This window comes from Acidovorax sp. Root217, assembly GCF_001428645.1.
Taxonomy (GTDB): domain Bacteria; phylum Pseudomonadota; class Gammaproteobacteria; order Burkholderiales; family Burkholderiaceae_C; genus Acidovorax.
This window is the reverse complement of sequence record NZ_LMIH01000024.1, coordinates 220,367-276,597: the sequence shown is the minus strand read 5'-3', so window position 1 is coordinate 276,597 and position 56,231 is coordinate 220,367. Positions and strand designations below refer to the sequence as shown.

Below are 56,231 nucleotides of genomic sequence, written 5' to 3'. Positions count from 1 at the left end.
ACGCAACACGCATGAACCTGCGCCAGGAACTGGAAGAATCCGTTCTCATGCGGGAAGACGTGTTCTGCAGCGCCTTTGGCGAGGGCTTGCGCACCATGTGGCTGCAATGGCTGGCCCAGGAGGTACACCCCGGTGATACCGAAGAGCAACACGCGGCGCAGATAGAGGTCATGCAGGAGTACCTGGGCAGCATGCCGCCGGAATGGGAAGCTCCACCCGTTCCGGGAGTGGGGCTGGGCCCCGGGAACCGGGTAACCCTCCACGAAGCCCACGCCCGCCTGGAGGCGTCCCTGGCCAGGGCCAAGGAGGTTCCCACGGACACCGTCACGGAAACGGGCCAGATCGAGAACAGGCGCTGGTACAACGTGACGGAGCTGGCTGAAATGGTGCTGTGCGCCGTTCCGCACGACCCCGTTGCGCTCACCTGCCTGGCAGAGGTGGAGCTGGCCCATGGCCACACCGATTTCGCGGTGACCTACCTGCGCTACGCGACGCAGGCCATGCGCTGAGCATCCGCGGCCGGCTATGGGGCCGTTTTTCGACGCAAGAAGCCCTCGGGCGCCACGGTCACCATCAGCTTGCGCGGCCAGGTGGCATCCACTTCGAACTCGGAATGGCTGGCCAGCCACTCGCGCACCGCTGTCTTTGGGTTGTTTCCGACGTCCCAGGGGCGGTCTGCAAAGAATTTCGGCGGCATGTCTTCTACGAAGGTGTCGAAGACCACGCAATAGCTGCCCTCCGACACCAGGGGCGCATAGGCCTCGAGTTCTGCAAGCACGTGCGCGTGGGTGTGCATGGAATCCAGGCACACCATGACCCGCTGGTAGCCCTTGGCAAACGCCTGCACCTGCGCGATGACGTCGGGTGCGATGGAAGACCCCTGGACCATCGCAATGCGGCTGGCCATCGGGTGGCGCTTGATCGCCTCGCGGTTGTGTGGCCGGATGTCGATGTCGATACCCAGAACCTTGCGCCGGGATTGCCGCGGGTCCAGCATGCCTCCCGCCTCGATGGCATCGCACATGTCCAGCAAGGCCAGCAGCGACGCGCTGAGCACCAGAGAGCCACCGTGGGCGATGCCGGTTTCGATGATCAGGTCCGGCCGCACACGCCAGACCAGCTCCTGCATGGCCACCATGTCCTGCGGGTACTGGATTATGGGCCGCCCCAGCCAGTCGAAGTTGTACACGTACTGGCGCTGCATGGACGCCTGCAGCCAGTCCTGGGACAGGGTCTGGAAGTGCGCATCCGTCCCGTATTGCTGCAGCCGGTCTTCACGCTCCTGCTGAAATACCTCGACGGGACCTGGGGTCTGTTTGTGCGGCATGAAATGCTCCTGCTGGACTGTTGAAACAGTGATTGAAAAGGGCCGCGTCAGCGGTGTGGCGGCGCCTGGACCACCCGGGCCGGGTTGCCGACGACCACGGCGCCCGCCGGCACGTCGCGGGTCACCACGGCCCCCGCGCCCACCATCGCTCCGGCACCGATGGACACACGCGGCAATACAGTGGCGCCAGCGCCGATGAAGACGTCACGCCCCACGTGGACGCCGCCGCACAGGGTGGCACCAGGCGCCACCGTCACGCTGTCGGCCAGCTGGCACTCATGGTCCACCGAAGCCCGGTGGTTGACGATGCAGACATCGCCAAGCACCGCACCGGCGGCAACCACCGCCTGGGCCAGCACCTGCGAGCCCTGCCCCAGCACCGCTGAAGGGCTCACGCTGGCAGTGGCGTGCACGAGCACCGGCAACGCCACGCCAGCCGAGGCGAACCGGCCCACAACGTGAAGGCGGTCCGGACCCTGCCGGCCAATGGCAATCACCCCGCATGCCTTGGAGACGTCGCCCGCCAAGGCGCCCGCCCACTCGGCAAAACCGGCGTGGCCCAGCAGCACGGGCACGCCGGCAAGCAGGGTGGGCACCGGCCGCGCATCGACGAACGCAACCACGTTCCCTCCCTGCGCGGCAATCAGGTCCAGCAGCACCCGGGCATGGCCCGAGCACCCCCACACCACGCAGGGGCGCCCACCCAGGGATTGCAGGTGCTGCCCGTCACGCGGCATGCAGCGCCTCGCGGATCACGCCGACCACCCTTGCGATGTCCGCGTCGGTCATGTCGTGGAAGCTGGGCAGATTGACCGCACGCTCGGCAATGTGCCGCGCATGGTGCCCACCGCCAGCACCCTGCATCCAGGGCAAGGTGGAGAGCGGAGAAAAGAATGGCCGCGCATCGATGTTGCTACCCACAAAACGTTGCAGCAGGGTGTCGGCTGTCAATGCAGCATCAGCCGACAGCACCACCGTAGGCATCCACGCGCCAATTTCCGTGCCGGGCAACTCGGGATTCATGCGCACGGCAGGCTCTTCGGCCAGTGCCACCTGGTAGGCATGGAAGATCGCACGCTTTCGCGCGATCAGGTCCTCGATGCGCTGCAGCTGCGCACACCCGATCGCCGCCTGCACATTGGACATCTTGTATTTGAAACCCAGTTCGTCGGGCCAGAACTGCCGCACCTGCCCCCGCGCCCGGCCATGATTGGACAAGGTAAGAACTTTTTCATAAAGGGCCGGATCGTCGGTCACGAACATTCCCCCCTCTCCGGTGGTCATCGTCTTGGATCCATGGAACGAAAATCCCCCGAACAGCCCCATGGACCCGGCCCTGCGCCCTCGGTGGCGCGAACCAATGGCCTCTGCCGCATCCTCGATGACCGGGATGCCGTGCTCGGAACCGATGGCCAGCAGCGCGCCCATGTCGCAGACGTTGCCGTACAGGTGCACCGCGAAAATGGCGCGGGTGCGGGGCGTGATGGCAGCAAGCACGGCCTCGGGATCCAGGCACCAGGTGTCCTCCAGAATATCCACCAGCACGGGCTTGGCGCCCAGGTACATCACTGGTGCAACGGTGGCGACCCAATTGGTGTCGGCCAGGATGACTTCGTCACCCTCTCCGATGCCCAATGCAGCCAGCCCCATGTGCAATGCCCCGGTACAGCTGGAAGTGGCAATGGCATGCCGCACGCCGACATGGGCGGCAAATGCTTCTTCGAACTGGCGGATGTAGTCATAGCAATGCTCGCCCCAGCCATTGCGCGCGGCGTCCTCCGCCAATGACACCTCAAGATCGGTGATCGACGGGCGGGACAACAGGATTCGGGAAGGCTTAGTCATTTGAAAGTCTCCATCCGGGGAACGGCCACGGCAAACTGGGCGCCCCAGCCGCGAGCGTATGCGAGTTGTGAAGCGATCTCCTCACGCAGGTTCCAGGGCAGGATCAGCACGCGGTCGGGCTGGTGCGCGCGCAGGTGCTCCTCGTCCACCACCGGGATGCGGCTACCTGGCAAGAACTGACCCTGCTTGGCAGGGTTGCGGTCAACCACGTAGGGCAGCAGATCCGCCCGCACGCCGGCGAAGTTGAGAAGGGTGTTGCCCTTGGCCGCTGCGCCATAGGCGCCCACCTTGAGCCCGCGCGCATGGCAGTCAAGCAGAAAGGCCAGCAATTCGCGCTTGATGCGCAGCGCCTCGCCTTGCAGCCCCCCGTAAAACGCGGCTGAGGACACACAGGCCGCCGTTTCACGAGCCAACAGTTCGCTCACCCGGCTGTGCACGATGGGCGGGGCGTCACTGCGCTGCGCGAACACGCGCAGGCTGCCGCCGTGGGTGGGCAACTCCTGCACATCGGTCACGGTGAGGCCGTTGGCGGCAAAAATGCGCTGCACTGCGGTGAGCGAAAGGTACGAGAAATGCTCGTGGTACAGGGTGTCGAACTGGCACTGTTGAACCAGCTGCAGCAGGTGCGGAAACTCGAAGGTGGCCACCCCCTGCGGCTTGAGCAGCACGGCAAAACCCGCAACGAAGTCGTTGATGTCGGGCACATGGGCCAGCACGTTGTTGGCCACCGTGAGATCGGCGGCGCGCCCGCCGGCCACCAGCGTGCGGGCCAGCGCCACACCGAAGAACTGCTCCACGACCTCGATGCCGCGCGCCCGTGCTGCAGCTGCAGTGCTGGCCGTGGGCTCCACGCCCAGGCAGGGGATGCCGCGCCCGGCCACGTACTGCAGCAGGTAGCCATCGTTGGCGGCCACTTCCACCACCTGGCTGTGGGCGCCCAGCGACAGGCGCTGGGCCATGTCCTCCACATAGGCCTGGGCATGGGCCAGCCAGCTACTGGAGAACGAGCTGAAGTACGCGTAGTCGGCATCGAACAAGGCGTCAGCGGCCGCGAAGTCTTCGGTCTGCACCAGCCAGCAGTTCTCGCAGACCAGCACCCTGAGGGGGTACCAGCGCTCGGGCGCATGCAGCGCGGGTTCGCGCAGGTAGGCGTTGGAAGGGGGCGCGGTACCCAGGTCTGCCAGAGGCAGGGTAACGGGGGCGGCGCAGTGGCGGCATTTCATCGGCAGAACTCGGTCAGGGCAGCGCCAGCCCGGTGAAGGCCGGCGCCAGGGAGGGATGTTGGGCGTCGCGCGGCGAGCGGCCTGCCAGGGGCAGCGGCCAGGCAATGGCCAAGCGCGGGTCGAGCGCGTCGAGCCCGCCTTCCGAGGCGGGCGCATAGGGTGCCGAGTGCAGGTAGAGCATCTCGCAATCATCGGCCAGCGCCTGGAAACCATGGGCGAAGCCGGGCGGGATGAGCATGGCCCAGTGGTTGGCAGCCGACAGCTCGCGTCCGAACCATTGCAGGAAGGTCGGGGAGCCGGCCCTCAGGTCCACCGCCACATCCCATACAGCGCCGCGCAGGCAGCTGACCAGCTTGGCCTCAGCCGCCGGGGGGTGCTGGAAATGCAGCCCCCGCACGGTGCCGCGCTGGGCCGTCTGGGTATGGTTGATCTGCGCGATCGGCCAGGTCCAGCCCGCAGGGGCCAGGTCAGCCGCGCAGAACATGCGCGCCAGAAAGCCCCGGCTGTCCGCCAGCGGCTGGCGCTGCACGGTCATCAGGCCCGCCAGCGGCGTGGGCTCCACGGTGAAGCGGCTCACAGGGCGGTCTCCTGCACGGTGCCGCAGGCCTGCTCATAGGCGTCCAGGTCGGCCAGGCACAAGGCGCGCGCATCGGCGCCAGCGTGGTAGCCGCGGTACCAGGCCATGGTGCGGCCCACGGCCTCGGGCAGGGCCCAGCACGGGGTGATGCCCAGCAGGCTGCGCGCGCGCGCCGTGTCCAGGGCCAGCAGCCCCGCTTCGTGCGGATGCTTCGCGTCGCTCTCGTAACGCACAGGCGCGGTGGGGTAGGCTGACCGTGCCATCTCGACCACACACCCCACCGTGGCGGCCTCCTGTGGGGCCGGTCCGAAGTTGTATGCGCCCGCGCTCCCTGGCCGCTCCCACAGCACCTGGGCCAGGCGCAGGTAGGCGGCCAGCGGCTCCAGCACATGCTGCCAGGGCCGTGTGGCATGGGGATTGCGCAGCACCAGGGTCTGGCCAGCAGACCAGGCAGCCGCAGCGTCCGGCAAAAGGCGCTCGGGCGCCCAGTCTCCGCCGCCGATCACATTGCCGGCGCGGGCAGTGGCCACGGCCACACCCTGTGCGGACAGGAAGGCATCGCGGTAGCTGGCGGTCACAATCTCGGCGGCGGCCTTGCTGGCGCTGTAGGGGTCATGCCCTCCCAACGCATCGTCTTCGCGATAGGGGTAGACCCATTCTAGGTTGCGGTAGACCTTGTCGGTCGTCACGACCAGCGCCACGCGCACGCCAGGCAGGCCGCGCAGCGCATCGAGCACATGGGCCGTGCCCATGACGTTGGTGGCATAGGTTTCGAGCGGCGCGGCATAGCTGGCGCGCACCAGGGCCTGGGCCGCCAGGTGCAGCAAGATGTCAGGCCGTGCTGCCTGGATAAGGGCCGCCGTGGCACCCGCATCGCGCACGTCGCAGGCATGGCTGTCCATGCCGCTCGCCACGCCGGCCAGTGCAAACAGGCTGGGCTCGATGGCCGGCGGCAGGGCAATGCCGGTGACCTGCGCCCCCAGACGCTGCAGCCACAGGGCCAGCCAGCTGCCCTTGAAGCCCGTGTGCCCCGTGAGCACCACGCGCTTGCCGCGCCAGAAATGGGGATCGGGCAAGGCCATGCCGCTCACCAGCACTTCCACGGCGCCTGGCCGCTCTGCCAGAGTTCTTCGAGCAGGTTTTTCTCGCGCAGCGTGTCCATGGGCTGCCAGAAGCCATGGTGCTCGAACGCCATCAACTCGCCATCGCGCGCCAGGCTCTCCATGGGCGCTGCCTCCCAGGGCGTGGCATCACCATCGATGCGGTCCAGCACCTGGGCCGACAGCACGAAGAACCCGCCGTTGATCCAGCCACCGTCGCCGCGTGGCTTCTCGACAAAGCCGCGCACGCCCTCCCCCTTGCCATCGCCATCGCGCACCAGCGCGCCATAGCGGCCGGGCGGCAGCACCGCGGTCACCGTGGCCAGCTTGCCGTGGGCGGCATGGAAGGCGAACTGCGCGGCCATGTCGAGATCGGCCACCCCATCGCCGTAGGTGAAGCAAAAGGGTTCGCCCTGCGGCAGGTACTCGCGCACGCGCTTGAGGCGCCCCCCGGTCAGCGTGGACTCGCCGGTGTCCACCAGCGTCACGCGCCAGGGCTCGGCATGGCGGTGGTGCACCTCCATGCGGTTCTCGGCCATGTCGAAGGTCACATCCGACATGTGCAGGAAGTAGTTGGCGAAATACTCCTTGATGATGTAGCCCTTGTACCCCAGGCAGATGATGAAATCATTGACCCCATGGGCGGCATAGGTCTTCATGATGTGCCACAGGATGGGGCGCCCGCCGATCTCGATCATGGGCTTGGGGCGCAGGTGCGACTCTTCGGAAATGCGGGTGCCCAGGCCACCGGCCAGCAACACGGCTTTCATGGGTGACACGCCCCTGCTGTGCGGGCATCCTCAAACCGGCCTGTCTTCATATATAGATCACCTGTGTCCATGGGGTCTTGCCAAATCTGGCGTCCTAAAGCCGTACTATTGCGCAGCATAAACACTGCGGGCGTTTCCGAAATCGGGAAAACCGACGGAAAAACCACGCAACCCGCCCAACCGAGCGAAGTGACAGGCGCTTTCCCGCTTGCTCGCAGGACTGGTTCGCGCACAATCAGATACAGTGAAACCAGCGATACGGCCCGGCGCCGTGTTTCCACCGCAACCGCCCAGCCCTGCCTGGCGCCCGCCCAATCAACCTGAATCAGCATGTTCGTCATCATTGGCTACGTCGTCAGCATGGTCTGCATCTTCGGTGTGTACATCGTGCACGGCGGGAATATCCAGGTGATCCTGAAGGCCCTGCCGTTCGAACTCATCACCATCGGTGGCAGCGCCATGGGCGCCTTCGTGGTGAACAACCAGCCCAAGGTGCTCAAGGCCACGCTCAAGGCCGTTCCTGCCGCGCTCAAGGGATCCAAGTACACCAAGGCGCGCTACATGGAGCTGCTGGCCATGCTCTACGACATCCTGCAAAAGGCCCGCAAGGAGGGCCTGATGGCGATCGAAAAGGATGTGGAAGCCCCCCATGAGTCGGAAATCTTCAAGAAATACCCCACGGTGGGCAGTGACCACCATGTGATCGAGTTCACGACCGACTACCTGCGCATGATGGTTTCGGGCAACCTCAACTCCCACGAGATCGAGGCCCTGATGGACAACGAGATCGACACCCACCACCAGGAGGCACACGCCCCGGTGGCGGCCATCGCCCGGCTGGCCGGCGCCCTGCCCGCCTTCGGCATCGTGGCCGCCGTGCTGGGGGTGGTGAACACCATGGGCTCGGTGGGGCAACCGCCCTCGGTGCTGGGCGGCATGATCGCCTCGGCTCTGGTGGGCACGTTCCTGGGGATCCTGCTGGCCTATGGCTTCGTGGAGCCCCTGGGCGGCCTGATGGAACAAAAGACCGAAGATGCCGCCAAGGAATTCCTGTGCATCAAGTCCACGCTGCTGGCCAGCATGCAGGGCTACAACCCCGCCACCGCCATCGAATTCGGCCGCAAGGTTTTGTTCTCCACCGACAGGCCGACCTTCGCCGAGCTTGAAGGACATGTGAAAGGCAAGAAGTAAGCCCGCACTACCATGGCAGAAAAGAAGCTCCAGCCCATCATCATCAAGCGCATCAAGAAGGGCGGCCATGCCGTCCATGGCGGCGCCTGGAAGATTGCCTATGCCGACTTCGTGACGGCGATGATGGCGTTCTTCCTGCTGATGTGGCTGCTGGGCTCTACCGCCAAGGGGGAACTGCAGGGCATTTCTGCCTATTTCAGCTCCCCGCTCAAGGTAGCCATGACCGGCGGAGACGGCGCCGGCAACAGCTCCAGCGTGATCCCGGGCGGCGGCAACGATCTCTCGAAGGTGCACGGCCAGGTACGCCGCTCGGACTCCGACCCCGACAAGGACCGCCGCGCCAGCATCGACAACGCACGCGCCGAGCGCGCCAAGCAGGACCAGGAGCGCATCAAGGCGCTGCAGGCCAAGATAGACGCCCTGATCACCGAAAACCCGCGCCTGAACGAATACAAGTCCCAGATCCGCATCGATGTCACGCCCGACGGGCTGCAGATCCAGATCGTGGACGACCAGAACCGCCCCATGTTCGACAGTGGCAGTGCGCTGGTGAAACCCTATATGCGCGACATCCTGCGTGAAATCGGGGCCGCGCTGGGCGGGGTGGAAAACCGCATCAGCCTGGCTGGCCACACCGATGCCGTGCCCTATGGCAACAGCGAGCGCGGCTACAGCAACTGGGAGCTTTCGGCCGACCGGGCCAATGCCTCGCGCCGCGAGCTGGTGTCTGCCGGCATGCCCGACGGCAGGTTGGGCCGCGTGGTGGGATTGGCCGCCAGCGATCTGCTCGAACCCACGAATCCGCGCGCACCCGCCAATCGCCGTATTACCATCACGGTGCTGACCCGCGAGGCCGAAGAACGCCTCATGGGCAAGGGGACTCCTGCGGCGGCAAGCCCTCCTGCAGAGCTGCCGACGGAAAAGCGCGAAAATCCAACGCTTGGCGGGTGATCGTTACGACTTGTCACCAAACCTGCCACACTTGACAATACAACCAGCCTATTTCGACCGAAAGGGTCCCACGTGACCACAGCCCTTCGCTTCTTGATCGTTGACGACTTCTCCACCATGCGGCGCATCGTCCGCAATCTGCTCAAGGAGAGCGGATTTGCCGATGCAGACGAGGCCGAAGATGGCGTCGCCGCACTGAACAAACTGCGCAACAGCAAGTTTGACTTCGTGGTGACGGACATCAACATGCCCAACATGAACGGTTTCCAGCTCCTGGCGGAAATCAAGAAAGACGACAAGCTCAAACACCTTCCGGTGCTGATGGTGACCGCCGAAGCCCGCAAGGAGGACATCGTCGCGGCCGCCCAGGGCGGGGCAGCCGGTTACATCGTCAAGCCCTTCACCAAGGCCACTCTGGAAGAAAAGGTCCTGCTGATTCTCAAGAAGATGGGGCTGTGACGCCATGGAAACCCCTGACACCCCCCCTGGTGAGCCCACGGCCGAGGTCCACCACAAGATCGGCCTGCTGACCCGCCAGCTGCACGATTCGCTCAACGAACTGGGCTACGCAGACAAGCTGCGCGGCTCCATGGGCGAGTTGCCCGACGCCCAGAGCCGCCTGTCCTACATCGCCCGCCTGACGGGCGAGGCCGCAGAAAAAGTGCTCACCCGGGTCGAACAGGCCAAGGCACAGCATGATTTCATCGCCGCCGAGACACGCCGCGTAGTGGCCTCGCTGGTCAAAGACCCTGTGGCTGCCGTGGCCAAGGGCGAGATCATGAACTTCCTGACCGACGTGGAACGCGTCACCATGGAAGCCGATACGCACCTGACCGAAATCATGATGGCGCAGGATTTCCACGACCTCACGGGCCAGGTGATTGCCCGGGTGGTCAATCTGGCGGCCACCATTGAGGAGCAACTGGTCCAGTTGCTGATCCAGACTGCCCCGCCCACCGCCAACGTGCCCGCCGCGCTGGTGGAGGTTCCGCGCGAGCACCTCGCCGGCCCCGTGGTGGACCCGGAAAACACTGCGGACATCGTGACCGACCAGTCCCAAGTGGACGACCTGCTGGCCAGCCTGGGTTTCTGACCCTCCCCTCGACTGGCGTGGCACCGCCCGGCGGCGCATCAGCGCCCGCCATGCAGCGCATGGCATGCGCTCGCGCTCTACACAGTGCGGCCCTGTAGCAAGGTACGAGGGAAAAGGGCCCCGCAGCCGCCCTTTATCCGTCTTTAGATTTCCGGGTCGCTCACGACAATGGCAGGACACAAGTTGTCACGCCATCATGGAATCCAGCCAAGAAAAAAGCCTACCGGCGTCCGAGCGAAAGCTGCAGAAGGCACGCACGGACGGACAGGGTGCGCGTTCACGCGACCTGTCCCACCTGGCCATTCTGGGTGCGGGCGGCGCCGCCATGCTGGTCTTGGCTCCAACGCTCATGGAGCACCTGCAGCAGGCGCTGGCCCACCAACTGGTGTTCAACGCCAGCATCGTGATGGCGCCCGCCACCATGGTCGATCGCATGCAGACCATGGTCATCGTGGGCCTGGTAGCCAGCACGGTGTTCGCGCTGCTCACCAGCGGCGCCGCGCTGCTCAGCGCCATCGGTGCCGGCGGCTGGATCTTCAGCATGAAGCCCATCAGCCCCCAGTTCAACCGCCTGAACCCCATCTCCGGGGTGGCGAACCTGTTTTCCAAGCAGCAGATGGCCAACGTGGCGAAGATGGTGCTGATGACGGCCATCATCTCCGCCGTGGCCTGGCACTACATGTCGGGCAGCATCGAGCGCGTGGCCATGCTGGTGCTGCAGCCCTCGCCCATGGCGATCCGCCACATGTCCGAGTGGCTCACCTCCGGCGTCAGCCTGATGCTGCTGGTGGTTTTTCTGGCGGCACTGATCGACGTGCCGCTGCAGTCTTACTTCTTCAAGGCGCGCCTGAAGATGTCGCACGAGGAAGTCAAGCAGGAACACAAGGAATCCGACGGTGACCCGCATACCAAGGGCCGCATCCGCCAGAAGCAGCGCGAGATGGCGGACGGCGCCAGCGTGGCGGCGGTTCCCAAGGCGGATTTCGTGGTGATGAACCCCACCCACTATGCCGTGGCCCTGAAGTACGACGACAAGACCATGGCCGCTCCGCAGGTGATCTCGCGCGGCACCGACCTCACGGCCATGCGCATCCGTGACCTGGCCCGCGCCCACGACGTGCCGGTGCTGCAGTCCCCCATGCTGGCCCGCGCGCTCTACGCGCACGCCGAGATCGACCAGGCCATCCCCGCCACCCTGTACGCCGCCGTGGCCCAGGTACTGGCCTATGTGTACCGCCTCAAGGCCGCTCTGCGCGGCGAAGGGCAGATGCCCGACGCGCTGGTTGAGCCTTTCGTTCCCCCTGAGCTTGATCCGCTGAACAAGACGTCTTCCACCGTGCAAGGCACCGCCCCATGAACAATTCCGTGAACTACCTTCGGCTGTGGGCGGGCAAGAACACATCGGCCCTCCAGGGCATGTCGGCACCGCTGCTGGTGGTGGCCATTCTGGCGCTGATGGTGCTGCCCATCCCGCCGTGGCTGCTGGACACCTTCTTCACGCTGAACATCGCCGTCGCCCTGATGGTGATGATGGTCTCGGCCTACATGATCCGGCCGCTGGACTTTGCCGCCTTTCCCTCGGTGCTGCTGCTTACCACGCTGATGCGCCTGTCGCTGAACGTGGCCTCCACCCGGGTCGTATTGCTGGAAGGCCACACCGGCCCCGGTGCCGCTGGCGCCGTGATCGAGGCCTTCGGCCACTTCCTGATCGGCGGCAACTTTGCCGTGGGCCTGATCGTGTTTGCCATCCTGGTGGTGATCAACTTCGTGGTGATCACCAAGGGCGCCGAGCGCATTGCCGAAGTGTCGGCCCGCTTCACGCTGGATGCCATGCCCGGCAAGCAGATGGCGGTGGACGCCGACCTCAACGCCGGCCTGATCGACGAGAAGGAAGCCAAGCGCCGCCGCGCCGAAGTTGGCGAGGAAGCAAACTTCTTCGGCTCCATGGACGGTGCCTCCAAGTTCGTGCGCGGCGATGCCGTCGCCGGCATCCTGATCCTCTTGATCAACATCATCGGCGGCTTCGCCATCGGCGTTCTGCAGCACGACCTCACCGCCAAGCAGGCCGCCGACAGCTACATCCTGCTGGCCATCGGTGATGCGCTGGTCGCCCAGATCCCCGGCCTCTTGATCTCGGTGGCCGCTGCCATGGTGATCTCGCGCGTCGGCAAGGAACAGGACATGGGCCGCCAGATCGTGCAGCAGCTGTTCATGTCGCCCCGCGTGCTGGGCGTCACGGCCGGCATCCTGATCCTGCTCGGCCTCATCCCCGGCATGCCGCACCTGGTGTTCCTGATCACCGGAGCGCTGCTCGGCTACTGGGCCTGGACGCTCTACGAGCGCCAGCAGGTGCCCGAGGAAGTGGCCCCGCCGCCCCCTGTGGCCGCCGATGGCGAAGCCACCTGGGACGACCTGCAGCCCGTGGACCTGCTCGGCCTGGAACTGGGCTACCGCCTGATCACGCTGGTGGACAAGAGCCGCCAGGGCGACCTGCTGACCCGCATCAAGGGCGTACGCCGCAAGTTTGCGCAGGAAGTGGGCTTCCTGCCCCCTGCCGTGCATGTGCGCGACAACCTCGAACTCAAGCCCAGCGGCTACCGCATCACGCTGCGTGGCGTAGTGGTGGGCGAAGGCGAGGCCTTCCCCGGCATGTTCCTGGCCATCAACCCCGGCGGCATCACCACGCCGCTGATCGGTACCCCGACCACCGACCCGGCCTTTGGTCTGCCCGCGCACTGGATCGACGATCGCCAGAAGGAAGCGGCGCAAATGGCCGGCTTTACGGTCGTTGATTCGGAAACCGTGATGGCGACGCATTTGTCACACTTGATGCAAGTGCAGGCAGCCAAGCTGTTGAGCCGCACCGAAACGCAGCAACTCGTGGAACACGTCGCCAAACTGGCCCCCAAGCTCATCGAAGAAGTCGTCCCGAAAATGGTTTCCATCGCCACGTTCCAGAAAGTCCTCCAGCTGCTGCTGGAGGAGTCTGTGCACATCCGCGATATCCGCACCATCATCGAGACCCTGGCAGAGCACGCTGGCGGCATCTCCGACCCCGTGGAACTGGCGCGCCGCGTACGCATCGCCCTGTCGCCCGCCATCGTCCAGCAGATCTACGGCCCGACGCGCGAGCTCAACGTCATCGCCATCGAACCCGGCCTGGAGCGCCTCTTGGTGCAGGCCCTGGGCAACACCGCCAGCCCGGCGCTGGACCCTGGCGTGGCCGACATCCTGACGCAGAAGGCCGCCGAAGTGGCCCTGCGCCAGGAGGAGATGGGCCTGCCCGCCTGCCTGCTCGTTCCCGACCAGATCCGCACTGCGATCTCCCGCCTGGTGCGCCGCGTGGCGCCCCGCCTGCAGGTCCTTGCGCACAGCGAAATCCCTGAGACCCACACCATCCGCATTGGGCCCATCCTCAAAGGTGCATCATGAACATCAAACGCTTTCACGCTGCTACGTCCCGTGAAGCACTGGCCAAAGCACGCATGGCCTTTGGCGAGGGCACACTGATCCTGTCCAACCGCCCCACCGCCAACGGCGTGGAGGTGATGGCCACCGCCGAGGACACGCTCTCGTCGCTGGACAGCGCCGCGGCGGCCAGGCAATCGAGCGCGCCCTCCCCCCTGGCACAGGCCAGCCAGCGCCAGCAGCTGCAACAGCAGCCGCCACGCGCTGCGCAGCCGGCCGCTGCGGCCCACCGCAACCCGGTGGAGGAAGACACCGAGCAGTTGGCCATGAGCACCCTGTCCTTCCAGGACTATGTGCGCGAGCGCATGCTGCGCCGCCGCCACGAGGCCATCAGCGGCCCGTCCGACCCGGTTCCCATGATGGAGCGCAGCCGCGACCGTGCCGCTGAGCTGGCCCGTGAGCGTCCCGCCGCCCAGGTGGCCCGCCACAACCCGCTGCGCTCGATCCCCATGGACCTTGCAGAGCCCGCGCCCCGCAAGCAGCAGCAGCGCCAGGAAGCCCCCTCGCTGTCGAACGCGCAGGTGAACAACCAGCAGAACCTGATGAGCGAGCTGCACTCGATGAAGGAGCTGATCGAAGACCGCTTCAACACGCTGGCCTGGCTGGGCCAGGCGCGCCAGAATCCGATCCAGTCCAACCTGATGCTGAAGATGATCCGGGCCGGCTACTCGCCCGCCCTGGCCCGCGCCGTGCTCGAGCGCATGCCCGAGGAACTCTCGGCCGCCGAATCCGTGCGCTGGCTCATGGAGGTGCTGGAACGCAACCTCAAGACCGACACGGATGCCGCGCCCCTGTACGAGCAGGGTGGCATCTTCGCCATGGTGGGCTCCACCGGTGTCGGCAAGACCACCACCACTGCCAAGCTGGCCGCCCTGTGCGCGCGCATCCATGGCCCCGGCAGCGTGGGCCTGATCACGCTCGACACCTACCGCGTGGGCGCCCATGAACAGCTGCGCACCTATGGCCGCATGCTGGGCATCGTGGCCCACCTGGCCCACGACCGTGCAGCACTGCAGGACCTGCTGGGCCTGCTCAGCGGCAAGAAGATGGTCCTGATCGACACCACCGGCGTCGCCCCACGCGATCCGCGCAAGCGCGACATGCTCGACGTGCTGGACCTGCCCCACGTCAACCGCCTGCTGGTGCTCAATGCCGGCTGCCACGGCGACACACTGGACGATGTGCTGACCGCCTTCAAGACCAAGGGCTCGCAGCAGGCCATCCTGTCCAAGGTGGACGAGGCCGTGAAGCTGGGCCCCTCCATCGACGCCCTGATCCGCCACCAGATGGTGCTGCGCGGCGTGACCAATGGCCAGCGCGTGCCCGAGGACTGGGAAGCGGCCGATGCCCACCAGCTCATCAGCACTTCGATGCGCGCGCCGGTCAAGTCGCCGTTCGACCCCAAGGCCAGCGACCTGAATTTCTTCTTCTCGCATTCACCCGAATTGGTAACCGACAGGGGGTTGGTCGATGCTTGATACCGGCTTTCACCAGGCTGCGGGGCTGCAAAGCCTCACCCCGCAGACCGAGCTGCGCGTGCTGGCCGTGGCCAGCCAGGAACAGGCCGGCAGCGGCCTCGAGACCCTGTGGCAGATCTGCGCCAGCCTGCAGCGGATGGGCTACCCGGTTGTGGTGCTCGACGCCACGGGCTACGAGACCGACGAGTCCCCGGGCCTGTACCACCTGCTGCGCCGGGCACCCTGGCACGACGGCATGGACCAGGGCGCCGCAGCCTCCTCCCTGGCGGTGATCCCCGCCGCTCGGGGCCTGTGGCAGATCAGCCGCGCCGACCGCCCGGCGCATGTCTCGCCGCTGCAGGACATCCAGCCCTACGTGCGCGCCTACAGCATCCTGGTGCTGCACGCCCCACCTCCCCTGCTGGGCCAGTTGCTCACCCACACCCGGACCATGCCGCTGATGGTGATGGAGGGCGCCGCAGCAGGCGTGCTCACCACCTACAAGAGCTTGAAGCAGATGGCCCAGCACACCGGCCTGTCCTGCACCGTGGCGGCACTGTTGCGCGGCTCGGGCACGGCCGAGCGCCGCAAGACCCTTGCCGCATTGCAGACATTGCAGGACTGCGCCGAGCGCCACCTGGGCGGTCAGGTGCACACTACCGCCGTCTCCACCCAGAATCCCCAGGACCTGCAGCGCCTGGCCTTGCAACTGCTGGAAAACGCGGGCACCATCAATGGAACGATGGCGGCTGCAGCTGCAATTGCATCCAGCAATTTTGCTGGTATACCTGCAGCTGCACATCTTCTCCGGAGCCACTGATCTGATGTACACCGCCAAAGGCCAGCTCGATCGTGATGCGATGATTCGCCAGCACGTGCCCCTGGTACGGCGGATCGCACACCACATGATCGCCAAGCTGCCTCCCAATGTAGAGCTGGACGATCTGATCCAGGTCGGCATGATGGGCCTGGCGGAAGCACTTTCGCGCTACGAGGCCGCACAGGGCGTGCAGTTCGAGACCTTTGCCACCCAGCGCATCCGCGGCGCCATGCTCGATGAGCTGCGCGAAGGCGACTGGATGTCGCGCAGTTCGCGCAAGAGCCAGAAGGACATCGAGCAGGCCGTCAACCGGCTGGAGCAGCGCCTGGGCCGCAGCCCGCTCGAATCGGAGATCGCCAGCGAGATGGGCATGGCCCTGCCCGAATACCAGAGCCTGCTGGGCCGGGTGCGGGGCACGCAGCTCGTGTACCTGGAGGACATGACCCACAGCAATGACGACGATGATGGCTTCCTCGACCGCCATGTGGGCGACGAGGCAGCCAACCCGCTCGAAATGCTGCGCGACCACCGCCTGCGCTCGGCGCTGGTCACGGCCATCGAGTCACTGCCCGAGCGCGAACAGCACATCATGGGCATGTACTACGAGCACGACATGAATCTCAAGGAGATAGCGGCCGTGCTCGGGGTCACCGAATCCCGTGTGTGCCAGCTGCACAGCCAGTCGATCGCTCGCTTGCGGGCGAAGATGCGCAGTCACTAGGGCCTGTTCACACTGATTTCGGGGTCGCGAAGGCCCTTGCCGGCGTGCCAATCTAAGCGCGCGACGCAGCGTGTGCCCTTGCACACGCAAGGAGCGCAACGACGAGTGGCGCGCCGGCAAGGGCCTTCCCTTCGGGTTGCCCGGCCTGGGGGCCGTCTGCGGCGTTGCCCGCGCTTGCAAGGTGCACACCTTGCTGCGCACGGGCGCCTTGCATCCAGCCCCCAGGCCGGGCAACGCGATCCCCGAAATCAGTGTGAACAGGCCCTAGTACATCCCCCTGAGGCGCAGACGCGCCTTCACCCCTTCTCTCGAATTACTGCGTAATTCGGGAAGGGGGACGCAGCCAGTGCGGCGGGGCGGCCCTTGCACGGCTGCCCTGGTATGGGGCAGCGCGCTATCCACGGGTTTGCCCTGGCGCTTGCGCGCCATTCAGGGCAGCGCCTATGTACTAGTACAAAAAAGAATCGTGGCCATACAGCGCGACTTTGCCGCGCGCCGATCAGCCGGCCGAGCGGTAGATCTTGGCGATGCCGGCGGCTTGTTGCTTGCCGCCCAGGCCATTGCCGTAGGTGGCATTGGCAGAGCTGTCCTGGGACGGGACCAGCACGGCGGTCTGGCGGTCGGTGATGGCAGCCAGGCGGGCCAGGCTTTCGCGGTGCACCACCAGGGTGGCGGCGATGGCGTCCATGCGGGCCTTGAGGGCGGGGGTGATGCTGCTCACCTGCTGGCGCGACAGGTCCAGCGCATACGAAAAACGGGCTGCAGTGTCGCGCAGCCCGGTGCTTGCTTGTTCGAGGGTGGGGGCATCGGCCTTGAGCAGGGCGGCAGACACCATCTCGATGTGCTGCTCGACGGCCTGCAAGGCGTCTTCCAGAGGCGTGGTCACGGCTTGTCCTGGTGAATGCGGACCGGTGACGCCTGGAAGAAAGGGGTCACGCTAGCCGCGCGAGCGGGAAAAAATCTCTTGGGCGTTGGCCAGCAGCTTGTCGGCAATCGCGCCGGCGCTGACCGTGAACGTGCCCTTTTCAATGGCTGCACGCACCGCCGCCACCTTCTTGGTGTCGAAATCGCCCGAGGCACGGCCCGTCTGGTCCAGGGCACGTGCTGCGGTGGAAACCGTTACAGGCACGCCAGGGGCCGGGGCAGCCGCAGTGCCCGTTGCCACTCCTTGGGGCGTAGCAGGGGCTGCAGCGGGGGCCTTGGCCTGCTTGGCCTGCCCCGTTTGCGCCAGTGCGCCCGGAAGTTCCGGTTGTTGACCTATCTTCATCGCCTTCTCCAGCGCTCCGATGACACGGAGCTCGTAGCAATGTTTTCGACCCTTTGGCGCTGGACTTTAGCTATTTATGCAGGCGGGATGAATCAAAGGGTAACGTCAACCGTCCCATTTTCACCCACAATACCAGAGATGGTACGGCCATTGTCCATGCGTACACGCACAGTCTGCCCTACGGCGCCCGCAGAGAGTGCCTGCCCTGCCGAGGTTACCGCATAACCCGGCCCTTGCGCCACCACCCGCACCTGGGCGCCGGCCTTGAAAATGCTCGGTGCACGCACCATCGGCTGGCGCAAGGCCTGCCCTGCCACCAGGGGGCGTGAGGCGATCTGGCCGACCCACTGGTCGGGATTGGCCACGATGGCGGCCGCATCGGCCGCCCAGTCCACCTCGGCCTCGGTGGCGTCATTGGCGCTCAACACGGCACCGGAGGACACATTGCCCGTCAGCACCCACGCCGGACCCCAGGCCTTGACCGTGACGGGCAGGAACACGTTCCAGGCGGTCTGCCCTTCCACGCAGCGCAGGCCCAGCCGGGTGCGGCCCCACAGGCGCGAACCTGCCGGCAGATAGGGTTCGACCCGGGCGCAGGGGGCCAGGCGCAACCGGCTGTCCAGCGCACCAATGCTCACCTCCATGCGCAGCGGCAGGCCGGCAGGCTGGTTGCGCGTGATCGCATCGTCCAGCCAGCGCTGGGTCAGGGCGGGCAGGTCTGCGGCGGGGTCGGCCACTGCCTGGGCCTGGGCCATGCCAGCGGCCAGCACGCAGGCCAGTGCGGCCAGCGCGGTGCGGCCGGCCGTGAACAGGGATGGGAATGCTGATGCCATGGGGCGCCTCCTGGTACGTCAGTGCGGCCCTGCGACACGGTGCAGGGGCCATTTCACGACCATCACTGTAGGCCCCCTGGCCGCCGCCGAACCCCCGAACTGCGGCCCCAAACGCGGGCTCTTCGCGCTTTAGAAAATCCGGGCGGTTTTCATAATCGAGCCACGCCAGAAAACCGTTTTTGCTGGCGCTTTCGCAACCTGGACGTGAGGCAGACATGCTTGACAAGATGACCAACCGGCTGGACTTCCACGGCAACGCACTGATCCTGCGTGCCGAGCGCCAGCGCGCCATCGCCAGCAATATTGCGAATGCCGATACCCCCGGCTACGTCGCACGCGACTTCAAATTCTCCGACGCGCTGAGCAACGCCACGGGCGAGCGCTCCTCGTTCACCGAATCGCCACACCGCCTGTCCACAACCACGCTGGGCAGCTCCGGCTACACCAGCGAGCGGCCCACGGTCACCATCGGCACCGATCCGCGGCACATCGCCGCCTCCTCTGCCGACCCGGGCACTTCGGCCGAGCTGGGGAGCAAGGGCAAGTTGGCCTATTCCGTGCAGACCCAGCCCAGCCTGGACAACAACTCGGTGGACCTGGACCGCGAACGCGCCGCCTTCGTGGACAACGCCGTGCGCTACGAAGCCACGCTGCGCTTCATCAACGGCAACGCCAAGACCATGCTCAGCGCCATCCAGGGCCAGTAAGCCCCATAGCGATAGAAGAGGCACCCCACCATGTCCATGTTCTCCATCTTCAACGTTTCGGGCAGCGCCATCAGTGCGCAGTCCCAGCGCCTGAACGTCGTGGCCAGCAACCTGGCCAACGTCGATGCAGTGGCCGGCCCCGACGGCAAGGCCTACCAGGCCCGCCAGGTGGTCTTTCGCACCACCAACATGGGACAGGAAGGCTCAGACGGCGTGCGCGTGAGCGCCATCACCGAAAGCAATGTGCCCGGCCGCAAGATCCACGACCCCAGCCATCCTTCTGCCGATGAGCAAGGCTACGTGACCCACTCCAACGTGAACGCCGTGGAGGAGATGGTGAACATGATTTCAGCGTCGCGCTCGTACCAGAACAACGTCGAGGTGATGAACACGGCCAAGTCACTTCTGCTCAAGACCCTGCAGATGGGCCAGTAACCCCGGGAGACCCTCGCCATGATCCTCAGCGCCACCAATGCCTCCCCCACCGCCGACACCGCCAATGCCAAGGCGACCGCGGCCAACGACCCTGCGGCCTCGCAGGACCGGTTCCTCAAGCTGCTGGTTGCGCAGCTGAACAACCAGGACCCGATGAACCCGCTGGACAACGCCCAGATGACCTCGCAGATCGCACAGATCAACACCGTCACCGGCATCCAGCAGCTCAACACCACCATGCAGAGCATGGCCGCGCAGTTCAACTCGCTGCAGGTCATGCAGGGCACGACCCTGGTCGGGCGCAACGTGCTGACCGAAGGCACGGGCATGACCGTGGCCGATGGCGTGGGCAAGGCCGGTTTCGAGATTCCGTACGCCGCCACCAAGGTGCAGGTGGAAGTCGTGACGCCCGGCGGCCAGGTGGTCGATACCCTGGACCTGGGCCCCAAGGACCAGGGGCGCCACAACTTCGAATGGGATGCGAGTGCCTACAAGGGCAGCACTGCGGGCCTGCAGTTCCGCGTCAAGGCGGTCAATGGCGCCACCACGCTCGAATCCACGGCCCTCACCCTGTCCAAAGTCACGGCGGCAGGCGCCACCGACGGCCAACTGGTGCTCACGCTGGCCAACGGCAAGAACATCAACTACAGCCAGATCAAGTCGCTGGTCTGACGCCCCAACCGCCCACTCTTCACTGAACACGCCCCCTCCAAGGAGAACACCATGAGTTTCCAGCAAGGCCTCTCCGGCCTGAACGCCGCCAGCAAAAACCTCGATGTGATCGGCCACAACATCGCCAACTCCAACACCGTGGGTTTCAAGGCATCGCGTGCTGAGTTTGCCGAAATGGTGGCCAATGCCATCGGCTCGGCCGGGGGCTCCAACGCCGGCATCGGGGTGGAAACCGCCAACGTGGCGCAGCAGTTCACCCAGGGCAACCTGACCATCACCGGCAACAGCCTGGATGTGGCGATCAACGGCAACGGCTTCTTCACGCTGCAGCTGCCCGACGGCTCCTCGGCCTATACCCGCGCCGGCAATTTCAAGCTGGACAAGGTGGGCAACATGGTCACCAACGACAACGCCAAGGTGATGGGTTACCCCATTGATCCGGCCACGGGCCTGCGCACGGGCACCGACCCGATTCCCATGGTGTTCCCCACGTCCGAACCCATCCCCGCCAAGCAGACCACGAAGATCACTGCGGCCTTCAATCTGGACGCGCGCGCCACCGACGCCGCTGGCGACCCGGCCGCCACACCACCCGTGCCAGCCACCCCGCGCGCCACCTACGGCACCTCGATCAACGTGTTCGACAGCCAGGGCGTGGCCAAGCCGGTCAACCTGTACTTCCAGAAGACCGCCACGGACAACACCTGGGACGTGTACGACACCCTTGACGATCCCACGGCTGTGCCGCCCGTGGTGGGCACGGCCATCGGCCAGATCACCTTCGACAACAACGGCGTGATCACCGGCCCGGCCGCCACGCCGCCGGCCACCGGCTTCTCGCTGGCGCTCAGCGTGAACCCCACACCGCCCAACCCGAACAACCTGCCCGCCTACAACGTGGACGTGAACCTGGACGACGTCACGCAGTTCGGCCGCAAGTTCGCCGTGTCCGACCTGTCCCAGGACGGCTACACCGCAGGCGACCTGACGGGCATCAACGTCGAGAACAACGGCATGATCATGACGCGCTACTCCAACGGCGTCACCCGCGCCGAGGGCCAGATCGCGCTGTCGAGCTTTCGCAACACCCAGGGCCTGGCCTCGGTGGGCGGCAACAACTGGGTCGCCACCTTCGAATCGGGCCAGCCGGTCACCGGCACGGCCACCGACGGCAACTTCGGCGCCCTGCGCTCGGGTGCGCTGGAGGACTCCAACGTGGACCTCACGGCCGAGCTCGTGAACATGATGACCGCGCAGCGCAGCTACCAGGCCAACGCGCAGACCATCAAGACACAGGACCAGATCATGTCCACCCTGGTGAACCTGCGCTGATCCAGCGCATGACCTCCTGACCGCAGAGAAACGCCATGGACCGCATCATCTACACCTCCATGACCGGGGCCAACGCCGCTGCCCACCGGCAGGCGGTTCTGGCCAACAACCTGGCCAACGTGTCCACCAACGGCTTTCGCGCGGAGATGTCCACCTTCCGCTCCGTACCGCTGCAAGGCGACGGCTCCACCACGCGCGTGTTCGCGCTGGAGGCCACCTCGGGCCACGTGGACACGCCCGGTCCCGTGCAACGCACGGGCCGCGCCCTGGATGCCATGCCCATCGGCAAGTCCTGGTTTGCCGTGCAGGGCCTGGATGGCGTGGAGGCCTACACCCGCAACGGCGGCCTGGAGGTCTCGCCCACAGGTGCCCTGCTCACCAACACCGGCCTGCCCGTGCTGTCCGACGGCGGCGGCCCCATTGATGTGCCGCCAGGCTCGGAGGTCTCGCTGGGTTCGGACGGCACGCTCACCGCCAAGACAGCAGGGCAGCCCCCCGCTGCCATCGGCCGCCTGAAACTGGCCACGCCCACCCCCGAAGACCCGCTCAAGCGCGGCGATGACGGGCTGTTTCGCACCACCTCTGGCGACCCGCTCCCCAACGACGCCAATGCGCGCCTGCTGGCAGGGGCCATCGAGGGCTCCAACGTGAACGCGGTGGAGACCATGGTCGGCATGATCGCCGCCTCGCGCCAGTTCGAGCAGCAGATCAAGATGCTGCAGACCGCCGAAACCAATGACAAGGCCGCCAGCCAGCTGCTGAGCATCAACGGCTGACCATCCCCATAAGCGCAAGGAAACGCCATGATCAACTCCCTGTGGATTGCCAAGACCGGCATGGAAGCCCAGCAGACCCAGCTGGACGTCATCTCCCACAACCTGGCCAATGTGTCCACCACCGGGTACAAGCGCGCCAATGCGGTGTTCGAGGACCTGATCTACCAGAACCTGCGCCAGGTGGGCGCCCAGACCACCGAGCAGAACCAGTTGCCCACCGGCCTGCACCTGGGCCTGGGGGTGCGCACCGTGGCCACCGCCCGCAACTTCATGCAGGGCAGCATGCAGCAGTCCAACAACAACCTGGACGTGGCCATCAAGGGCAACGGCTTCTTCGAGGTCACGCAGCCCGACGGAACCATCGGCTACACCCGCGACGGCTCGTTCCAGCTCGACTCGCAGGGCCGCCTGGTGAACTCCAGCGGACTGCCGATTGCCAATGGCATCACCGTGCCACCGAATGCCACCAGCGTGACCATCAGCGCCGAAGGCGCCGTGTCCGCCACGGTACCGGGCAACACCGCACCGCAACCCCTGGGCAACCTCGCCATGTCCACCTTCGTGAACCCAGGTGGCCTGGAGCCGCGCGGGCAGAACCTGTTCATCGAAACCGCCGCATCCGGCCAGCCCCAGCAGGGAACGCCGGGCACCAACGGCCTGGGCACCGTCATGCAGGGCTACCTCGAAACCTCCAACGTGAACGTGGTGCAGGAGCTGGTGACCATGATCCAGACCCAGCGCGCCTACGAAATGAATTCCAAGGCCATCCAGACCTCGGACCAGATGCTGGCCAAGCTGAGCCAGATGTAAGCAGACAGGCCACAAGCCCTTGCGCCAGGACCCTCGCCATGACATTCCTCTCCACCTTGCACCACAGCGCCCGCACCCGTCTCCTTGCATGGCCGGCCCTGGCCGCCGCCGTGCTGAGCGCAGGCTGCGCCAGCATGTCCCCGCCCCCCCCCGTGGACATCCTGCCCACCGCCCCGCCGCCCCTGGCCATGGCGCCGCGCACGCCACCGCCAGTCACCGGCGGCCTGTTCCACACCGCCAGCTACCGCCCCTCGTTCGAGGACCGGCGTGCACGCTTGGTGGGCGACAACGTCACCATCCAGATCGTGGAGAACGTGACGGCCAGCCAGAAATCCTCGTCCACCGTGGACCGCACCTCCAAGGTCAGCAGCGGCGTGACGGCACTGCCGTTCACCGGCCAGAAGTTCACCGACAAGCTGGGCGTGGGGGCCAACTCGGAAAATGCTTTTGAAGGCAAGGGCGGCACGGAGAGCGCCAACACCTTCCAGGGCTCGATCACGGCGATCGTCATCGACGTGCTGCCCAATGGCCATCTGGTCGTGGCCGGCGAAAAGCAGATCGGCGTGAACCAGAACGTGGATGTGCTGCGCTTCTCCGGCACGGTGGATCCGCGTGCCCTGCAACCCGGCTCCATCGTGGCCTCCACCCAGGTGGCCAATGTGCGCGTGGAATCGCGCGGGCGCGGCGCCCAGGGCGAGGCCCAGGTCACCGGCTGGCTGGGCCGCTTCTTCAACACCGTGACACCGTTCTGATACAAAATGTGACCAAACGCATGCGACCTGCCCCGACCAGGGCAGGCGGCGCAGCGCCCCTTTCGCATTCAGACCCGAGGTTCACGATGTCTTTTTTCCGCAGCTTCCTGGCCTGTGGCCTCACGGCGCTGGCCGCTGCATTCGCGCCAGTTGCCCAGGCGCAGCCGACCACCTATGCCTACTCCGTGGCGCTGACACTGGCCGCGCCCAAGGGTTCGGCTTCCGAAACCGCCTCCAAGAACAAGACCCTGCCCGCAGGCATCAAGTTCTCGCCCTGCGACGCCACGGCACTGGACCAGTTCGCATTCACCCTCAAATACGACGCCGGCAAGGCTGCGGTGGGCACCACCCCGGGCACGCTGCAGAACGTGTATGTGATCTTCCACCGGGACGGCAGCTTCGTCTTTCCCCTGGTGCGCTCGCCGCTGATCACCACCGGCGCCATCTTCAAGGTGTACGTGGCACCCGGCAACATCCAGACGACGGACGCCTACACCGCCGTGTCCGACAACCTGGGCGGGGCGCAGACCGAGGTGATCCTGGGTGGCAACCTCACGCTGCACGGGCTGGACTCCGGCGTCTGGCTGGTCACGGCCATCATCGCGCCGGCCGCCACGGTGAACTTCGACGATCCGCGCACCTGGAGCGCCTGGGACACCCTGCCATTCATGCTGCGCAAGCCCTGGAAGGGCTTCACGAACAGCTATTGCGAGTGATTCGCAGGGGCCTGCCAAAGCCAGGCAGCGCAGGCGGGCGGGTGCGGAAAATGTAACCAGGCCCCTCTTCCAAAAGGCGGGTGAATGCGCCTCTTTTTGGCCATTCCCCTGGGCGGCAGCAGCCCACAATGGAGGCCATGAAAGCCTTGCCCTCCCCCTTCCTGGCACACCCCCTGCGCGCGCTGTGGCTCTGTGCCATCGCCCTGACGCTGGTGTGCGCGGCCTGGCCGGCCCATGCGCTGCGCATCAAGGAAATCGCGGCGGTGCAGGGCGTGCGCAGCAACCAGCTGACCGGCTATGGCCTGGTCGTGGGCCTGGACGGCACGGGTGACCAGACCACGCAGATGCCCTACACCACGCAGGCCATGTCCAACTACCTGCAGCAGATGGGCATCAGCCTGCCGCCCGGCACAGCCTCGCAGCTGCAGCTCAAGAACGTGGCCGCCGTGATCGTCACGGCCCAGTTGCCGGCCTTTGCGCAGCCCGGCCAGCAGATCGACGTCAACGTCTCGTCCATGGGCAATTCCAAGTCGCTCAAGGGCGGCCTGCTGATGGTCACACCGCTGCGCGGCGCCGACGGTGAAATCTACGCCCTGGCCCAGGGCAACCTGGTGGTGGGCGGTGCCGGCGCATCGTCCGGTGGCAGCAAGGTGCAGATCAACCACCTGGCCGCCGGCCGCATCCCCCTGGGCGCCCAGGTGGAGCGCTCCGTGCCCACGCCCCTCAACGAGGGCGACACCATCAGCCTGGGCCTCAACGCCTCCGATTTCCAGACCGCACGCCGCGTGGCCCAGGTCATCAACAGCCGCTTGGGCAATGGCCTGGCTACGGCACTCGACGGCCGTACGGTGCAGGTGCGCGCGCCCAGCGACCCTGGCGCCCGCGTAGGCTTCATCGCCGACCTGGAAGAGTTGCCGTTCGAGCTGTCCGCCCCCGCCGCCAAGGTGGTGATCAATGCCCGCACCGGCTCCATCGTGCTCAACCAGGCGGTGACCCTAGGTTCGTGTGCCATCGCGCACGGCAACCTGTCCATCACCATCAGTTCGCGCCCCGTCATCAGCCAGCCCAACCCGCTGTCGCAGGGGCAGACCGTGGTCGCGCAGCAAAGCGACATCAAGATCAACCAGGAGCCCGGCAACATCATCCAGATGCCGCCCTCGCCCCAGTTGGCCGACGTGGTGCGCGCGCTCAACTCGCTGGGCGCCACGCCCGGCGACCTGCTGGCCATTCTGCAGGCCATTAAGGCCGCCGGCGCACTGAACGCCGAGCTTGAAGTGATCTGACCATGTCCCTCACGCTGCCTTCGTCCTCCACCACCAGCACGTCCAATGCGCTGGCGGCAGACGTTCGCTCGTTGAACGCGCTCAAGTACGAGGCCGGCAACAACAACCCCCAGGCCACCAAGGAAGCGGCCAAACAGTTCGAATCGCTGTTCATGCGCGAACTGATCAAGAGCATGCGCGAGGCCACGATGAAATCCGGGCTCATGGATGGCGCCCAGGGCGACCTGGGCACCGACCTGCTCGACCAGCAGTTGTCGGTGCAGATGGCCGGCCAGTCGGGCGGCCTGTCCGAAGCCATTGCGCGCCAGCTCTCGCGCCAGATGGGTGGGCCAGACCCGTCCTTTTCCACACCCTCCACGGTGAGCCTGTCGCAGGTGCAGCGTCCGGCAGCCGCCAAGGTGAGCGCCAGCCCTGCCAGCACCGAGGCGGTAGGCCAGGCGCCCAAGGGCCGCGACGGCTTCGTGCAGCACCTGAGCGGCACGGCCGAGAAGGTGGCGCAGGAGAGTGGCATCCCCGCGAGCTTCATGCTCGGCCAGGCCGGCCACGAGACCGGCTGGGGCAAGAGCGAGATCAAGAACGCCGACGGCAGCAACTCCTTCAACCTGTTCGGCATCAAGGCCGGCAAGGGCTGGACGGGCAAGGTCGCCGAGATCACGACCACCGAATACATCAACGGTACGCCGCGCAAGGTGGTGGCCAAATTCCGGGCCTACGACTCGTACGAGGATTCGTTTCGCGACTACGCGCGCCTCATCAAGGAAAGCCCTCGCTATGAAAAGGCGCAGTCCGTGGCGCAGTCCGGCTCGGCCATGGCCTATGCCTCCGCATTGCAGAAGGCGGGCTATGCCACCGACCCCGAGTACGCCAAAAAGCTCAGCGGCGCCATCAACAGCGTGCAGCGTGCGCAGCAGCAGCGTGCGCAGGCTTGAGAACACGAGGTAAGCCATGAGTCTGCTCAACGTCGGCGCCCGCGCCCTGCTTGCCAACCAGGTGGCCCTGCAGACTGCAGGCAACAACATTGCCAATGTGAACACGCCCGGCTACTCGCGCCAGAGCGTGGTGCTGCAGACCGTGCAGGGCCAGTTCACGGGTGGCGGCTACATCGGCCAGGGTGTGGACGTGCAGACCATCCTGCGCAACCAGAGCGAGCTGCTCACGCGCCAGTCGGCAAGCGCCGGATCCGTGCAGGCCGGCGACATCGTGCGCGCCGAGCGCCTGCGCCAGCTGCAGGACGTGTTCAGCGGCGGGGCCACGGGCCTTGGCGCCGCCATCAACGACATGATGAACGCCTTCTCGGACGTGGTGAGCTCACCCACCGACATCACGGCCCGCACGCTGGCGCTCACGCGCATGGACGAGACGGCGTCCCGCATGCGCTCGGCTGGCGAGCGTGTCGACGAGATCCAGTACACGGTGAACGAGCAGCTGCAAAGCAGCATCACCGCCATCAACAGCCTGGCCGGCCAGATCGCCGCCGTGAACGAGCAGATCGCACGCGCCAAGGGCAACGGCCAGACCCCCAACGACCTGCTCGACAACCGCGACCAGTTGATCCGCGAGATGAACCAGTACGTGCAGACCACGCAGATTCCTGCGGACGACGGCACGATCGGCCTGTTCGTGGGCGGCAGCCAGCCGCTGGTGCTGGGCACCACGCCGTCGCAGGTGTCCGTGGACGATGCCACGCAGTTCCCTGGCAGCGGCCAGCTCAAGCTGTTCTTCAATCGCCCGGGATCGCCGGCCATCGAAGTGGACGAGAACACCATGGGCGGCGGGTCGGTCTCGGGGCTGCTGCGCTTCAACAACACCGACCTCGCCGAAAGCCGCAACCTGCTCGGGCGCATGGCCATGGCCATCGGCATGACCATGAACGAGCAGCACAAGCTCGGCCTCACGCTGGACGGCCAGATGGGCAAGGACCTGTTCTCTGTGCCGGCCAGCATGCCCGGCCTGACCAATGGCGTGGGCGTCGGTACGGTGGGCTTCACGGATCCGACCAAGTTCGCCGCCTCCGACTACGAGATTCGCTTCACCACCGGCACGGCCGGCCAGGTGGTGCGCCTGTCCGACGGCAAGGCCACGGCCTTCACCGACGCCGCCAACCTGGCGACGCTCACCATCGACGGCCTGCAGTTCAACCTCACCACGCCAGGCGCGCCGGGCGAGCGCATGCTGTTCCAGCCCTTCAGCACGGCGGGCTCCAACATCAAGGCGCTGGTGTATTCGCCACGCGACCTGGCGGCGGCCAACCCCATCAATGCGGCCATGGGCACCACCAATGGGGGCACGCTGCAGCTGGCAGGCCTGAAGGCCACGGCCAATGGCCTGGTGGCGCCGCCCATTCCCGGCGGCGTGACGCTGACCTTTGCCGCCGGCCCGCCCACCACCTACACCGTGACGGGATCGACCACGCCACCTTCGGGCACGGCCGGCCTGCCCTACACCTCGGGCACGCCCATCACCATCGACGGCTGGGAGATCAAGCTGCAGGGCACGCCCAAGTCCGGCGACACCGTGAAGGTGGGCAACTCCCTGGACCCCCAGTACGGCGACAACTACACGCGCAACGCCGGCAACGCCACATCGCTCATGAACCTGCGCGACGTGAAGATGTTCGACGAATCCACGCTCAGCGACGGCTATGCCGGCCTGATGGCCCAGGTGGGCACGCGCACCCAGAGCGCCACGTTCGCTGCCGAGCTGTCCACCACCATCGCCGGCAACCTGGAACGCGACCGAACGGCGGTCTCGGGCGTGAACCTCGATGAAGAAGCGGCCAAGCTGATCCAGTACCAGCAGGCCTACCAGGCATCCGCCAAAATGCTGCAGATTGCACAGAGCGTCTTCGACACCCTGATGCAGGGTCTGACGCGTTGATGTTTGAGAACAGGTCCAGGAGTTCGACATGAGCAATACCCTTTACCGCCTTGGCACCGCCAACATGTACGACAACGCGCTGCGCAACCTGGGCGCGCGCCAGACCAACCTGTCCAACCTGCAGGAGAATTTGACCTCAGGCAAGCGCGTCGTGCGCGCCAGCGACGATCCGGTTTCGGCCGCGCAGGCCGAACGCGCGCTCACCCGCATCACCCGCATCCAGACCGAGCAGCGCGCGCTGGAAACCCAGCGCAACGCCATCGCGCAGGCCGAGTCCTCGCTGGGCGATGCCATCGGGCTGGTGCAGAGTGCCCGCGAACTGATGGTCAGTGCCGGCAGCCCGGCCCTCACCAGCAGCGACCGCGCCACCATCGCCAACCAGTTGCAGGGCATCCGCGAGCAGTTGCAGGAAGTGGCCAACCGCAAGGACACCAACGGCATTCCCCTGCTGGGCGCACTGGGCAGCGCACTGGCGCCTTTCCTGGGCCCACAGTCCACCTCGCCGGACTATCTGTTCAACGGGCAGCCCGGACAGTCGGGCAGCACCGGTGTGTCGATCCCGAACACGCTGGACGGTGAATTCGCCTTCATGTTTGAGCCCCAGCGCGACGGGGCCTACAACGTGCAGGTGAACCCGGCGACCGTCAACAACAACCAGCAGTTGACCACTACCGGCGTCAAGCCGACCAACCTGAGCCTGGTGACCGGAGACAACTACTCCATCGCCTTCAGCGCGGTGGGCCCGGGCGCCACGGTCGGCACCAGCACGGCTACCTACACCATCACCAACACCACCACCGGCGTGGTGTCGGCCCCCGTCGTGGTGCCCGACTATCCGACCGACAAGCCCGTGACCATCTCGGTGACGGGTGTGCCGGGTCTGACCTTCGACATCACCGGTGCGCCAGCCAATGGCGACGCCATCACGCTGCAGCCCACTGCCAGCGTGTTCAGTACACTGGACAGTGCGATCCGCGACATCCGGGCAGCGCCCAACAGCAACGCCGCGACCCAGGCTGTCGGACAGGCCTTGACCAACATCGACATCGGCCTGGACCGCATCAGCAACATGCGCAGTTACTCGGGCGAGTTGCTCAACCGCGCCGACCGCATCACGGGCGACCAGGAAAAGCGCTCGGTCCAGCTCGAAGGCGACCGCTCCCGGGCAGAGGATCTGGATATGATCAAGGGCATTTCGGACTTCCAGAACCAGCAGGTGGGCTACGAGGCAGCACTCAAGTCCTATGCCACGGTCCAGAAGCTGTCCCTGTTCAATTTCATCAGTTAAAGCGGGCCTGCCCACGCCGCAATGTCCTTGCCGGACCGGGGGGACAGGCCCCTACGAGACAACGCCTGAGAGCCCATGGTCCAATCCGTCCTCGGCAGCCTGATCCTGGGGTACCGCCCCCTGTGGAATCGCGCCCGCAAGCTTGCAGCCATAGAGCTGTACGTCCAGAACGAATCTCCCGCCAGCATGGTGGACACCGGCCACCTGCTGCGCACGCTGCAGGAGCTGTGGTCGGCCAGCTCGCCCCCCCTGCTGCTGTCGCCCCAGACCCACCAGGTGCTGGCCGACATGCTTGAACATGCGCCCCGGGGCGCCCCGTGGATCGAGGTGCGGGGTGACTGGCTGCAGGATTCGGGCATCTATGCCCTCGTGAAAGCCGCGCACCAGCGCGGCTTGAAGCTGGTGTGGCGCGGCGACATCGGCAAGCTGCCCGAGCCTGCCGTGGCCCAGTGTTTCGACAACAGCCTGCTGAGCCTGACGCCGGCCGACGCGGTAGCCGCCCTGCAGGCCAACCCGCGGCCCGGCAGCCCGGCGGGCAAGGCGCCTGCCCGTGCCGTGAGCCCCATCCTGGCCGGCCAGATGTACGAGAACATCCCCAGCCGTGCCCTCATGGAGCACTGCCTGGACAAGCACAACGCCCTGGCCCTGGCCGGCTGGCCCACGGAAGACGTGCTCTACACCCTGCGGCACACGCCGCAGCAGCCCTCGCACGCGGTGATCGCCAAGCTGCAGAAAGCCATCGACGCCGAGCAGTCGCTGGAGACCTTCGAGGACATCATGGGCGAGGACCCGCTGCTGGCCTACCGCTTCATGGTCTACACCAACTCGGCGGCCCTCGGCCTGCGCACCGGCATCGACTCGCTGCGCCGGGGGCTGGTGATGATGGGCTATGGCTCCATCAAGCGCTGGCTGTCCGACCAGTTGCCCCACGCCAACACCGACCCCAACATGCTGCCCGTGCGCGAATCCATGGTGCTGCGCGCCAAGCTCATGACGCAGCTGCTCAACGCCGGTGTGGAGAACGACCTGCGCCGCGAGATCTACCTGTGCGGCCTGCTGTCGCAGATCGACGAGCTGATGCAGGAGCCCCTGGGCACCATCCTGCACCGCATCCCGCTGTCCGAGCGCATTTACGATGCCACCGTGCTGCGCACGGGCCCCTATGCCGCCAGCCTGCAGATGGCCTGCGCACTGGAGACGGGCGATGCGAGCGCCATCCGCCACCTGTGCGAGACGCAGGAGATGGACCTCGAAGAAGTCAACCGCGGCCTGCTGCGCGTGCTCTCCGACATCGAAGTACAACGCTAGGAGCCCCCTCGAGCCGCTACAGCAGCGGCGAGAACAGACGGGCTGCGGCATCGCCCAGGCGCGGCACGAAGGCCTGGCGGCGGCGCGCCTGCACGGCACTGGAGCTGCGCAGGTCCATCTCGAATTGCCGGGCCAGGGGCAGCGCCAGTGCCTGCCCGTACACCACGGCGCAGACCTCGAAATTGAGCCGGAAGCTGCGGTTGTCGAAATTGGCGGTGCCGATGAAGGCGCATTGGTCGTCCACCAGCATGGTCTTGGAGTGCAGCATGCCGGCCGTGTACTCCCAGACCTTGACGCCCGCAGCAATCAGCTCGTCGAAGTAGGAGCGCGCCGCCGCACTCACCACGAAGGAATCGCTGCGCCGGGGCACGAGAATGCGCACGTCCACCCCGCGCAGCGCCGCGCTGGTCAGTGCCATGAGCGCGGGCTCGCCGGGCACGAAATACGGCGTGGTGAGCCAGACCCGGTCTGCCGCCATGTGGATGGCCGCCACGTACATGCGGTGGATGGCCTCGTTGGCATTGTCCGGGCCCGAGGTGAGGATCTGCACCGGATGGTCGCCCGGCTCGGTGGCGGGCAGCAGTTGCCGGCTCTCGCGCGCCACGGCACCGGGGCCCTCGCCCGTGGTGTAGACCCAGTCTTCCATGAAGGTCATCTGCAGCAGGCGCACGGCCCCGCCCTCGATGCGCAGGTGCACGTCGTGGTAGGCATCGCGTCGGGCGCGCTGGTCCTCCTCGTCGGTGATGTTGATGCCGCCCGTGAAGCCCACGACGCCGTCGCAGACCACGATCTTGCGGTGGGTGCGGAAGTTGATCACCGGCCGCAATCGGCGCCCGATGCGTGATGCATGGAAGAAGGCCACCTGCACGCCCGCCTCCTGCAGCGGTGCCAGGAAGCGCCGATCCAGCCGCTTGGAGCCCAGCGCATCGACCAGCAGCCGCACGATCACGCCCTCTCGCGCCTTGTCCACCAGCAGGTCGCGCAGGGCCGTGCCAATGCCGTCGGGCTCGAAGATGTAGTACTCCAGGTGCACATGGTGGCGCGCGGCACGGATGGCGTCGAAGATAGCGCCAAAGGTCTCGGCCCCGTCGACCAGCAGGTCCACCTGGGTGGCGGTGGAGACGCGCAGGTCACAGCTGGCCTCGCCCAGCAGCACCAGTTGCCGCAGGGCCTGGGGTGCGGCGGCCGCCGTGCCGCGCAGGCTGGCAAAGTCGGCATGGGCATACAGCGCCGACTGGCTGCGCATGCGCTTCAGACGCTGCTTGCGCAGCCGCTGCGGGCCGAAGAAGTAATAGACCACGTAGCCCACGAAGGGCAGCAGCGCCATCGACAGGATCCAGCTCAGCGTGGAGACCGGGGCGCGCTTTTGCAGAATGATCCACACCGCCAGCACGGCGATGTACAGGCTCCAGGCCACGGAGATGGTGGTCAGCAGCCCCTCATGCCCACCGGGAAAGAACTGCACCATGGACTGCAGGCCATCGGTCATTGCGGCCCAGCGTCCTTGTAGGTCCATGGTTCCCTTGCGATCAGATCAAAAGGCCATTGTAGGCAGCGAAGGTGACGGCGCCCGCGCGGTCAGCGGCTTTGCCGGACGATGCGCTCGAAGGTGCGCCAGAACGTGGCGTCCTGCGTGGTCGCGAAGTTGATGCGCATGAGCGTGCTGGGCTTGCGCTCGGCGTGGAACAACGCGCCCGGGGCCAGCAGATAGCCCTCGTCCAGCATGCGCTGCGACAGCGCATCGGTGTCCACCCCGGTATCCACCCAGCCGAACAGGCCCGCCGGGTCGGCCGCGAAGGTGCAGCCTGCGCTGAGCGCCAGCTTGACACTGCGCGAGCGCGCGGCATCAAGCCGGGTGCGGATGCGCTCTGCATGGCGGCGCAGTTGCCCCTGCTCGATGCACAGCGCCAGGGCCTTCTCCAGCAGCGCGGGCGTGGTCAGGGTGGCCAGCAGCTTGGTATCGAGCAGTTGCTCGACCAGGGCCGGCGGCGCGGCCAGGAAGCCGATGCGCCAGTTGGGCGCGAGAATCTTGGCAAAGCCGCTCACGTAGATGGTGCGCTGCAGGCCGTCGAGCGCCGTCAGGCGCGTGGCATGTTCGGGCGCGATATGGCTGTAGGTGTCGTCCTCGACGATGTGGAAATTGTGCTGGTTGGCCAGCTGCAGGATGCGGTGCGCGCTGCCCGGCGAGAGGCAGTAGCCCGTGGGGTTGTGGAACACGCTCACGCTCACGTAGAGCTTGGGCTTGTGCACCTCGCAGTAGCGGGCCATCACCTCCAGGTCGGGCCCGTCGGCGCGGCGCGGCACCGGCAGGATGTGCATGCCCAGGGCCGCCAGGCGCGCGAACTCCACGGCCCAGCCGGGCTCCTCCACCATCACTGGATCGCCCGGGCGCAGCAGCGTGCGGCTCACGATGTCGAGCGCATGCGTGGCACCCACGGTGGTGATGATGTTCTCGGGCGCGGTGTGCACGCTCAGCTGGGCCAGCTTCTTGACGAGTTGGCGACGCAGCCCGCTGTCGCCCAGCGGCTCGCCGTACTGCAGCGAGTATTCCTGCAGCGCCCGGGTGCTGGTGACCTTGCGCACCGCCGCGGGCATGAAGGTGGATTCGAGCCACTGCGGCGGCAGCACCCCCATGCCGGGCTGGGGCTTGTCGCTGATCTTGTGGAACATGCCCCGGATCAGCGCCGTGGCGTTCACCGGCGGCGAACCACGCCCCGCGCCCCGCGCCGCAAACCAGTGGGCCGTGGTCCAGTTGCCACCCGCAGCCTCCATGGCCACCGCATCCACGGTGGCCGGCGCATCGGCCCCCACGGGGGCCAGCTCGCGCACGAAGAAGCCCCGGTTCTTGCGCGCCTCCACCAGACCCTGGGCCAGCAACTGGTCGTAGGCGGCCACCACGGTGGAGGGGCTCACGCTGTGCTGCAGCGCGCACTGGCGCACCGAGGGCAGGCGCGCGCCCGGCGCCAGCAGCCGGTTGCGGATGCGCTCGCCAAAGCGCGCCGAAAGCTGCTCGGTGAGCGACTGGGTGGTGGTCTTCATCAGCATGCGGGAATCCTCACAGGGCCTGTGTACTGCCATGACAACCAATACAGATCACCAACTGCGCTGCTGTACTGTACTGGTTGTGTATTGGTGCAGAAGATTACAGTGAAGGCCAGACGCTGACAAGCCCACGATTCCAAAGCCCCCACCCATGACCGCCGCCGAACTCACTGCCCTGCTGGTCTTCTGCACCGCGATGAGTTTTTCGCCGGGGCCCAACACCACCCTGTCCACCGCGCTGGCGGCCAATCTGGGTCTGCGCCGGGCACTCAACTTCTGCCTGGCCGTGCCCACGGGCTGGACCTTGCTGATGCTGGTGAGCGGCCTGGGCCTGGGCGCCCTGATCACCGGCGTGCCGGCCCTGCGCATGGCCGTGACGCTGCTCGGCGTGGCCTACATGCTCTGGCTGGCCTGGAAGCTCAGCCGCGCCGGCCAGCTCTCGGACGTGGACAGCTCCCGCCTCTCCGTCACCTTCTGGCAGGGCGTGGGCCTGCAGTTCGTGAACATCAAGGCCTGGATGCTGGCGCTCACGCTCAGCGCGGGCTGGGTGGTGAATGCCGCCGGCCAGCCCTCGGCCAACCCCGGTGAGCGCCTGGCCATCATCTGCGGGGTGATGATGGTGTTCGCCTTCACGAGCAATTTCGTCTATGCCCTGGTCGGCTCGCTGCTGCGCCAGTGGCTGGCGCAGGGTTCGCGCCTGCTCTGGTTCAACCGCGCGCTGGCCGGGGTGCTGGTGGCCACGGCTGCCTGGATGGTGACGCTATGACCATGAACCACGCTCAGGAACGCGAAGCCCTGGTCTGGGGCCTGGTGGGCGTCACCTTGTTCGCCGCCACGCTGCCGATGACGCGCCTGGCCGTCGGCCCGGTCGATGCACCGCAGCTGTCGCCCTGGTTCGTCACCTTCGGCCGTGCGGCCGTGGCGGGGCTGCTGTCGTTGGCCTACCTGGGCTGGCAGCACGCCCAGGGGCGCCTGCGGGTTCCCGTGCGGTCGCAGTGGCCCGTGCTGGGCGTCACTGCGTTCGGTGTCATCGTCGGCTTTCCGCTGTTCCTCGCGCTGGCGCTGCGGCATGTGCCCAGCACGCACGGGGCCGTGGTCACCGCGCTGCTGCCGCTGTCCACGGCCGTGCTCGGTGCCCTGTGGTTCCGGCAACGCCCGTCGGCCGGCTTCTGGGCCTGCGCCGTGCTGGGCAGCGGCCTGGTGCTGGCTTTCATGGCCTGGCGCGCCGGCGGCTTCTACCTGGGCGCAGCCAACATCTACCTGATCATCGCCATGACCACCGGCGCCCTGGGCTACATCGGTGGCGCGCGCTTGACCCCCAGTCTGGGCGCCGAGCAGGTGATCTGCTGGGTGCTGGCCTGCGCCCTGCCGCTGACCTTGCCCGTGACCTGGTGGTTCGCACCCGCCGTGCCATCGTCCATCGGCACCATGAGCTGGGTCGGGTTTGCCTATGTGGCCCTGTTCTCGATGTGGATCGGCTTTTTCGCCTGGTACCGCGCGCTGGCGCTGGGTGCCGTGCGGGTGAGCCAGATCCAGCTGATCCAGCCGTTTCTGAGCCTGCTGTTCGCGGTGCCGCTGCTGGGCGAGCACCTGGACCTCACCACGGTCGGGTTTGCCCTGGCCGTGATCGCCACGGTGTTCCTGGGCAAGCGCATGCCCGTGCACCAGGCGGCACCGCACGCCCCCGCGACACCGCCCGGCCCCCTTGCGCCCGTGAAGGACTGAGCCCAATGCAAATGAACGACATCCCCTTCGCCGCCACCGACTGGAACACGGTCGAGCGTGTCGAGAAGAGCGCCCAGGCCGGCCAGGCCTTCTGGCAGACGCTGCAGTATGGCGACCTGCGCGTGCGCAAGGTGGAGTACACCCCCGGCTATGTGTCGGACCACTGGTGCACCAAGGGCCACGTGCTGCTGTGCCTGGCCGGCGAGTTGCACACGGAGCTGCAGGATGGGCGCCAGTTCACCCTCACTGCAGGCATGAGCTACCAGGTGGCGGACAATGCGGAACCGCACCGCTCCACCGCCCCCTTGGGCGCCACGCTGTTCATCGTGGACTGAAGCTACCAGGGCGCCCAGACATACCATTTTTTCTGATGACTTTGCAACATGGGAGGTCTTAGGGACCACCCGCAGGAGAACGAGAGTGAAACTGAACGACCTTCCCCACACCAGCAACACCTGGACCCTGGCGCGCCGCGCCGAGCGCATGAACCCCTCGGTCATCCGCGAGATCCTCAAGGTCACGGAAAAGCCTGGCATCATCAGCCTGGCGGGCGGCCTGCCCTCGCCCAAGACCTTCCCGGTCGAAGCCTTCGCCGCCGCCTCGGCCGCCGTGCTGGCCAACGACGGTCCCTCGGCACTGCAGTACGCATCGAGCGAGGGCTTCGCCCCGCTGCGCGAAGCCATCGCCGCCTTCCTGCCCTGGGAAGTGGACCCGGACCAGGTGCTGATCACCACTGGCTCGCAGCAGGGGCTGGACCTGATCGCCAAGGTACTGATCGACACCGACAGCCGTGTGCTGGTGGAAACGCCGACCTACCTGGGCGCCATCCAGGCCTTCACGCCCATGGAGCCCAAGGTGGTGGCCGTGGCCAGTGACGAGCAGGGCGTGCGCATCGACGACCTGGTGGCCAAGGTCGGCACGGGCGCCGACAAGGCGCGCTTTCTGTACGTGCTGCCCAATTTCCAGAACCCCACGGGCCGCACCATGAGCGATGCGCGCCGTGCCGAACTGGTGGCCAAGGCCGCCGAGCTGAACCTGCCGCTGGTGGAGGACAACCCCTACGGCGACCTGTGGTTCGACGGCCCGCCGCCCGCACCGCTGACCGCGCGCAACCCTGAGGGCTGCATCTACATGGGCTCCTTCTCCAAGGTGCTGGCCCCCGGCCTGCGCCTGGGTTACCTGGTGGCTCCCAAGGCCGTCTACCCCAAGCTGCTGCAGGCCAAGCAGGCAGCCGACCTGCACACCCCCGGCTACAACCAGCGCATGGTGGCCGAGGTGATGAAGGGCGGCTTCCTGGAGCGCCACGTGCCCACCATCCGCGCGCTCTACAAGCAGCAGCGCGATGCGATGCTGACCGCACTGGACAAGGAGATGCAGGGTCTGTCCGTCGAATGGAACAAGCCGGACGGCGGCATGTTCCTGTGGGTGCGCCTGCCCGAAGGCATGAGCGCCATCGAACTGCTGCCCAAGGCCGTGGAGCGCAACGTGGCCTTCGTGCCCGGCGCCGCTTTCTACGCCGACGATGCCGACCACCGCACGCTGCGCCTGTCGTTCGTGACCTCCACGGCCGAGCAGATCGCCACCGGCATCGCGGCGCTGGCAGCGGCCATCCGCGACCACCGGGCACCGGGCTGAGCACCGTGCTGCGCCTCTGGGGACGGCTGTCGTCCATCAACGTACGCAAGGTCGTGTGGGCCGCGCAGGAGCTCGGCATCAGCCTGCAGCGCACCGATGCCGGCGGACAGTTCGGCATCGTGCGCGAAGCGCACTACCTGGGCCTCAATCCCAATGGCCTGGTGCCGCTGGTCGAGGACGAGGACACGGGCGTGGTGCTGTGGGAGTCGAACCCCATCGTGCGCTACCTGTGTGCCCGGCACGCGCCGGGCGAGCTCTACCCCGAGGACCTCGCCACGCGCTTTGCGGCCGAGCAGTGGATGGACTGGCAGCAGACCACGCTGAACCCGGCGGGTCGCGATGCCTTCATCCAGTGGATACGCACGCCGGCCGCGCAACGCAACGATGCGCTGATCGCCGCATCGGTGGCGGCCACCGAGCCGCTGCTGGACCTGCTGGATGCGCGCCTGGCGCGCCAACCCTTCCTGGCAGGCGAGCGCTTCACCATGGCCGACATCCCGGTGGGCTGCGAGATCCACCGCTGGTGGGGCCTGCCCCAGGAGAGGGCGGCCCGGCCGCACCTGGAGCGCTGGTACCAGGCGGTGAGTTCACGCACCGGTGCGCGCGGCGTGCTCGACCAGGCGTTATCCTGACGGGACCATCCGCCCGCAAGACCGCACCATGCATCCACGCCCCTTCAAGCAGATTGATGTCTTCAGCGACCACCCCGGCGACGGCAACCCCGTGGCCGTGGTGTTGGAGGCCGAAGACCTGGGCGATGCGGACATGCGCCGCTTCGCCGCGTGGATGAACCTGTCCGAGACCACCTTCCTGCTGCCGCCCACCGAAGCAGGGCGCGCGGGGGGCGCCGACTACCGCCTGCGCATCTTCAGCCCGCAGGGCGAGCTGCCCTTTGCCGGCCACCCCACGCTGGGCACCTGCCACGCCTGGCTGCAGGCCGGCCACCAGCCACGCCAGGAAGGCCTGGTGGTGCAGGAATGCGCCCTCGGCCTGGTGCGCATCCGCCGCGAGGACCACACCCTGGCCTTTGCCGCCCCGCCGCTCAAGCGCAGTGCGCCCAGCCCGGCGCTGGTGCCGCTGATCGCCAGTGCCCTCGGGGTGCGCCCGGCGCAGATCCTGGGCACGCAGCTGCTCGACAACGGGCCGGTGTGGCTGGGCATGCTGCTCGACAGCGCCGACACCGTGCTCGGCCTGCAACCCGACCATGCGCGCCTGATGGACCTGGGCCAGTCGGTGGGCGTGGTGCATGTGGGCCCACATGCCAGCGACACCAGCCGTCCGGGGGTGGTGGTGCGCGCCTTTGCCGCCCCCATGGGCAACCGCGAAGATCCGGTGACCGGCAGCCTCAACGCCAGCCTGGCCGAATGGCTGATCGCCGAAGGCCTGGCGCCACATCACTACCAGGTGGCACAGGGCGAATGCCTGGGCCGCGCAGGGCGCGTGCACATCCGCCAGGACGACCACCAGGTGTGGGTGGGCGGGCGCTCCGTCACCTGCATCGAAGGCACGGTGCTGCTGTGAAACCGCCCCGCATCCCCATCCACGCCAGCGGCTGAACCCCGCCCGCCGCACCCGCTTCGGCTCCCAGGGCCGCCCCCGGCGTGCCTGCTCCCCGCAACCGCATCCATTTCATCCATCCCATCCACCTCCTACCTGACAGGCACCCCATGAAACTGCGCCCCTTCCAGCAAGTCGACGTCTTCACCGCCGAGGCCTACCGCGGCAACCCGCTGGCCGTGGTGCTCGACGGCGAAGGCATCTCCACCGAGGCCATGCAGGAGTTCACCAACTGGACCAACCTGTCCGAGGCCACCTTCCTGCTGCCGCCCACGCCCGAAGGCCGGGCGGCAGGCGCCGACTACCGCGTGCGCATCTTCTGCCCCGGGCGCGAGCTGCCGTTTGCTGGCCACCCCACGCTGGGCAGTTGCCACGCCTGGCTGGGTGCTGGCGGCAAGCCGCAGACGCCAGGCCGCGTGGTGCAGGAATGCGGCGCCGGCCTGGTGCCGCTGCGCCAGGACGGCACTCGACTGGCCTTTGCAGCCCCGCCCCGCCTGCAAAGCGGCCCGCTGGACGAGGCCGACGTGGCCCTCATCGCACGCGGCCTGGGCGTGGAGCGCGCGGACATCCTGCACCACTCTTGGTGCGACAACGGCCCCAAGTGGCGCGGCGTGATGCTGAAATCGGCCGAACAGGTGCTGGCCCTGCAGCCCGATGCCGCCATCCTCGCGGGCCTGGACATCGGCGTGGTGGGCCCGCGCGGCAAGGTCGGTGTGATCGGGGCCGACACCGTCCGCGAGGACATCGCCTTCGAAGTGCGCGCCTTCTTCCCAGGCAACAACGGCCTGGCCGAAGACCCGGTGACCGGCAGCCTGAACGCGGCGCTGGCCCAGTGGCTCATCGGCGCAGGTCTGGCGCCCGCGCACTATGTGGCCAGCCAGGGCACGGCCCTGGCACGCGCCGGCCGCGTGCACGTGGACCAGGAAGGCAGCGAGATCTGGATCGGCGGCCATTCGGTCACCTGCGTGCAGGGCGAGGTGCTGCTGTGACGGGCCAGGCCCCGGCCTGCATCGACCACCTGGTGGTGCTGGCCCGCGACCTGGCGACGGGCGTGGAGTGGTGCGAGCGCACGCTCGGCGTCACCCCCGCTGCGGGCGGCGAGCACCCGTTGATGGGCACGCACAACCGCTTGCTGAATGTCTCCAGTCCAGCCCATCCGCGCGCTTACCTGGAGATCATCGCGATCAACCCTGCAGGCAAGAAGACCATCCCCGATGGCGACCGGCGCTGGTTCGACATGGACGACGTTGCGCTGCAGCAGCAGGTGGCCGAGTACGGCCCTCAACTCATCCACTGGGTGGCCTCGGTGCCCGACGTGGCCACCAGCCTGGCCGCGCTCGACAGCCTGGGCGTGGACCGGGGCCGCGCCATCACCGCCAGCCGCCCCACGCCGCAGGGCATGCTGCAGTGGCAGATCACCGTGCGGCCCGATGGCCAGCGCCTGTGGGACGGCTGCCTGCCCACGCTGATCGAATGGGGCGCCGTGCACCCCTGCGACCACCTGCCCGCCAGCGGCGTGCAATTGCAATCCCTGCAACTGCAGCACCCCGACGCCCGCGCCCTGCGCGCGGCCTGCGATGCCGCGGGCCTGCGCGACGTGGCCATGCCCACGGAGGGCCCCTTGGCCCAGCTGCACGCGCAGTTGCTCACCCCGCGCGGCGCTCTGGCCCTGCAGTCGCGCGCCCTGCCACCCCCGCCCTCACCGGAGTAACCCACCATGCTCACCCCCCAGGAACTGCTGATCTTCGCGTTCGCCTCCCCTCTTGCTTGTGCTCACGCCCGGGCCCAACATGGTCTATTGCATCTCGCGCAGCCTCACCCAGGGCCCGCGTGCCGGGCTGCTATCGCTCGGTGGCGTGATCGCCGGTTTCGGCGTGCACCTGCTGGCAGCATCGCTCGGCCTCACCGCCCTGCTGGCCGCCGTGCCCATGGCCTTCGACGCGATCCGCATCGCGGGCGCCGCCTACCTGCTGTGGCTGGCCTGGCAGGCCGTGAAGCCCGGCGGCACCGCCCCGTTCGAGGCGCGCGACTTGCCGCACGACACGCCGCGCAAGCTGTTCCTCATGGGCTTCATGACCAATTTGCTCAACCCCAAGGTGGCCATGTTCTACCTGTCGTTCTTCCCGCAGTTCCTGCACCCCGAGCGCGGCAACTGGCTATTGCAGAGCCTTACCCTGGGCGCCGTGCAGATCAGCACCAGTGCGCTGGTGAATGCACTGCTGGTGCTGTTTGCCGCCCGCGTGGCCCTGTTCATGAACCGCAGCCAAGGCTGGATGCGCGCCCAGCGCTATGTGATGGGCACAGTGCTGGGCCTGCTGGCCGTGCGCCTGCTGACCGAAAAGAGGCCTGCCGCATGAGCGCCCTGCCTGCCACCACCCTCCCCTGGCTGCCGGGCCTGGCCGACATCGAGGCTGCTGCCCAGGTCGTGTACCGCGACTTCCCACCCACGCCGCAGTACCGCTGGGCCCTGCTCAGCGAACGCCTGGGCACGGACTGCTGGCTCAAGCACGAGAATCACACGCCCGTGGGGGCCTTCAAGATCCGCGGCGGGCTCACCTATTTCGACCAGCTCGCCAAGCGAGGCGCGCTGCCGCGCGAAGTGGTCAGCGCCACGCGCGGCAACCACGGCCAGAGCATGGGCTGGGCTGCGCGCAACCACGGCGTGGCCTGCACCATCGTTGTGCCCCGGGGCAACTCAGTGGAGAAGAACGCCGCCATGCGCGCTCTGGGCGTCACGCTGATCGAGCACGGCAGCGACTTCCAGGAAGCGCGCGAGCACGCCGTGCAACTGGCCGCCGAGCGCGGCGCGCACATGGTGCCCAGCTTCCACGCCGACCTGCTGCGCGGCGTGAGCACCTACTGGTGGGAGTTCCTGCGTGCGGTGCCGCAGCTGGGCGTGGTCTACGTGCCCATCGGCCAGGGATCGGGCGCGTGCTCGGCCATTGCGGCCAAGCTGGCGCTGGGGCACGGCGTGCGCATCGTCGGCGTGGTGAGTGCCCATGCCACCACCTATGCCGATTCCCTGGCGGCGGGCCGCGTGGTCGAGGCACCCGTGACCACCGAACTGGCCGACGGCATGGCCTGCCGCGTGGCCGATGCGAATGCGCTGGCCGTGCTTGCAACGCACATCGACCACATCGTGCAGGTCAGCGACGCAGAGGTGGCTGCCGCCATGCATGCAATCTACACCGACACCCACAACGTGGCCGAGGGCGCGGGCGCCGCCGCACTGGCGGCTGCGATGCAGGAACGCGACAGTTTGAGTGGCCTCGCTGTGGGCCTGGCACTCACGGGCGGCAACGTCGACGCGCCGGTGTTCAGCCGCGTCCTGGCAGGCTGACCGGCCGGGCGGAGCCTGTCCCCGAGGCTACTGGCTGCGTGGTTCCGGTCGCTTGGGCGACAAACGACCGGGCCCGCCCCTGCCCACAATCCGGCGCATGGGAACCCTTTACCTCGTGCGCCACGGCCAGGCCTCGTTTGGCGCAGACGACTACGACCAGCTGAGCGCGCGCGGACGCGAACAGGCGGTGCGCCTGGGCGAATTCTGGCGCGAGCGCGGGCAGGCCTTCGATGCCGTGATCACCGGCACCTTGCGCCGCCACACGCAGACGCTGGAAGGCATCGCCGAGGGCCTGCAGGTCACGCCCGAGGTGCTGCAGATGCCCGGCCTCAACGAGTACGACAGCCATGCGCTGATCACCGCCATCCACCCCCAGCCGCTGCCCAAGCCGGATACGCCCGAGCTGTACCGCCACCACTTTCGCCTGCTGTGCGATGCACTCGCGCAGTGGATGGCGGGCGTCATCAGCCCGCAGGGCATGCCGACGTGGAACGAGTTCAGTGCCGGCGTGCGCGCCGCGCTCGACCATGTGCGCCAGCGCCACACCGGCCAGAACGTGCTGCTGGTGAGCAGCGGTGGCCCCATCTCCACCGCCGTGGGCCAGGTGCTGGGCACCGCGCCCGAGGTGACGATTGCGCTGAACATGCGCATCCGCAACAGCGCGCTGACGGAGTTCAGCATCAGCCCCAAGCGCCTGATGCTGCAGACCTTCAACACGCTGCCGCACTTGAACGAAGCGCCGCACCTGGACTGGATCACCCACGCCTGACCGGCGGCAGGCCAGCGGGCTCGCCTACAGATCGAGTGCGAGAAACCGGGTTCCCGGAACCGGGTTGAAGCTCACGGGCTCTGCAGGCACAAACCCCAGCGATTCGTACAGCCTTTGGGCCGCGACGAATTCCGCCAGCACATCCAGGCACATGCGCCGATAGCCCGCTTCTTTTGCGGCGTGCAGCATCTGCTGCACCAATTGACGCCCCAGGTCCATCCCCCGGGCTGCGGGCCGCACGTACAGGCGCTTGAGTTCACAGGCGCTTTGATCGACCCGGCGAAGGGCGGCGCACCCCACCACTTGGCCCTCGATGACGGCCAGAAGAATGCACCCGTCGGGCTCGGCATACTTTCCCGGCAGTTGTGCGAACTCTCGCTCGTAGTCCTGAAAATCGAGATTGGCCACCGGGCTTTTGACGTACTCGCGAAAAATCGCGATGACTTCAGGAAGATCGCCGGGGAACGTGGCAGGTCTGATCATGGTCATTCAATGAACGCAAAAGGCCGTGCAAAGCGTGGCGACCGGCCTCAACAATCGGGCTGGTCACGCAAGGTGCTCAGCGGCAATGCCGCCATTTCCTGCAGCAGTGCCACGAGCTGGGTGGCCGCCGCCTCCACCACGGTGCGGCCTTTGTCGGCGCTGGCGGCTGCGGCATTGCCCACGGCACCGGCCGGGTGGTAGTCCTGCATCTGCCAGCCGAGCTTGGCGCTCTTGCCATTGCCCAGGATGGCGTACTGCTCCGAGCGGTCCTGCGAGGTGGAACGAAAGTCCTGCGCATGCGCCATCTGCACCGTGGCTGGCGCCAGGTGCAGCATCATCGAGGTCTCGATTTCGCCCGCGTGGATGCCGAAGCGGTGCTCTGCCGCACTGAACTGGCCGGCCACCGCATCTGGCAGGGGCAGGCTGAACCAGCTGGCGCTGTACACCAGCAGGTCGCAGCGTGTGCGCAGCTCGCGCGCCACGATGTCCATCACGCTGACCTGGCCGCCATGGCCGTTGAACAGCAGCAGTTTCTTCACACCCGCGCGTGCGACGCACTCACCAAGCTCGGTCCACAGCGCGATGATGGTGGCAGGCGACAGCGTGAGCGTGCCGGGGTAGCGGATGTGCTCGGGGCTCAGCCCCACGTTCTGGGGCGGCAAAAAGAGCACGGGCAGCTCGGCCGGCAGCAGCGGCAGCGCCGCGTCGATCACACCCTGCAGCAAGGTGGCGTCCACCGACAGCGGCAGGTGCGGCCCATGCTGCTCGATGGCGGCCACGGGCAGCACGGCGACCGTCTGCGCCGCCAGGCCCGAAGCCTTGCGCTGTGCGAAATCGCGCGTGCCGAGATCGGCCCACCAGCGCGCAGGCGTGGTGGCAGATGGGGAAGAAGAAGGCACCGGTGGCTGGGTCATGCCGCCATGGTAGCGGCCTCAGCCCAGAATGATCTCGTCCTGGTGGTTGGCGATGTGAAAGGTGTGGGCACGTGCGAACTCGACTTTGTCCAGCGCGCCATACGCAAAGTGGTGGCGCAGCACCCCCGAATGGGCGTTGAAGCGTGCAATCGCGGCCCGCAGGCGCTGGGCTGCTGGCTTCCACTCGCCCGACATGGTGAGCGCTGGCGCCGCGGGAATGGGCTCGGCAAGGCCGTGCGACATGCGCCCGCGCCAGCCGAAGAAGCTGAACGCGGCAGCGCCCAGCGTGCGCTGGAACAGGGCGCTGTTCTCCTTCGGAAAGCCGTCGATGCTCATCTCGATGCTCTGCGACAGGTGTTCGAGCACCGCCACCAGGGGCCAGGCACCATTGGTGCGGGCCTGGGGTGCCGCCTCCATCCGGTCGAGCCAGCGCAGCGCGCCGGACAGGTCGGCCACCTTGGGCTCATCGGCCCAGCCGAAGGCGGGGACCAGGACCAAGGGGGCGGCGATCAAGGCGGTGCGGCGTTTCATGCCTCGATGGTAGCGCTCTGCAGCCGCACCCCGCTGCCGCTACCATGCAGGGATGACCCACGATCTGTTCCGAGAAGATGGCTACCTGCGCGAGTGCAGCGCCCACATCACCGCCATCACCGACGCCGGCATCGTGCTCGACCGCACGGTGTTCTACCCCCTGGGCGGCGGCCAGGCCGGCGACAGCGGCCACCTGCTGCTGGCCGACGGCACGGCCATCGCCATGGCCGACACGCGCAAGGGCAAGGATGCCGAAGGCCAGCCCACCAGCGACATCGTGCACGTGCCCGCCCCGGGCCATGAAGCGCAGCTGGCCGCGTTGCAAGTCGGCACGCCGGTGACCGCCCGCATCGACTGGGAGCGCCGCCACCGCCTGATGCGCCTGCACACCACCACCCACCTGCTGTGCCACCTGGTGCCGCAGCTGGTCAACGGCTGCTCCATCACGCCCGAGTACGCGCGCCTGGATTTCTCGATGACCGACCCGCTCGACAAGGACGCGCTGACCACCGGCATCGCCGCCCTGGTGGCCGCGGGCCATCCGCTCACCGTGGCCTCGATCAGCGACGAGGAACTCGACGCCAACCCGGCCCTGGTCAAGAGCATGAGCGTGCAGCCGCCGCGCGGCTCGGGGCGCATCCGCACCATCCGCATCGGCGGCGAGGGCGATGCCCCGCTGATCGACCTGCAGCCCTGCGGCGGCACGCACGTGGCCAACACTGCGGAGATCGGGGCCATCGTGGTGACCAAGATCGAGAAGAAGAGCGCCACCACGCGGCGGGTGGTGCTGGGCTTCGCCGCCTGAACGTCAACAAACATCAACCACACCTCTGGATACACCGCGCGGTACTGCGCGGTGGTACCTTGGGCGGCTTGCCGCCCGTTTGCGGCGTTGCTCCCCTGACCGCCCGACGTTTTCCGCTGCCTCCATGCCTCTTTCCAAGCGCTTTTCCCTGACCCGCCCCTCCCTGGCAGCCCTGCGCCAGCACCGCTGGGCGCGCCGTGCCGCCGTGGCCCTGGCGGCTTCGCTGGCCCTGTGGCTGCTGGCCTGGCTGGCTGTGCCGCCCCTGCTCAAGGGGCCAATGGAGCGTGCGGCCAGCGAACAACTGGGCCGGGCCGTGACGGTGGGCACCATCGATTTCAAGCCCTGGTCGCTGGAACTCACGCTGCGCGACATCGCAGTGGCGGGCGCCGAGGGCAGCGACAAGCCCCAGCTCACCATCGCCCGCGTGCATGTGGATGGCGAGCTGCAATCGCTGCTGCGCCTGGCGCCGGTGGTGGACGAGTTCACCGTGGAGTCACCCGTGCTGCACATCGCCCACCTGGGCGGGGGCCGCTACGACGTGGACGACATCATCGCCAAGGTCACGGCACCAGCCGCCGAACCCAAGCCGGACACGGGCCCCGCCCGCCTGGCGCTGTACAACCTGGCGCTGGTGGGCGGCAGCATCGACTACGACGACCGCAGCGTGGGCAAGCACCACACGCTGCGCGACCTGGCGCTCAAGGTGCCCTTCATCAGCACCCTGCCCTCGCAGCGCGAGGTGAAGGTGGAGCCGCACCTGGCCTTCACCCTCAACGGCAGCCGCTTCGACTCTTCCGCACAGGGCACGCCGTTCGCCCAGACCGGCAAGACCGACGCCAGCGTGCGCTGGGACGGCGTGGACCTGGCCCCCTACCTGGCCTACCTGCCCGCCAGCCTGCCCGTGAAGGTGCAGGGCGCCACGCTGGACGTGGACCTGAAGGTGGCCTTCGAGCAGGCCCCGAAGATGGCCGTGAAGCTCACCGGCAGCGTGCAGGCGCGCGGCGTGCGCCTGGCGGACCGCCAGGGGCAGGACCTGCTGAGCTACGAGCGCCTGAAGATCGATCTGGCCGACGTGCGCCCGCTCGACCAGGTGGTGCGCCTGTCGCAGGTGGAGCTCACGGCCCCGGTGCTCAACGCCACGCGCAATGCGGCGGGCCAGATCAACCTGGCGCAACTGGCGCCTGAGAGCCCGCCCGCTGCGACGGCACCTGCCGCCAGCGCTGCCAGCACCGCGTCTCGCCCAGCCTCGGCCGCTGCGGGCAAGCCCGCGGCCGCCAGGCCCTGGGCGGTGGAGATCGCCCACACCCTGGTGCGCGGCGGCACGCTGCGCTGGGGCGACCAGACCACCCGCCCCGCCGCCGCATTGGAGGCGCGCGAATTCACGCTGGATGCCAGGGACCTGGCCCTGCCGTGGGCCCACCCCGTGGCCTTCGAGGGCGGCTTCAAGCTGCAGGATGGCAGCCTGGGCTTCAAGGGCGAGGCCACGGACCAGAAGGCGCAGGTGCAGGCGACTGTGACCGCACTGGCGCTGCAGGTGGCCACCCCCTACCTCGCGCAAGCACTGGAGCCCGCCGTGTCGGGCCAGCTCACCGCCGACATCGGCGTGCAGTGGGCAGCGCCCGATGCATCGTCCGTGAAGCCAGGTGCTGCGGCGCCCACGGGCATCACCCTCACCGCCGGCGTGCTCGCACTGGAGCAACTGGCCCTGCGCCAGGGCAAGACCGTGCTGGCCAGCCTGGGCCGGCTGGAAGTGAAGGGCGTGCAGGTGCCATTGGACACCCGCACCGCCACGCTGGAGAGCCTGGCCCTGACCCAGCCCAAGGCCACGGTGGAACGCAGTGCGGACGGGCGCTGGATGTTCGAGCGCTGGATGAAGGCGCCAGCCACCACGCCCCCGGCACCAGAAAACGCCCCGGCATCGAACGCCCCCGCCGCTGCAGCGTGGGTGCTGCGCGTGGCGGATTTCAGCCTGCAGGGCGGTGCCATTGCGCTGGCCGACAACGCCCAGGCCCGCCCCGTGGCGCTGGAGCTGTCGGCCCTGGGGATTGCGGCCAAAAACCTCGCGACCGACGGCAGCAAGCCCGAGGCGCTCAAGATTTCGGCCCAGGTGGCTGCGGGCAAAGGCACGCCCGGCAAGCTCGACTACCAGGGCACGCTGGCGCTGCAGCCGCTGGCCACGCAGGGCAGGCTCGAGGCCACGCGCCTGCCGCTGCACGCGCTCGACGGCTACCTGGCGAGCCAGTTGGCCATCGAGCTGCTGCGCGCCGACGTAGGATTCAAGGGCCAGGTGACCTTTTCGCAGGGCGACAAGGGCGCCAGCCTGCGCCTGTCGGGCGATGCCGCCGTGGACGACCTGCAGGCCAACAGCACCTTGGCCTCCACCCCCAAGACCGAGGCCCAGGTCGGCGAGGAACTGCTGGCCTGGAAGAGCCTGAACCTGCGCGGCCTGGACCTGGCCACCGCACCCGGCACGGCGCCGCGGCTCGAAGTGAAAGAGACCAGCCTGGCCGATTTCTTCGCGCGCATCACCATCAACGAAGCCGGCCGCATCAACCTGGGCGACATCGCCAAGACCCCGGCCGAGGCCCAGGCGGCCAATGCCGCCAGCGCCGCCAAGTCGGTGCCACCCGCGACGGCGCCTGCCGCGTCCGCAGCGTCCGCCGCCGTGGCGGCAGCGCCGGCCGACCCGCTGGCACCGGTGGTGCAGTTCGGCCCGGTCAGCCTGGTCAACGGCAAGGTGCTGTTCTCGGACTTCTTTATCAAGCCCAACTACTCGGCCGACCTGTCGGAGCTCACGGGCAAGCTCAGCGCCTTTTCCACTGCGGCGCCCGGCGGCGAGCCGGTGCTGGCCGACCTGGAGCTGCGCGGCAAGGCCGAGGGCACGGCCTCGCTCGAGATCACGGGCAAGCTCAACCCGCTGGCCAAGCCATTGGCGCTGGACATCGCGGGCAAGGTGCGCGACCTGGAGCTGCCGCCGCTCTCACCCTATGCCGTCAAATACGCAGGGCATGGCATCGAGCGCGGCAAGCTCAGCGTGGACGTGGCCTACAAGGTGCTCCCGAGTGGCCAGCTCACGGCCAGCAACCGGCTGGTGCTCAACCAGCTGACATTCGGCGAACCCGTGGCCGGCGCGCCCAACAGCCTGCCGGTGAAGCTGGCCGTGGCGCTGCTGGCCGACCGCAATGGCGTGATCGACCTGGACCTGCCGCTCAGCGGCTCGCTCAACGACCCCGAGTTCCGCGTGGGCCCGGTGATCTGGAAGATCATCGTCAACCTGATCGGCAAGGCCCTGATCTCGCCCTTCAGCCTGCTGGCCAGCGCCATGGGCGGCGGCGACGAACTGGGCAGCGTGCCCTTCACCCCCGGCAGCGCCAGCCTGAGCCCCGAGGCCCAGCAGAACCTAGCCAAGGTGGTCAAGGCGCTGAACGACCGGCCCAACCTGCGCATCACCGTGACCGGCCAGGCCAGCCTGCAGGCCGAGCGCGAGGGCCTGCAGCGCGAGCACCTGCAGCAACTGGTGCTGGCCGAAAAGCGCCGCGCCAGCCCGGCCGACACCGCAGCGGTGCAGGCCGCCGAGTACCCCGCACTGCTCAAGGAGGTGTACCGCCGCGCCGACATCCCCAAGCCGCGCAACTTGGTGGGTCTGGCGCGCGAGCTGACCCCGGCCGAAATGGAAGCCCTGCTGCTGGCCAACCAGCCCGCCACCGAGGCCATGGCGCAAGAGCTGGCCACCCAGCGGGGCCAGGCAGTGCGCAGCTACCTGATGGCGCAGAAGCTGCCGGTGGAACGGCTCTTTCTGGCGGCGCCGCGCGCGGGAACCCAGCCCGAGAAATGGTCTCCCCAGGCGCAACTGACCCTGGCGACACAATAAGGGGCCTATTCCCCGCCCAGGAACCAAACGGTCTTCTGGGCGCTCACACCCTGCAACATGCCCTACCGCCCGACCTCCCTGCTCGCCAAAGCTATCTTTCTCATAGCAGTCATGCTGGCTGGCGCGGGCAGTTGGGCCCAGTTGCCGGCCAAGGGTGGCACTGCCACCAGCGCCGTGGTGACCACCCCCCATGTGCGGGCGGAGCTGATCGCCCATGCACCCCAGGGCGTCGAGCCCGGCCAGCCGCTGTGGCTGGGCCTGCAGATCACGCACCAGCCCGAATGGCACACCTACTGGAAGAACCCCGGCGATTCGGGCCTGCCCATCGAGATGGCCTGGACCCTGCCGGCCGGGCTGGATGCGGGCGAGATCGCCTGGCCCCTGCCCAAGAAGATCCCCATCGGCACCCTGGCCAACTACGGCTACGAGGGCACGGTGCTGCTGCCTGTGCCAGTCACCGTGGCCAGCACCTTCGCGCCCAAGGCGCTGTCGAACGACGCCACGGTGCGCCTGCACGCCACCTGGCTGGTGTGCCGCAAGGAATGCATCCCTGAAGAGGGCGACTTCACGCTGACCATCCCCGCACGCAGCACCACGGCCATGCATGGCGCCGCGTTCGACGCCGCCCTGGCGGCCCAGCCCCGCCCGGTGATGGGCAGCGTGCAGGGCGTGCGGCCCGACAGCAATGCCCGCATCGAAGGCAACACGCTGCAGCTGAACGTGCAGGGCCTGCCCGTGGAACTGCGCGGCAAGACGCTGGAGCTGTTCCCCGAGACGCCCGAGGTCATCGAGAACGCCGCCGCCTGGACCCAGGCCTGGAGGGGCGCCGTCTGGACCGCCGAGGTGCCTCTGTCGGCCCAGCGCAGCAACAGCCCCGACCCGATGCCTGTGGTGCTGGCCGCCGATGGCCAGGGCTACCGGGCAGAGCTCAAGGTGCTGGGCGCCTGGCCCACGGTGGCCGCAGCGGCCACCGTGTCGCCCGCGCTGGAGGCAGCGCTCAAGGCCAATGCGGCAGGCGTCCCCGCTTCCACCTCGTCGGCCCCGCCGCTCACGCTGCTGGCGGCACTGCTGGGCGCATTGCTCGGCGGGCTGATCCTGAACCTCATGCCCTGCGTCTTCCCGGTGCTGGCCATCAAGGTCGTGGGCTTTGCCCAGCATGCCCAGGACCGGCGCGCGCACCGGCTCAGCGGCATCGCCTACACGGCCGGCGTGGTGCTGTCCTTCGTGGCGCTCGGCGCGCTGATGCTGGGCCTGCGCGCGGCGGGCGAGGCCATCGGCTGGGGCTTTCAGCTGCAGTCGCCGGCCGTGGTGGCGGGGCTGGCGGCGCTGTTCACGCTGATCGCGCTGAACCTGGCGGGGGTGTTCGAGTTCGGGCACTTCCTGCCCTCCTCGGTGGCCAGCCTGCAGGCGCGCCACCCGGTGGCCGACTCCTTCCTCACGGGTGTGCTCGCGGTGGCCGTGGCCTCGCCGTGCACCGCCCCGTTCATGGGTGCATCGCTGGGCCTCACGGCCACGCTGCCAGGGCCACAGGCGCTGGCCGTGTTCGCAGCGCTGGGCCTGGGCCTGGCCCTGCCCTACCTGGCCGCCGCCTTCGTGCCTGCCGTGGCGCGCGCCCTGCCGCGACCCGGCGCGTGGATGGACACGCTGCGCAAGTTCATGGCCTTCCCCATGCTGGCCACCGTGGTCTGGCTGGTGTGGGTGCTGGGGCAACAAAGCGGCATCGATGGCGCCGGCGCGCTGCTGATCCTGCTGGTGGCCCTCGGGATGGTGGCCTGGGCGCTGTCGCTCGCGGGCTCGGCGCGCCGTTTCATGGCACCGGTGTCCATCCTGGCGCTGGCGCTGCTGGCCTGGACCTTCGCTCCGCACGTCACCAACGTGGCTGCCGCACCCGCGTCAACTGCCACGACGGGCGCCACCGGCCCGCAGTGGCAGGCCTGGACCCCGGGCGCGGCCGAGCAGCTCGTCGCCAACGGCCGGCCGGTGTTCGTGGACTTCACGGCCGCCTGGTGCGTCACCTGCCAGTACAACAAGAAGACCACGCTGGCCGACGCCGATGTGCAGGCCGACTTCACCGCCAAGAACGTGGCCCTGCTGCGCGCCGACTGGACGCGCCGCGACCCGTCCATCACCGCCGCCCTGGCCCAGTTGGGCCGCAGCGGCGTGCCGGTGTACGTGCTGCACGCCCCCGGCAAGGCGCCCGTGGTGTTTTCCGAGATCCTGGGCGAAGCGGAACTGCGCGCCGCAGTGGCGGCGCTGTAAGACCAGCCGGTCGGCAGGGGCTCCGCCTGGAAATCCCGGGCCGCATCGCCCATACTGCCCCACCACCGTCCCTCACCTGGAGATCTTTCATCCATGCTGCTTCGACGTACCCTTTTCGCCCTGCCCCTGCTGCTGGCCGCCGCAGGCGCTCAGGCTGCCGCAACCGTGGGCCAGCCGGCTCCCGACATCACCCTGAAGGACACCACGGGCAAGACCGTGCGCCTGTCGGACTTCAAGGGCAAGCACGTGGTGCTCGAATGGACCAACCCCGGTTGCCCCTTCGTGCGCAAGCACTACGACAGTGGCAACATGCCCGCGACGCAGAAGGACGCGGCCGGCAAGGACGTGGTGTGGCTCGCGGTCAACTCCACCGAGAAAGCCAGCGGCGACTACCTGGAGCCGGCCAAGCTGACCAGCTGGCTCAAGGAGCGCCAGTCGGTGCCCACCGCCATCCTCATGGACGAGGAAGGCACGGCCGGCCGCGCCTATGGCGCGCGCACCACCCCGCACATGTACATCGTGAACCCGCAGGGCCAGCTGATCTATGCCGGCGGCATCGACAGCATCGCCTCCGCCAAGGCCGACGACATCCCGCGCGCCACCAACTACGTGAAGACCGGGCTGGCGGAAGCACTGGCGGGCAAGTCGCTCACCGCGTCCACTACGCGGCCCTATGGCTGCAGCATCAAATACAAAGATCCTGCCTGACAAGCGGCGCCTCTACACTGGTGGCATGAGCACCATCAGCGAACTGCGCCATATCCTCGGAACCTGCCGCACCATCGCGGTCGTGGGCCTGTCGCCGCAATGGCACCGGCCCAGTTTCTTTGCGGCCAAGTACATGCAGGCCCATGGCTACCGCATCGTGCCGGTGAACCCCATGGCAACCGAAATCCTGGGCGAGCGCAGCTATCCCAGCCTCACGGCGGCGGCGGCAGACCACCGCATCGACATGGTCGACTGTTTTCGCAAGAGCGAGGACATCCCGCCGTTGGCCGAGGAAGCCATTGCCATCGGCGCCCAATGCCTGTGGCTGCAGCTCGGCGTCGTGAACGAAGACGCGGCAGCGCGTGCGCGCGCGGCAGGCCTGGCCGTGGTGATGGACCGCTGCGTGAAGATCGAGCACGCGCGCCTGTTCGGCGGGCTCAACTGGGCCGGTGTGAACACGCGCGTGATCTCTGCCAAGCGTCCGCAGCAACTGCCCTACTGACAAGAAGAACACCAGAGAGACATCCGCCCATGGAAAAGGACAGAGACTACGGCTTCGGCACGCGCGCCATCCATGCGGGCGCCATCCCCGACCCGGTGACCGGCGCGCGCGCCACGCCCATCCACCAGACGACGAGCTTCGTCTTCGACAGCGCCGAGCACGCCAGCAGCCTGTTCAACCTGCAGACCTTCGGCAATGTCTACAGCCGCATCAGCAACCCCACGGTGGCGGTGTTCGAGGAACGCATCGCCAGCCTGGAGAACGGCCGCGCCGCCCTGGCCTGCGCCAGCGGCATGGCCGCGCAGATGGCGGCGCTGCTGGCCATTTTGAAGACCGGCGACCACATCGTGGCGGCCAGTACGCTCTACGGCGGCACAGTGGGGCAGCTCGGCGTGGGATTTGCGCGCCTGGGCATCGAGACCACGTTCGTGGACCCGGCCGACCCGGAGAACTTCGCGCGCGCCATGCGCCCCAACACCCGCGCCGTGTACGGCGAAACCATCGGCAACCCGCTGGTCAATGTGCTCGACATCGCGGCCGTGGCCGGGGTCGCACATGCGCACGGCGTGCCCCTGGTGATCGACAACACGGTGGCCAGCCCCTACCTGTGCAACCCGCTGGCCTTTGGCGCCGACATCGTGGTGCACAGCGCCACCAAGTACATCGGCGGCCATGGCACGACCATGGGCGGCGTGGTGGTCGAGGGCGGCAAGTTCCCCTGGAACAACGGCAAGTTCCCCGAGATGGTCGAGCCCAGCCGGGCCTACCATGGGGTGAAGTTCTACGAGACCTTCGGCGACTTCGGCTACACCATGAAGGCGCGCATGGAGATCAACCGCACCTTCGGCGGCGTGCTCTCGCCCATGAACGCCTGGCAGCTGCTGCAGGGCGCCGAAACATTGCACCTGCGCATGCGCGAGCACTGCCGCAACACGCTGGCGGTGGCCAAGTTTCTGCAGGGCCATGCCAAGGTAGCCTGGGTCAACTACCCGGGCCTGGCCGACTCGCCGTACCACGCCCTGGCACAAAAGCAGTTCCGCACCGTGGACGGCACACCGGGCGCTTCGGGCATCCTGACCTTCGGCGTGAAGGGCGGCGCCGCGGCGGGCGAGAAGTTCATCGATGCCTGCGAGTTCCTGAGCCACCTGGCCAACATCGGCGACGCCAAGACCCTGGTGATCCACCCGGCATCCACCACGCACCGGCAATTGAGCGACGAAGAACTGGCACGTGCCGGCGTGAGCGCGGACATGGTGCGCCTGTCGGTAGGCATCGAGGACCTGGACGACATCCTCTGGGACATCGACCAGGCGCTGTCAAAAACCTAAGCGCTGGTGGGGGCGCCCAGCCTCTGCGACAGGCTGCGCGCCGTGTCGCGCAGATGCCCTGCGGCGGCACTGTCCGGGCCGGTGCGCAGCGTGGCGCTCGGGCCGATCACGGCCAGGCACAGCACGAGCTGGCCGAAGCCGTCGAAGACCGGCGTGGCCAGGGCGCTGATGCCGGGCAGCAGCTGGTCGGTGACCTCGGCCACCTGGTGGGTGCGCACCGCATCCAGTTCCGCGGCGAAGGCCGGATCATCGAGCGCTCCGGCATGGCCATCGGCGGCCAGGGCTGCCTCGGTACGCTCGCGCGGGCCGAAAGCCGCAAACACCTTGCCCGTGGCCGTGTGCCGTACCGATGCCGTGGTGCCGTGTCGCATGGCCACGTAGACGGCCGTGGGCCCTTCTTCGACGCGGATGATGGTGGGCCCGCTGTCGCCCCAGACCGAGGCCGACACCGTGTAGCCGATGCGCTGCGCCAGGGCCGGCAGCTCGGCAATCGCCAGCCGCACCGGGTCGACCTGCTGCAGGCTGATCAATCCCAGTTGCATGGCCAGCGGCCCCAGGCCATAGTGGCCGCTCACTGCGTCCTGCTCGATCAGGCCCAGCTTGCCGAAGCTCACGAGGTAGGGGTGGGCCTTGGCGGGCGTCATGTCGGCGGCACGCGCCAGGTCCTTGAGCGCCATGCGGCGGCCAGTGCGGGCCAGCACCTTGAGCAGTTGCCCACCCACCTCCACGCTCTGGATGCCGCGCGGCGCACGCGGGCTGTCTTCGTCGTCGGCAGAAGCAAGGTCACGGGAAAGGTCGTCCATGGTGCCATTGTCCATCGAGCCCGCAGCGATCCTTGTCACCCTGGGGTTTCCACTTAAACAAATGAATTAGACATTAACGAATTTATTGCCTATGATCAAAACATTCCGTTTAGGCAAATGCATTCCACTAAACCAAATCAACCAGTACCACCCATGACCACCAAGACCTTCGCCTCCGCAGCCGACCTGGAAGTCAAGAACGTCAGCTTCGACAAGCTCTCCGACCATGCCTACGCCTACACCGCCGAAGGCGACCCCAATACCGGCATCATCATTGGCGATGACGCCGTGATGGTCATCGACACCCAGGCCACCCCCGTGATGGCCCAGGACGTGATCCGCCGCATCCGCGAAGTAACC

Annotated in this window: 55 protein-coding genes and 2 pseudogenes (1 of these 57 cut by a window edge); 41 read left to right on the top strand and 16 right to left on the bottom strand. The window is 67.5% G+C overall.

Translation table 11 applies throughout. The features are described 5' to 3' along the window. Positions 1–509, top strand: the final stretch of a protein-coding gene (locus ASE31_RS22935; protein ID WP_235514728.1) for an acetylglucosamine transferase. The gene continues 1,495 nt to the left of window position 1, outside the view; only the last 509 of its 2,004 coding nucleotides appear in the window; the start codon falls outside the window, past its left edge; it ends in the stop codon at positions 507–509. Positions 510–523: 14 nt separating this feature from the next. On the opposite strand, the gene ASE31_RS22930 is transcribed toward ASE31_RS22935, so the two are convergent. Genes ASE31_RS22930 through rfbF form a run of 7 tightly spaced genes read right to left on the bottom strand, consistent with a single transcriptional unit; the run spans position 524 to position 6,842 of the window. Continuing rightward, complete coding sequence (locus ASE31_RS22930) at positions 524–1,327, bottom strand: cephalosporin hydroxylase family protein (RefSeq protein WP_157412613.1); 804 nt, start codon at positions 1,325–1,327, stop codon at positions 524–526. Between the two features lie 47 nt (positions 1,328–1,374). Beyond that, entirely contained in the window at positions 1,375–2,064 is a 690-nt protein-coding gene (locus tag ASE31_RS22925; RefSeq protein ID WP_057204101.1) for a NeuD/PglB/VioB family sugar acetyltransferase, read from the bottom strand. Then, entirely contained in the window at positions 2,054–3,172 is a 1,119-nt protein-coding gene (locus ASE31_RS22920) for a DegT/DnrJ/EryC1/StrS aminotransferase family protein (RefSeq protein ID WP_057204100.1), read from the bottom strand. The genes ASE31_RS22925 and ASE31_RS22920 overlap by 11 nt, the downstream gene beginning before the upstream one ends. Further along, positions 3,169–4,395, bottom strand: coding sequence for a class I SAM-dependent methyltransferase (locus ASE31_RS22915; RefSeq protein ID WP_057204099.1), 1,227 nt, complete (start codon positions 4,393–4,395; stop codon positions 3,169–3,171). The genes ASE31_RS22920 and ASE31_RS22915 overlap by 4 nt, the downstream gene beginning before the upstream one ends. Positions 4,396–4,408: 13 nt before the next feature. Then, positions 4,409–4,972 (bottom strand): dTDP-4-dehydrorhamnose 3,5-epimerase family protein, encoded by a 564-nt coding sequence (locus ASE31_RS22910; protein WP_057204098.1) that lies wholly within the window; start codon positions 4,970–4,972, stop codon positions 4,409–4,411. Beyond that, on the bottom strand, positions 4,969–6,054 hold the full coding sequence (gene rfbG / locus ASE31_RS22905; RefSeq protein ID WP_057204146.1) for a CDP-glucose 4,6-dehydratase: 1,086 nt from the start codon (positions 6,052–6,054) through the stop codon (positions 4,969–4,971). Before rfbG ends, ASE31_RS22910 begins: the two co-directional genes overlap by 4 nt. Positions 6,055–6,059: 5 nt before the next feature. Next, entirely contained in the window at positions 6,060–6,842 is a 783-nt protein-coding gene (rfbF, locus tag ASE31_RS22900; RefSeq protein WP_057204097.1) for a glucose-1-phosphate cytidylyltransferase, read from the bottom strand. 330 nt (positions 6,843–7,172) lie between these two features. Between rfbF and motA the strand changes: the two genes are divergently transcribed. From motA to ASE31_RS22855, 9 genes are all read left to right on the top strand, one after another. Beyond that, positions 7,173–8,033: a flagellar motor stator protein MotA gene (gene motA / locus ASE31_RS22895; RefSeq protein WP_057204096.1), complete on the top strand. Its 861-nt coding sequence runs from the start codon at positions 7,173–7,175 to the stop codon at positions 8,031–8,033. Between the two features lie 12 nt (positions 8,034–8,045). After that, positions 8,046–8,984 carry a flagellar motor protein MotB gene (motB, locus tag ASE31_RS22890; protein ID WP_057204095.1) on the top strand — a complete coding sequence of 313 codons (939 nt, stop codon included), beginning with the start codon at positions 8,046–8,048 and terminating at the stop codon, positions 8,982–8,984. A gap of 72 nt (positions 8,985–9,056) precedes the next feature. Beyond that, a complete protein-coding gene (cheY, locus tag ASE31_RS22885; RefSeq protein ID WP_057204094.1) occupies positions 9,057–9,443 on the top strand; it encodes a chemotaxis response regulator CheY in 387 nt (128 codons plus the stop codon). A gap of 4 nt (positions 9,444–9,447) precedes the next feature. Then, positions 9,448–10,077 (top strand): protein phosphatase CheZ, encoded by a 630-nt coding sequence (locus ASE31_RS22880; protein ID WP_057204093.1) that lies wholly within the window; start codon positions 9,448–9,450, stop codon positions 10,075–10,077. 196 nt (positions 10,078–10,273) lie between these two features. Further along, positions 10,274–11,434 carry a flagellar biosynthesis protein FlhB gene (locus ASE31_RS22875; RefSeq protein WP_057204092.1) on the top strand — a complete coding sequence of 387 codons (1,161 nt, stop codon included), beginning with the start codon at positions 10,274–10,276 and terminating at the stop codon, positions 11,432–11,434. Then, positions 11,431–13,509, top strand: a complete 2,079-nt coding sequence (gene flhA / locus ASE31_RS22870) for a flagellar biosynthesis protein FlhA (protein ID WP_057204091.1) — start codon at positions 11,431–11,433, stop codon at positions 13,507–13,509. The genes ASE31_RS22875 and flhA overlap by 4 nt, the downstream gene beginning before the upstream one ends. Then, the gene (gene flhF, locus ASE31_RS22865) at positions 13,506–15,023 is read left to right on the top strand and encodes a flagellar biosynthesis protein FlhF (protein ID WP_057204090.1); all 1,518 of its coding nucleotides are present in this window, start codon (positions 13,506–13,508) and stop codon (positions 15,021–15,023) included. The genes flhA and flhF overlap by 4 nt, the downstream gene beginning before the upstream one ends. Beyond that, positions 15,016–15,822 carry a hypothetical protein gene (locus ASE31_RS22860; RefSeq protein WP_057204089.1) on the top strand — a complete coding sequence of 269 codons (807 nt, stop codon included), beginning with the start codon at positions 15,016–15,018 and terminating at the stop codon, positions 15,820–15,822. Before flhF ends, ASE31_RS22860 begins: the two co-directional genes overlap by 8 nt. Positions 15,823–15,826: 4 nt before the next feature. After that, complete coding sequence (locus ASE31_RS22855) at positions 15,827–16,543, top strand: RNA polymerase sigma factor FliA (protein ID WP_057204145.1); 717 nt, start codon at positions 15,827–15,829, stop codon at positions 16,541–16,543. A gap of 499 nt (positions 16,544–17,042) precedes the next feature. Here ASE31_RS22855 and ASE31_RS22850 read toward each other — a convergent pair whose 3' ends face one another. The 3 genes from ASE31_RS22850 to flgA form a co-directional block, all read right to left on the bottom strand. Further along, the gene (locus ASE31_RS22850; protein ID WP_082604314.1) at positions 17,043–17,429 is read right to left on the bottom strand and encodes a hypothetical protein; all 387 of its coding nucleotides are present in this window, start codon (positions 17,427–17,429) and stop codon (positions 17,043–17,045) included. Positions 17,430–17,480: 51 nt separating this feature from the next. Continuing rightward, positions 17,481–17,810, bottom strand: coding sequence for a flagellar biosynthesis anti-sigma factor FlgM (gene flgM / locus ASE31_RS22845; RefSeq protein ID WP_057204088.1), 330 nt, complete (start codon positions 17,808–17,810; stop codon positions 17,481–17,483). 92 nt (positions 17,811–17,902) lie between these two features. Continuing rightward, on the bottom strand, positions 17,903–18,643 hold the full coding sequence (flgA, locus tag ASE31_RS22840) for a flagellar basal body P-ring formation chaperone FlgA (RefSeq protein ID WP_057204087.1): 741 nt from the start codon (positions 18,641–18,643) through the stop codon (positions 17,903–17,905). A gap of 215 nt (positions 18,644–18,858) precedes the next feature. On the opposite strand from flgA, the gene flgB reads away from it, so the two are divergent. The 13 genes from flgB to ASE31_RS22775 all read left to right on the top strand — a co-directional run bounded on the left by flgB (position 18,859) and on the right by ASE31_RS22775 (position 31,599). Continuing rightward, positions 18,859–19,350, top strand: a complete 492-nt coding sequence (flgB, locus tag ASE31_RS22835) for a flagellar basal body rod protein FlgB (protein WP_057204086.1) — start codon at positions 18,859–18,861, stop codon at positions 19,348–19,350. A gap of 30 nt (positions 19,351–19,380) precedes the next feature. Next, positions 19,381–19,785, top strand: a complete 405-nt coding sequence (gene flgC, locus ASE31_RS22830) for a flagellar basal body rod protein FlgC (RefSeq protein ID WP_057204085.1) — start codon at positions 19,381–19,383, stop codon at positions 19,783–19,785. 18 nt (positions 19,786–19,803) lie between these two features. Further along, a complete protein-coding gene (locus ASE31_RS22825; protein WP_057204084.1) occupies positions 19,804–20,457 on the top strand; it encodes a flagellar hook assembly protein FlgD in 654 nt (217 codons plus the stop codon). Positions 20,458–20,508: 51 nt separating this feature from the next. After that, positions 20,509–21,789 (top strand): flagellar hook protein FlgE, encoded by a 1,281-nt coding sequence (flgE, locus tag ASE31_RS22820; protein WP_057204083.1) that lies wholly within the window; start codon positions 20,509–20,511, stop codon positions 21,787–21,789. A gap of 35 nt (positions 21,790–21,824) precedes the next feature. Further along, complete coding sequence (locus ASE31_RS22815; RefSeq protein ID WP_057204082.1) at positions 21,825–22,565, top strand: flagellar basal body rod protein FlgF; 741 nt, start codon at positions 21,825–21,827, stop codon at positions 22,563–22,565. 27 nt (positions 22,566–22,592) lie between these two features. After that, the gene (gene flgG / locus ASE31_RS22810; protein WP_057204081.1) at positions 22,593–23,375 is read left to right on the top strand and encodes a flagellar basal-body rod protein FlgG; all 783 of its coding nucleotides are present in this window, start codon (positions 22,593–22,595) and stop codon (positions 23,373–23,375) included. Positions 23,376–23,413: 38 nt separating this feature from the next. Then, positions 23,414–24,127: a flagellar basal body L-ring protein FlgH gene (locus ASE31_RS22805; protein ID WP_057204080.1), complete on the top strand. Its 714-nt coding sequence runs from the start codon at positions 23,414–23,416 to the stop codon at positions 24,125–24,127. An 86-nt stretch (positions 24,128–24,213) separates the two neighbouring features. Then, positions 24,214–24,843, top strand: a complete 630-nt coding sequence (locus ASE31_RS22800; protein ID WP_057204079.1) for a hypothetical protein — start codon at positions 24,214–24,216, stop codon at positions 24,841–24,843. Between the two features lie 128 nt (positions 24,844–24,971). Beyond that, a complete protein-coding gene (locus tag ASE31_RS22795) occupies positions 24,972–26,126 on the top strand; it encodes a flagellar basal body P-ring protein FlgI (RefSeq protein ID WP_057204078.1) in 1,155 nt (384 codons plus the stop codon). A gap of 2 nt (positions 26,127–26,128) precedes the next feature. Continuing rightward, the gene (gene flgJ, locus ASE31_RS22790) at positions 26,129–27,055 is read left to right on the top strand and encodes a flagellar assembly peptidoglycan hydrolase FlgJ (protein WP_057204077.1); all 927 of its coding nucleotides are present in this window, start codon (positions 26,129–26,131) and stop codon (positions 27,053–27,055) included. 16 nt (positions 27,056–27,071) lie between these two features. Beyond that, positions 27,072–29,003, top strand: coding sequence for a flagellar hook-associated protein FlgK (gene flgK, locus ASE31_RS22785; RefSeq protein ID WP_057204076.1), 1,932 nt, complete (start codon positions 27,072–27,074; stop codon positions 29,001–29,003). 28 nt (positions 29,004–29,031) lie between these two features. Beyond that, a complete protein-coding gene (gene flgL / locus ASE31_RS22780) occupies positions 29,032–30,291 on the top strand; it encodes a flagellar hook-associated protein FlgL (protein WP_057204075.1) in 1,260 nt (419 codons plus the stop codon). A 75-nt stretch (positions 30,292–30,366) separates the two neighbouring features. Beyond that, entirely contained in the window at positions 30,367–31,599 is a 1,233-nt protein-coding gene (locus ASE31_RS22775) for an HDOD domain-containing protein (RefSeq protein ID WP_057204074.1), read from the top strand. A 16-nt stretch (positions 31,600–31,615) separates the two neighbouring features. On the opposite strand, the gene cls is transcribed toward ASE31_RS22775, so the two are convergent. Together cls and ASE31_RS22765 are read right to left on the bottom strand one after the other, a co-directional pair. Beyond that, on the bottom strand, positions 31,616–33,067 hold the full coding sequence (gene cls, locus ASE31_RS22770; protein WP_082604318.1) for a cardiolipin synthase: 1,452 nt from the start codon (positions 33,065–33,067) through the stop codon (positions 31,616–31,618). Positions 33,068–33,177: 110 nt separating this feature from the next. Continuing rightward, on the bottom strand, positions 33,178–34,644 hold the full coding sequence (locus ASE31_RS22765) for a PLP-dependent aminotransferase family protein (protein WP_057204072.1): 1,467 nt from the start codon (positions 34,642–34,644) through the stop codon (positions 33,178–33,180). A 148-nt stretch (positions 34,645–34,792) separates the two neighbouring features. Between ASE31_RS22765 and ASE31_RS22760 the strand changes: the two genes are divergently transcribed. From ASE31_RS22760 to ASE31_RS22710, 11 genes and pseudogenes are all read left to right on the top strand, one after another. Then, on the top strand, positions 34,793–35,407 hold the full coding sequence (locus tag ASE31_RS22760) for a LysE family translocator (RefSeq protein ID WP_057204071.1): 615 nt from the start codon (positions 34,793–34,795) through the stop codon (positions 35,405–35,407). A 2-nt stretch (positions 35,408–35,409) separates the two neighbouring features. Then, positions 35,410–36,366: a DMT family transporter gene (locus tag ASE31_RS22755; RefSeq protein ID WP_057204143.1), complete on the top strand. Its 957-nt coding sequence runs from the start codon at positions 35,410–35,412 to the stop codon at positions 36,364–36,366. Positions 36,367–36,371: 5 nt separating this feature from the next. Further along, complete coding sequence (locus ASE31_RS22750; RefSeq protein WP_057204070.1) at positions 36,372–36,701, top strand: DHCW motif cupin fold protein; 330 nt, start codon at positions 36,372–36,374, stop codon at positions 36,699–36,701. Positions 36,702–36,786: 85 nt separating this feature from the next. Continuing rightward, the gene (locus ASE31_RS22745; RefSeq protein WP_200961154.1) at positions 36,787–38,001 is read left to right on the top strand and encodes a PLP-dependent aminotransferase family protein; all 1,215 of its coding nucleotides are present in this window, start codon (positions 36,787–36,789) and stop codon (positions 37,999–38,001) included. 5 nt (positions 38,002–38,006) lie between these two features. Then, a complete protein-coding gene (locus ASE31_RS22740; protein ID WP_057204069.1) occupies positions 38,007–38,633 on the top strand; it encodes a glutathione S-transferase in 627 nt (208 codons plus the stop codon). 28 nt (positions 38,634–38,661) lie between these two features. Next, on the top strand, positions 38,662–39,522 hold the full coding sequence (locus tag ASE31_RS22735; protein WP_057204068.1) for a PhzF family phenazine biosynthesis protein: 861 nt from the start codon (positions 38,662–38,664) through the stop codon (positions 39,520–39,522). Between the two features lie 146 nt (positions 39,523–39,668). Then, complete coding sequence (locus ASE31_RS22730) at positions 39,669–40,547, top strand: PhzF family phenazine biosynthesis protein (protein WP_057204067.1); 879 nt, start codon at positions 39,669–39,671, stop codon at positions 40,545–40,547. After that, positions 40,544–41,269 carry a VOC family protein gene (locus tag ASE31_RS22725; RefSeq protein ID WP_057204066.1) on the top strand — a complete coding sequence of 242 codons (726 nt, stop codon included), beginning with the start codon at positions 40,544–40,546 and terminating at the stop codon, positions 41,267–41,269. Before ASE31_RS22730 ends, ASE31_RS22725 begins: the two co-directional genes overlap by 4 nt. A 6-nt stretch (positions 41,270–41,275) precedes the next feature. Then, positions 41,276–41,915, top strand: a pseudogene (locus ASE31_RS22720) (LysE family translocator). Beyond that, complete coding sequence (locus tag ASE31_RS22715) at positions 41,912–42,898, top strand: threonine dehydratase (protein WP_057204065.1); 987 nt, start codon at positions 41,912–41,914, stop codon at positions 42,896–42,898. Before ASE31_RS22720 ends, ASE31_RS22715 begins: the two are co-directional and overlap by 4 nt. Before the next feature lie 97 nt (positions 42,899–42,995). After that, entirely contained in the window at positions 42,996–43,667 is a 672-nt protein-coding gene (locus tag ASE31_RS22710) for a histidine phosphatase family protein (RefSeq protein WP_057204064.1), read from the top strand. 24 nt (positions 43,668–43,691) lie between these two features. Here ASE31_RS22710 and ASE31_RS22705 read toward each other — a convergent pair whose 3' ends face one another. Genes ASE31_RS22705 through ASE31_RS22695 form a run of 3 tightly spaced genes read right to left on the bottom strand, consistent with a single transcriptional unit; the run spans position 43,692 to position 45,595 of the window. Next, the gene (locus tag ASE31_RS22705) at positions 43,692–44,156 is read right to left on the bottom strand and encodes a GNAT family N-acetyltransferase (protein WP_057204063.1); all 465 of its coding nucleotides are present in this window, start codon (positions 44,154–44,156) and stop codon (positions 43,692–43,694) included. Between the two features lie 41 nt (positions 44,157–44,197). Continuing rightward, on the bottom strand, positions 44,198–45,064 hold the full coding sequence (locus tag ASE31_RS22700; protein ID WP_057204062.1) for a creatininase family protein: 867 nt from the start codon (positions 45,062–45,064) through the stop codon (positions 44,198–44,200). 18 nt (positions 45,065–45,082) lie between these two features. Continuing rightward, on the bottom strand, positions 45,083–45,595 hold the full coding sequence (locus ASE31_RS22695; RefSeq protein ID WP_057204061.1) for a DUF1569 domain-containing protein: 513 nt from the start codon (positions 45,593–45,595) through the stop codon (positions 45,083–45,085). Positions 45,596–45,647: 52 nt separating this feature from the next. Here ASE31_RS22695 and ASE31_RS22690 point away from each other — a divergent pair, with 52 nt between their 5' ends. From ASE31_RS22690 to ASE31_RS22665, 6 genes are all read left to right on the top strand, one after another. Continuing rightward, entirely contained in the window at positions 45,648–46,400 is a 753-nt protein-coding gene (locus tag ASE31_RS22690; protein WP_057204060.1) for an alanyl-tRNA editing protein, read from the top strand. A gap of 124 nt (positions 46,401–46,524) precedes the next feature. Continuing rightward, on the top strand, positions 46,525–50,271 hold the full coding sequence (locus tag ASE31_RS22685) for a DUF748 domain-containing protein (RefSeq protein WP_057204059.1): 3,747 nt from the start codon (positions 46,525–46,527) through the stop codon (positions 50,269–50,271). 57 nt (positions 50,272–50,328) lie between these two features. Then, on the top strand, positions 50,329–52,530 hold the full coding sequence (locus ASE31_RS22680) for a protein-disulfide reductase DsbD (RefSeq protein WP_057204058.1): 2,202 nt from the start codon (positions 50,329–50,331) through the stop codon (positions 52,528–52,530). Positions 52,531–52,623: 93 nt separating this feature from the next. Then, positions 52,624–53,238 carry a thioredoxin family protein gene (locus ASE31_RS22675; RefSeq protein WP_057204057.1) on the top strand — a complete coding sequence of 205 codons (615 nt, stop codon included), beginning with the start codon at positions 52,624–52,626 and terminating at the stop codon, positions 53,236–53,238. 25 nt (positions 53,239–53,263) lie between these two features. Next, positions 53,264–53,740 (top strand): CoA-binding protein, encoded by a 477-nt coding sequence (locus ASE31_RS22670; RefSeq protein WP_057204056.1) that lies wholly within the window; start codon positions 53,264–53,266, stop codon positions 53,738–53,740. A gap of 29 nt (positions 53,741–53,769) precedes the next feature. Continuing rightward, the gene (locus tag ASE31_RS22665) at positions 53,770–55,068 is read left to right on the top strand and encodes an O-acetylhomoserine aminocarboxypropyltransferase/cysteine synthase family protein (protein WP_057204055.1); all 1,299 of its coding nucleotides are present in this window, start codon (positions 53,770–53,772) and stop codon (positions 55,066–55,068) included. Here ASE31_RS22665 and ASE31_RS22660 read toward each other — a convergent pair. Further along, positions 55,065–55,871 (bottom strand): IclR family transcriptional regulator, encoded by an 807-nt coding sequence (locus tag ASE31_RS22660; protein WP_082604317.1) that lies wholly within the window; start codon positions 55,869–55,871, stop codon positions 55,065–55,067. The two genes, ASE31_RS22665 and ASE31_RS22660, sit on opposite strands and share 4 nt — an antisense overlap. A gap of 153 nt (positions 55,872–56,024) precedes the next feature. On the opposite strand from ASE31_RS22660, the pseudogene ASE31_RS32755 reads away from it, so the two are divergent. Next, positions 56,025–56,231: pseudogene (locus tag ASE31_RS32755) on the top strand (MBL fold metallo-hydrolase); the annotation flags it as partial.

Excerpts from the sequence above, each read along its gene's own strand:
- ASE31_RS22930 (WP_157412613.1), bottom strand. The coding sequence starts at position 1,327 with ATGCCGCACAAACAGACCCCAGGTCCCGTCGAGGTATTTCAGCAGGAG.
- ASE31_RS22925 (WP_057204101.1), bottom strand. The coding sequence starts at position 2,064 with ATGCCGCGTGACGGGCAGCACCTGCAATCCCTGGGTGGGCGCCCCTGC.
- ASE31_RS22920 (WP_057204100.1), bottom strand. The coding sequence starts at position 3,172 with ATGACTAAGCCTTCCCGAATCCTGTTGTCCCGCCCGTCGATCACCGAT.
- ASE31_RS22915 (WP_057204099.1), bottom strand. The coding sequence starts at position 4,395 with ATGAAATGCCGCCACTGCGCCGCCCCCGTTACCCTGCCTCTGGCAGAC.
- rfbG (WP_057204146.1), bottom strand. The coding sequence starts at position 6,054 with ATGGCCTTGCCCGATCCCCATTTCTGGCGCGGCAAGCGCGTGGTGCTC.
- rfbF (WP_057204097.1), bottom strand. The coding sequence starts at position 6,842 with ATGAAAGCCGTGTTGCTGGCCGGTGGCCTGGGCACCCGCATTTCCGAA.
- motA (WP_057204096.1), top strand. The coding sequence starts at position 7,173 with ATGTTCGTCATCATTGGCTACGTCGTCAGCATGGTCTGCATCTTCGGT.
- motB (WP_057204095.1), top strand. The coding sequence starts at position 8,046 with ATGGCAGAAAAGAAGCTCCAGCCCATCATCATCAAGCGCATCAAGAAG.
- ASE31_RS22880 (WP_057204093.1), top strand. The coding sequence starts at position 9,448 with ATGGAAACCCCTGACACCCCCCCTGGTGAGCCCACGGCCGAGGTCCAC.
- ASE31_RS22875 (WP_057204092.1), top strand. The coding sequence starts at position 10,274 with ATGGAATCCAGCCAAGAAAAAAGCCTACCGGCGTCCGAGCGAAAGCTG.
- flhA (WP_057204091.1), top strand. The coding sequence starts at position 11,431 with ATGAACAATTCCGTGAACTACCTTCGGCTGTGGGCGGGCAAGAACACA.
- flhF (WP_057204090.1), top strand. The coding sequence starts at position 13,506 with ATGAACATCAAACGCTTTCACGCTGCTACGTCCCGTGAAGCACTGGCC.
- ASE31_RS22860 (WP_057204089.1), top strand. The coding sequence starts at position 15,016 with ATGCTTGATACCGGCTTTCACCAGGCTGCGGGGCTGCAAAGCCTCACC.
- ASE31_RS22855 (WP_057204145.1), top strand. The coding sequence starts at position 15,827 with ATGTACACCGCCAAAGGCCAGCTCGATCGTGATGCGATGATTCGCCAG.
- flgM (WP_057204088.1), bottom strand. The coding sequence starts at position 17,810 with ATGAAGATAGGTCAACAACCGGAACTTCCGGGCGCACTGGCGCAAACG.
- flgA (WP_057204087.1), bottom strand. The coding sequence starts at position 18,643 with ATGGCATCAGCATTCCCATCCCTGTTCACGGCCGGCCGCACCGCGCTG.
- flgB (WP_057204086.1), top strand. The coding sequence starts at position 18,859 with ATGCTTGACAAGATGACCAACCGGCTGGACTTCCACGGCAACGCACTG.
- flgC (WP_057204085.1), top strand. The coding sequence starts at position 19,381 with ATGTCCATGTTCTCCATCTTCAACGTTTCGGGCAGCGCCATCAGTGCG.
- ASE31_RS22825 (WP_057204084.1), top strand. The coding sequence starts at position 19,804 with ATGATCCTCAGCGCCACCAATGCCTCCCCCACCGCCGACACCGCCAAT.
- flgE (WP_057204083.1), top strand. The coding sequence starts at position 20,509 with ATGAGTTTCCAGCAAGGCCTCTCCGGCCTGAACGCCGCCAGCAAAAAC.
- ASE31_RS22815 (WP_057204082.1), top strand. The coding sequence starts at position 21,825 with ATGGACCGCATCATCTACACCTCCATGACCGGGGCCAACGCCGCTGCC.
- flgG (WP_057204081.1), top strand. The coding sequence starts at position 22,593 with ATGATCAACTCCCTGTGGATTGCCAAGACCGGCATGGAAGCCCAGCAG.
- ASE31_RS22805 (WP_057204080.1), top strand. The coding sequence starts at position 23,414 with ATGACATTCCTCTCCACCTTGCACCACAGCGCCCGCACCCGTCTCCTT.
- ASE31_RS22800 (WP_057204079.1), top strand. The coding sequence starts at position 24,214 with ATGTCTTTTTTCCGCAGCTTCCTGGCCTGTGGCCTCACGGCGCTGGCC.
- ASE31_RS22795 (WP_057204078.1), top strand. The coding sequence starts at position 24,972 with ATGGAGGCCATGAAAGCCTTGCCCTCCCCCTTCCTGGCACACCCCCTG.
- flgJ (WP_057204077.1), top strand. The coding sequence starts at position 26,129 with ATGTCCCTCACGCTGCCTTCGTCCTCCACCACCAGCACGTCCAATGCG.
- flgK (WP_057204076.1), top strand. The coding sequence starts at position 27,072 with ATGAGTCTGCTCAACGTCGGCGCCCGCGCCCTGCTTGCCAACCAGGTG.
- flgL (WP_057204075.1), top strand. The coding sequence starts at position 29,032 with ATGAGCAATACCCTTTACCGCCTTGGCACCGCCAACATGTACGACAAC.
- ASE31_RS22775 (WP_057204074.1), top strand. The coding sequence starts at position 30,367 with ATGGTCCAATCCGTCCTCGGCAGCCTGATCCTGGGGTACCGCCCCCTG.
- cls (WP_082604318.1), bottom strand. The coding sequence starts at position 33,067 with ATGGTGCAGTTCTTTCCCGGTGGGCATGAGGGGCTGCTGACCACCATC.
- ASE31_RS22765 (WP_057204072.1), bottom strand. The coding sequence starts at position 34,644 with ATGCTGATGAAGACCACCACCCAGTCGCTCACCGAGCAGCTTTCGGCG.
- ASE31_RS22760 (WP_057204071.1), top strand. The coding sequence starts at position 34,793 with ATGACCGCCGCCGAACTCACTGCCCTGCTGGTCTTCTGCACCGCGATG.
- ASE31_RS22755 (WP_057204143.1), top strand. The coding sequence starts at position 35,410 with ATGAACCACGCTCAGGAACGCGAAGCCCTGGTCTGGGGCCTGGTGGGC.
- ASE31_RS22750 (WP_057204070.1), top strand. The coding sequence starts at position 36,372 with ATGCAAATGAACGACATCCCCTTCGCCGCCACCGACTGGAACACGGTC.
- ASE31_RS22735 (WP_057204068.1), top strand. The coding sequence starts at position 38,662 with ATGCATCCACGCCCCTTCAAGCAGATTGATGTCTTCAGCGACCACCCC.
- ASE31_RS22730 (WP_057204067.1), top strand. The coding sequence starts at position 39,669 with ATGAAACTGCGCCCCTTCCAGCAAGTCGACGTCTTCACCGCCGAGGCC.
- ASE31_RS22715 (WP_057204065.1), top strand. The coding sequence starts at position 41,912 with ATGAGCGCCCTGCCTGCCACCACCCTCCCCTGGCTGCCGGGCCTGGCC.
- ASE31_RS22710 (WP_057204064.1), top strand. The coding sequence starts at position 42,996 with ATGGGAACCCTTTACCTCGTGCGCCACGGCCAGGCCTCGTTTGGCGCA.
- ASE31_RS22705 (WP_057204063.1), bottom strand. The coding sequence starts at position 44,156 with ATGACCATGATCAGACCTGCCACGTTCCCCGGCGATCTTCCTGAAGTC.
- ASE31_RS22700 (WP_057204062.1), bottom strand. The coding sequence starts at position 45,064 with ATGACCCAGCCACCGGTGCCTTCTTCTTCCCCATCTGCCACCACGCCT.
- ASE31_RS22695 (WP_057204061.1), bottom strand. The coding sequence starts at position 45,595 with ATGAAACGCCGCACCGCCTTGATCGCCGCCCCCTTGGTCCTGGTCCCC.
- ASE31_RS22690 (WP_057204060.1), top strand. The coding sequence starts at position 45,648 with ATGACCCACGATCTGTTCCGAGAAGATGGCTACCTGCGCGAGTGCAGC.
- ASE31_RS22685 (WP_057204059.1), top strand. The coding sequence starts at position 46,525 with ATGCCTCTTTCCAAGCGCTTTTCCCTGACCCGCCCCTCCCTGGCAGCC.
- ASE31_RS22680 (WP_057204058.1), top strand. The coding sequence starts at position 50,329 with ATGCCCTACCGCCCGACCTCCCTGCTCGCCAAAGCTATCTTTCTCATA.
- ASE31_RS22675 (WP_057204057.1), top strand. The coding sequence starts at position 52,624 with ATGCTGCTTCGACGTACCCTTTTCGCCCTGCCCCTGCTGCTGGCCGCC.
- ASE31_RS22670 (WP_057204056.1), top strand. The coding sequence starts at position 53,264 with ATGAGCACCATCAGCGAACTGCGCCATATCCTCGGAACCTGCCGCACC.
- ASE31_RS22665 (WP_057204055.1), top strand. The coding sequence starts at position 53,770 with ATGGAAAAGGACAGAGACTACGGCTTCGGCACGCGCGCCATCCATGCG.
- ASE31_RS22660 (WP_082604317.1), bottom strand. The coding sequence starts at position 55,871 with ATGGACGACCTTTCCCGTGACCTTGCTTCTGCCGACGACGAAGACAGC.